This window comes from Streptomyces sp. NPDC031466 (assembly GCF_055581265.1).
Genome location: NZ_JBVIJT010000009.1, coordinates 239,625 through 295,328, shown reverse-complemented (window position 1 = coordinate 295,328; position 55,704 = coordinate 239,625). Strand labels below are relative to the sequence as shown.

General features: G+C 72.5%; 50 protein-coding genes and 1 pseudogene (2 of these 51 running past the window's edge). 29 read left to right on the top strand and 22 right to left on the bottom strand.

Annotated elements, in window-relative coordinates; genetic code table 11:
* On the bottom strand, positions 1–517 hold the 5' portion of the coding sequence (locus tag ACZ5GP_RS23890; protein WP_468752753.1) for a nuclease-related domain-containing protein. It extends 290 nt beyond the left edge of the window; the window shows 517 of its 807 coding nt (coding positions 1–517); its start codon is at positions 515–517; its stop codon lies beyond the left edge, outside the window.
* Between the two features lie 257 nt (positions 518–774).
* Here ACZ5GP_RS23890 and ACZ5GP_RS23885 point away from each other — a divergent pair, with 257 nt between their 5' ends.
* From ACZ5GP_RS23885 to ACZ5GP_RS23855, 7 genes are all read left to right on the top strand, one after another.
* A complete protein-coding gene (locus ACZ5GP_RS23885) occupies positions 775–1,257 on the top strand; it encodes a hypothetical protein (protein WP_468752752.1) in 483 nt (160 codons plus the stop codon).
* Between the two features lie 32 nt (positions 1,258–1,289).
* A complete protein-coding gene (locus ACZ5GP_RS23880) occupies positions 1,290–1,934 on the top strand; it encodes a class F sortase (protein ID WP_468752751.1) in 645 nt (214 codons plus the stop codon).
* Positions 1,935–1,986: 52 nt separating this feature from the next.
* Positions 1,987–2,730, top strand: coding sequence for a hypothetical protein (locus ACZ5GP_RS23875; protein ID WP_468752750.1), 744 nt, complete (start codon positions 1,987–1,989; stop codon positions 2,728–2,730).
* Positions 2,727–4,031: an ATP-binding protein gene (locus ACZ5GP_RS23870; RefSeq protein WP_468752749.1), complete on the top strand. Its 1,305-nt coding sequence runs from the start codon at positions 2,727–2,729 to the stop codon at positions 4,029–4,031. The genes ACZ5GP_RS23875 and ACZ5GP_RS23870 overlap by 4 nt, the downstream gene beginning before the upstream one ends.
* Before the next feature lie 381 nt (positions 4,032–4,412).
* Positions 4,413–4,763: an SH3 domain-containing protein gene (locus ACZ5GP_RS23865; protein WP_468752748.1), complete on the top strand. Its 351-nt coding sequence runs from the start codon at positions 4,413–4,415 to the stop codon at positions 4,761–4,763.
* Between the two features lie 75 nt (positions 4,764–4,838).
* The gene (locus ACZ5GP_RS23860) at positions 4,839–6,203 is read left to right on the top strand and encodes an FtsW/RodA/SpoVE family cell cycle protein (protein ID WP_468752747.1); all 1,365 of its coding nucleotides are present in this window, start codon (positions 4,839–4,841) and stop codon (positions 6,201–6,203) included.
* Positions 6,200–7,678 carry a penicillin-binding transpeptidase domain-containing protein gene (locus ACZ5GP_RS23855; RefSeq protein WP_468752746.1) on the top strand — a complete coding sequence of 493 codons (1,479 nt, stop codon included), beginning with the start codon at positions 6,200–6,202 and terminating at the stop codon, positions 7,676–7,678. Before ACZ5GP_RS23860 ends, ACZ5GP_RS23855 begins: the two co-directional genes overlap by 4 nt.
* A 49-nt stretch (positions 7,679–7,727) precedes the next feature.
* Here the strand turns inward: ACZ5GP_RS23855 and ACZ5GP_RS23850 are convergent, their stop codons facing one another.
* Complete coding sequence (locus ACZ5GP_RS23850; RefSeq protein ID WP_468752745.1) at positions 7,728–8,834, bottom strand: ferritin-like domain-containing protein; 1,107 nt, start codon at positions 8,832–8,834, stop codon at positions 7,728–7,730.
* Between the two features lie 123 nt (positions 8,835–8,957).
* Between ACZ5GP_RS23850 and ACZ5GP_RS23845 the strand changes: the two genes are divergently transcribed.
* From ACZ5GP_RS23845 to ACZ5GP_RS23830, 4 genes are all read left to right on the top strand, one after another.
* Positions 8,958–9,896, top strand: a complete 939-nt coding sequence (locus ACZ5GP_RS23845; protein WP_468752744.1) for an AurF N-oxygenase family protein — start codon at positions 8,958–8,960, stop codon at positions 9,894–9,896.
* Positions 9,897–9,958: 62 nt separating this feature from the next.
* Entirely contained in the window at positions 9,959–10,681 is a 723-nt protein-coding gene (locus tag ACZ5GP_RS23840) for a TetR/AcrR family transcriptional regulator (protein WP_468752743.1), read from the top strand.
* Between the two features lie 25 nt (positions 10,682–10,706).
* Positions 10,707–10,979, top strand: coding sequence for a hypothetical protein (locus ACZ5GP_RS23835; protein WP_468752742.1), 273 nt, complete (start codon positions 10,707–10,709; stop codon positions 10,977–10,979).
* Positions 10,980–11,168: 189 nt separating this feature from the next.
* Positions 11,169–12,320: a C40 family peptidase gene (locus ACZ5GP_RS23830; RefSeq protein WP_468752741.1), complete on the top strand. Its 1,152-nt coding sequence runs from the start codon at positions 11,169–11,171 to the stop codon at positions 12,318–12,320.
* Here ACZ5GP_RS23830 and ACZ5GP_RS23825 read toward each other — a convergent pair.
* From ACZ5GP_RS23825 to ACZ5GP_RS23805, 5 genes are read right to left on the bottom strand one after another with little or no spacing between them, the layout of a single operon-like run.
* Entirely contained in the window at positions 12,290–13,528 is a 1,239-nt protein-coding gene (locus tag ACZ5GP_RS23825; RefSeq protein ID WP_468752740.1) for a styrene monooxygenase/indole monooxygenase family protein, read from the bottom strand. The genes ACZ5GP_RS23830 and ACZ5GP_RS23825 overlap by 31 nt on opposite strands.
* A gap of 30 nt (positions 13,529–13,558) precedes the next feature.
* Positions 13,559–14,176: a GTP-binding protein gene (locus ACZ5GP_RS23820; protein WP_358588279.1), complete on the bottom strand. Its 618-nt coding sequence runs from the start codon at positions 14,174–14,176 to the stop codon at positions 13,559–13,561.
* Positions 14,157–14,585 (bottom strand): DUF742 domain-containing protein, encoded by a 429-nt coding sequence (locus ACZ5GP_RS23815; RefSeq protein ID WP_358698005.1) that lies wholly within the window; start codon positions 14,583–14,585, stop codon positions 14,157–14,159. The genes ACZ5GP_RS23820 and ACZ5GP_RS23815 overlap by 20 nt, the downstream gene beginning before the upstream one ends.
* On the bottom strand, positions 14,582–15,139 hold the full coding sequence (locus tag ACZ5GP_RS23810; RefSeq protein ID WP_468752739.1) for a roadblock/LC7 domain-containing protein: 558 nt from the start codon (positions 15,137–15,139) through the stop codon (positions 14,582–14,584). The genes ACZ5GP_RS23815 and ACZ5GP_RS23810 overlap by 4 nt, the downstream gene beginning before the upstream one ends.
* Before the next feature lie 8 nt (positions 15,140–15,147).
* On the bottom strand, positions 15,148–18,078 hold the full coding sequence (locus ACZ5GP_RS23805; RefSeq protein WP_468752738.1) for a sensor histidine kinase: 2,931 nt from the start codon (positions 18,076–18,078) through the stop codon (positions 15,148–15,150).
* 575 nt (positions 18,079–18,653) lie between these two features.
* Between ACZ5GP_RS23805 and ACZ5GP_RS23800 the strand changes: the two genes are divergently transcribed.
* Complete coding sequence (locus tag ACZ5GP_RS23800; protein WP_468752737.1) at positions 18,654–19,499, top strand: hypothetical protein; 846 nt, start codon at positions 18,654–18,656, stop codon at positions 19,497–19,499.
* A 593-nt stretch (positions 19,500–20,092) separates the two neighbouring features.
* Here ACZ5GP_RS23800 and ACZ5GP_RS23795 read toward each other — a convergent pair.
* Entirely contained in the window at positions 20,093–20,578 is a 486-nt protein-coding gene (locus ACZ5GP_RS23795; protein ID WP_468752736.1) for a MarR family winged helix-turn-helix transcriptional regulator, read from the bottom strand.
* 258 nt (positions 20,579–20,836) lie between these two features.
* Between ACZ5GP_RS23795 and ACZ5GP_RS23790 the strand changes: the two genes are divergently transcribed.
* On the top strand, positions 20,837–21,670 hold the full coding sequence (locus ACZ5GP_RS23790; protein ID WP_468752735.1) for a lysozyme: 834 nt from the start codon (positions 20,837–20,839) through the stop codon (positions 21,668–21,670).
* A gap of 63 nt (positions 21,671–21,733) precedes the next feature.
* Here ACZ5GP_RS23790 and lon read toward each other — a convergent pair whose 3' ends face one another.
* Positions 21,734–24,148 (bottom strand): endopeptidase La, encoded by a 2,415-nt coding sequence (gene lon, locus ACZ5GP_RS23785; protein ID WP_468752734.1) that lies wholly within the window; start codon positions 24,146–24,148, stop codon positions 21,734–21,736.
* 114 nt (positions 24,149–24,262) lie between these two features.
* The gene (locus tag ACZ5GP_RS23780; protein ID WP_468752733.1) at positions 24,263–25,105 is read right to left on the bottom strand and encodes a rhomboid-like protein; all 843 of its coding nucleotides are present in this window, start codon (positions 25,103–25,105) and stop codon (positions 24,263–24,265) included.
* Positions 25,106–25,378: 273 nt separating this feature from the next.
* Between ACZ5GP_RS23780 and ACZ5GP_RS23775 the strand changes: the two genes are divergently transcribed.
* The 5 genes from ACZ5GP_RS23775 to ACZ5GP_RS23755 all read left to right on the top strand — a co-directional run bounded on the left by ACZ5GP_RS23775 (position 25,379) and on the right by ACZ5GP_RS23755 (position 32,377).
* On the top strand, positions 25,379–26,077 hold the full coding sequence (locus ACZ5GP_RS23775; protein WP_468752732.1) for a spermidine synthase family protein: 699 nt from the start codon (positions 25,379–25,381) through the stop codon (positions 26,075–26,077).
* 65 nt (positions 26,078–26,142) lie between these two features.
* Positions 26,143–26,883 carry a response regulator transcription factor gene (locus ACZ5GP_RS23770; RefSeq protein ID WP_358589387.1) on the top strand — a complete coding sequence of 247 codons (741 nt, stop codon included), beginning with the start codon at positions 26,143–26,145 and terminating at the stop codon, positions 26,881–26,883.
* 13 nt (positions 26,884–26,896) lie between these two features.
* Positions 26,897–27,985 (top strand): sensor histidine kinase, encoded by a 1,089-nt coding sequence (locus ACZ5GP_RS23765; protein WP_468752731.1) that lies wholly within the window; start codon positions 26,897–26,899, stop codon positions 27,983–27,985.
* 275 nt (positions 27,986–28,260) lie between these two features.
* The gene (locus ACZ5GP_RS23760) at positions 28,261–32,064 is read left to right on the top strand and encodes a multifunctional oxoglutarate decarboxylase/oxoglutarate dehydrogenase thiamine pyrophosphate-binding subunit/dihydrolipoyllysine-residue succinyltransferase subunit (protein ID WP_468752730.1); all 3,804 of its coding nucleotides are present in this window, start codon (positions 28,261–28,263) and stop codon (positions 32,062–32,064) included.
* A gap of 130 nt (positions 32,065–32,194) precedes the next feature.
* Positions 32,195–32,377, top strand: a complete 183-nt coding sequence (locus ACZ5GP_RS23755) for a DUF6104 family protein (protein ID WP_005312030.1) — start codon at positions 32,195–32,197, stop codon at positions 32,375–32,377.
* Positions 32,378–32,511: 134 nt separating this feature from the next.
* Here the strand turns inward: ACZ5GP_RS23755 and ACZ5GP_RS23750 are convergent, their stop codons facing one another.
* Positions 32,512–33,336, bottom strand: coding sequence for a hypothetical protein (locus ACZ5GP_RS23750; RefSeq protein ID WP_468752729.1), 825 nt, complete (start codon positions 33,334–33,336; stop codon positions 32,512–32,514).
* Positions 33,337–33,518: 182 nt separating this feature from the next.
* Between ACZ5GP_RS23750 and ACZ5GP_RS23745 the strand changes: the two genes are divergently transcribed.
* Together ACZ5GP_RS23745 and ACZ5GP_RS23740 are read left to right on the top strand one after the other, a co-directional pair.
* Positions 33,519–34,508 carry a DUF4097 family beta strand repeat-containing protein gene (locus tag ACZ5GP_RS23745; RefSeq protein WP_468752728.1) on the top strand — a complete coding sequence of 330 codons (990 nt, stop codon included), beginning with the start codon at positions 33,519–33,521 and terminating at the stop codon, positions 34,506–34,508.
* A gap of 1 nt (position 34,509) precedes the next feature.
* Positions 34,510–36,018 (top strand): helix-turn-helix transcriptional regulator, encoded by a 1,509-nt coding sequence (locus tag ACZ5GP_RS23740; protein WP_468752727.1) that lies wholly within the window; start codon positions 34,510–34,512, stop codon positions 36,016–36,018.
* A 24-nt stretch (positions 36,019–36,042) separates the two neighbouring features.
* Here the strand turns inward: ACZ5GP_RS23740 and ACZ5GP_RS23735 are convergent, their stop codons facing one another.
* The 4 genes from ACZ5GP_RS23735 to ACZ5GP_RS23720 all read right to left on the bottom strand — a co-directional run bounded on the left by ACZ5GP_RS23735 (position 36,043) and on the right by ACZ5GP_RS23720 (position 39,210).
* The gene (locus ACZ5GP_RS23735) at positions 36,043–36,645 is read right to left on the bottom strand and encodes a Clp protease N-terminal domain-containing protein (RefSeq protein ID WP_468752726.1); all 603 of its coding nucleotides are present in this window, start codon (positions 36,643–36,645) and stop codon (positions 36,043–36,045) included.
* A complete protein-coding gene (locus ACZ5GP_RS23730) occupies positions 36,645–36,854 on the bottom strand; it encodes a helix-turn-helix domain-containing protein (protein ID WP_358587786.1) in 210 nt (69 codons plus the stop codon). The genes ACZ5GP_RS23735 and ACZ5GP_RS23730 overlap by 1 nt, the downstream gene beginning before the upstream one ends.
* A 59-nt stretch (positions 36,855–36,913) precedes the next feature.
* Complete coding sequence (locus ACZ5GP_RS23725; RefSeq protein WP_468752725.1) at positions 36,914–37,876, bottom strand: zinc-binding dehydrogenase; 963 nt, start codon at positions 37,874–37,876, stop codon at positions 36,914–36,916.
* Positions 37,877–37,995: 119 nt separating this feature from the next.
* Positions 37,996–39,210, bottom strand: coding sequence for an NAD(P)-dependent malic enzyme (locus tag ACZ5GP_RS23720; RefSeq protein WP_468752724.1), 1,215 nt, complete (start codon positions 39,208–39,210; stop codon positions 37,996–37,998).
* Positions 39,211–39,675: 465 nt separating this feature from the next.
* On the opposite strand from ACZ5GP_RS23720, the gene ACZ5GP_RS23715 reads away from it, so the two are divergent.
* From ACZ5GP_RS23715 to ACZ5GP_RS23705, 3 genes are read left to right on the top strand one after another with little or no spacing between them, the layout of a single operon-like run.
* The gene (locus ACZ5GP_RS23715; protein WP_468752723.1) at positions 39,676–40,632 is read left to right on the top strand and encodes an ABC transporter substrate-binding protein; all 957 of its coding nucleotides are present in this window, start codon (positions 39,676–39,678) and stop codon (positions 40,630–40,632) included.
* Positions 40,633–40,672: 40 nt separating this feature from the next.
* Entirely contained in the window at positions 40,673–41,617 is a 945-nt protein-coding gene (locus ACZ5GP_RS23710) for an amino acid ABC transporter permease (RefSeq protein WP_358587795.1), read from the top strand.
* A complete protein-coding gene (locus ACZ5GP_RS23705; protein WP_358587797.1) occupies positions 41,617–42,378 on the top strand; it encodes an amino acid ABC transporter ATP-binding protein in 762 nt (253 codons plus the stop codon). The genes ACZ5GP_RS23710 and ACZ5GP_RS23705 overlap by 1 nt, the downstream gene beginning before the upstream one ends.
* A 103-nt stretch (positions 42,379–42,481) precedes the next feature.
* Here ACZ5GP_RS23705 and ACZ5GP_RS23700 read toward each other — a convergent pair whose 3' ends face one another.
* Positions 42,482–43,267, bottom strand: coding sequence for a class I SAM-dependent methyltransferase (locus tag ACZ5GP_RS23700; protein WP_468752722.1), 786 nt, complete (start codon positions 43,265–43,267; stop codon positions 42,482–42,484).
* A 91-nt stretch (positions 43,268–43,358) separates the two neighbouring features.
* On the opposite strand from ACZ5GP_RS23700, the gene ACZ5GP_RS23695 reads away from it, so the two are divergent.
* Positions 43,359–44,009, top strand: coding sequence for a CGNR zinc finger domain-containing protein (locus ACZ5GP_RS23695; protein WP_468752721.1), 651 nt, complete (start codon positions 43,359–43,361; stop codon positions 44,007–44,009).
* On the opposite strand, the gene sodX is transcribed toward ACZ5GP_RS23695, so the two are convergent.
* Positions 43,892–44,326, bottom strand: a complete 435-nt coding sequence (gene sodX, locus ACZ5GP_RS23690) for a nickel-type superoxide dismutase maturation protease (protein WP_468752720.1) — start codon at positions 44,324–44,326, stop codon at positions 43,892–43,894. The genes ACZ5GP_RS23695 and sodX overlap by 118 nt on opposite strands.
* Positions 44,327–44,471: 145 nt before the next feature.
* Between sodX and sodN the strand changes: the two genes are divergently transcribed.
* Positions 44,472–44,867 (top strand): superoxide dismutase, Ni, encoded by a 396-nt coding sequence (gene sodN, locus ACZ5GP_RS23685; protein WP_230902718.1) that lies wholly within the window; start codon positions 44,472–44,474, stop codon positions 44,865–44,867.
* 160 nt (positions 44,868–45,027) lie between these two features.
* Here the strand turns inward: sodN and ACZ5GP_RS23680 are convergent, their stop codons facing one another.
* Positions 45,028–46,038, bottom strand: a complete 1,011-nt coding sequence (locus ACZ5GP_RS23680; protein ID WP_468752719.1) for a GbsR/MarR family transcriptional regulator — start codon at positions 46,036–46,038, stop codon at positions 45,028–45,030.
* A gap of 215 nt (positions 46,039–46,253) precedes the next feature.
* Here ACZ5GP_RS23680 and ACZ5GP_RS23675 point away from each other — a divergent pair, with 215 nt between their 5' ends.
* A complete protein-coding gene (locus tag ACZ5GP_RS23675; RefSeq protein WP_468752718.1) occupies positions 46,254–47,360 on the top strand; it encodes a serine hydrolase domain-containing protein in 1,107 nt (368 codons plus the stop codon).
* Positions 47,361–47,472: 112 nt separating this feature from the next.
* Here the strand turns inward: ACZ5GP_RS23675 and ACZ5GP_RS23670 are convergent, their stop codons facing one another.
* The gene (locus ACZ5GP_RS23670) at positions 47,473–48,450 is read right to left on the bottom strand and encodes a beta-ketoacyl-ACP synthase III (protein WP_468752878.1); all 978 of its coding nucleotides are present in this window, start codon (positions 48,448–48,450) and stop codon (positions 47,473–47,475) included.
* Here ACZ5GP_RS23670 and ACZ5GP_RS23665 point away from each other — a divergent pair.
* Positions 48,362–48,790: pseudogene (locus tag ACZ5GP_RS23665) on the top strand (TetR family transcriptional regulator C-terminal domain-containing protein); the annotation flags it as partial. The gene ACZ5GP_RS23670 and the pseudogene ACZ5GP_RS23665 sit on opposite strands and share 89 nt — an antisense overlap.
* A 96-nt stretch (positions 48,791–48,886) precedes the next feature.
* On the opposite strand, the gene ACZ5GP_RS23660 reads toward ACZ5GP_RS23665, so the two are convergent.
* Both ACZ5GP_RS23660 and ACZ5GP_RS23655 read right to left on the bottom strand, forming a co-directional pair.
* A complete protein-coding gene (locus tag ACZ5GP_RS23660; RefSeq protein ID WP_468752877.1) occupies positions 48,887–49,636 on the bottom strand; it encodes a response regulator in 750 nt (249 codons plus the stop codon).
* Positions 49,637–49,716: 80 nt separating this feature from the next.
* Positions 49,717–51,762 (bottom strand): sensor histidine kinase, encoded by a 2,046-nt coding sequence (locus tag ACZ5GP_RS23655; RefSeq protein WP_468752717.1) that lies wholly within the window; start codon positions 51,760–51,762, stop codon positions 49,717–49,719.
* Between the two features lie 150 nt (positions 51,763–51,912).
* Between ACZ5GP_RS23655 and ACZ5GP_RS23650 the strand changes: the two genes are divergently transcribed.
* On the top strand, positions 51,913–53,052 hold the full coding sequence (locus ACZ5GP_RS23650; protein WP_468752716.1) for a lysostaphin resistance A-like protein: 1,140 nt from the start codon (positions 51,913–51,915) through the stop codon (positions 53,050–53,052).
* Between the two features lie 143 nt (positions 53,053–53,195).
* Here the strand turns inward: ACZ5GP_RS23650 and ACZ5GP_RS23645 are convergent, their stop codons facing one another.
* Complete coding sequence (locus ACZ5GP_RS23645; RefSeq protein ID WP_468752715.1) at positions 53,196–53,687, bottom strand: hypothetical protein; 492 nt, start codon at positions 53,685–53,687, stop codon at positions 53,196–53,198.
* A gap of 222 nt (positions 53,688–53,909) precedes the next feature.
* Here ACZ5GP_RS23645 and ACZ5GP_RS23640 point away from each other — a divergent pair, with 222 nt between their 5' ends.
* Positions 53,910–55,704 carry the 5' portion of a GTP-binding protein gene (locus tag ACZ5GP_RS23640; protein ID WP_468752714.1) on the top strand. The gene runs 317 nt beyond the window's last position, so 1,795 of the gene's 2,112 nt are visible here — the first part of the coding sequence; it begins with the start codon at positions 53,910–53,912; the stop codon falls past the right edge of the window.

Below are 55,704 nucleotides of genomic sequence, written 5' to 3'. Positions count from 1 at the left end.
TCCGCACCCGCTGCCTGCGGACCGCGAGCGTGCCCACGCAGAACAGGCCGCCGGGGCCGATCAGCAGATGGTGGATGCGGGCGCCGCCGGGCAGCGGGAGCGAGTGCAGCACCCGCCAGCCCGCCCCTTCGAACCCGTCCAGGACGGCGCCGACCGCCTGCTCGGCGGCGAGCGCGCGCCGCCGGGGGTCGGCGCGCAGCCCGCGCCCGGGCGGTCGCTCGCGCTCCAGGGCGATGTGGAGGGCCTCGCCGGGCCGGTTCGGGGCGAGGTCGTCGTCGGGGTGCAGGGCGAGGCGGGCCAGCTCGGCGCGGGTGGGGACCGGCGGCGGGCCCACCGTGACGTCGCCGGTCAGAAAGGGCGCGAGGACGCGCAGGACGTCCTCCTCGCGGTCCTCGCTGAGCAGGTTGACCCGGGACGCGTCCCGGTCGTACCAGGCCACGCTCCCCCCGTCGGCCAGGCAGACGTAAAGCCGCTCCTGTCCGTGCCGCCAGGCCGGTACGACGCGCAGTGCGCTCATGCCGCATCACCCCCGACCATGGGAACAGCCCGCCCGGTGCCGGGGCAAGAAGCCGGACGCCGCCGCGGTCCTGTGACAGCACCGCCCGGACAGCTATGGCGCGCTGTTACACGGCCGCCGGGGCGCCGCAATGCCGGACGTCTACCGTCGGAGCCGTTCAACCGCCCCGCCGTCCGTCGCGCGGGCCGTGCCCGAAGGGGCCGGCAGCCGACCGGGCCGGTCGGGCGCCCCCGGCCGACCACCGTGAGGAACACCCCGTGAGCACCCGCCGCCCCGCCCTCCTGCGCACCGCCGCCGCCACCGTGCTCCTCGGCGGGGCGCTGCTCGGACCGGCCGCGGGGGCCTTCGCGGACACGCCGCGGCCGGGGCCGGCGGCCGAGGTCCACCACGTCACCCTCGGCAACGGCACCAAGGCCGAGGTGCGCGGCCGCGGCGGCTCGTACACCGCGACGGTCTCGGTCGGGGACCGGCAGCTCGCCACGCTCTCGGCCCGGCACCCCACCGTCACCCAGGGGGGCGTGCGGTACGAGCTGTACGCGTCCAACGGGCACATCGGCGTCACGCGCCTGAAGGGCGGGGCCGGCACGGCCGCCGTGCCCGAAGGCGGTGTCGCGGCGGGCGCCGAAGGGGTACGGACCACGGGCGACCCGGCGCTCCTCGCCGCCGGCGGCGGCATGGCGGCGGCCGGCGCGGCGGGCCTCGGCTACGCGATGCTGCGCCGCGGCCGCACCGCCGCATGATCCCCTCACCCCATCCCGTTCGAGGAGCCCCCATGAGCACTCCCCCCGCCCCGCCCGCGCGGGGACGGGAGCGGTGGCGGGCCGGACGTGTCGTCGTGGTCGCGGGGCTGGCCGCCGCGTCCGGTGTCGGGCTGATCGCCTGCGGGTGGGGCGGCGGTGCCCCGGCCCCCGATGTGCGGGTGCACGGCGCCGCCGTGCCGCGGGCGGGGCGGGCCCCCGCGCCGCTGACGGCGTCCCGGCCCACCGGCCTGCGGATCCCGGCGGCGGGCGTCGACGCGCGGTCGATGCTCGGTCTGGGTGTCGGCGCGGACCGGGAGTTGGACGTGCCGCCGGTGGACAAGGCGGACCAGCCCGGCTGGTGGACCGGCGGGGTCACACCGGGCGAGAAGGGCCCCGCCGTGATCGTCGCGCACTACGACACCGCGCACGGGCCCGCGCTGATGAGGAACGTCGCGCGGGTCCGGGTCGGCGACGCGATCCGGGTACCGCGCGCGGACGGCCGGACGGCGCGGTTCCGGGTGCGGGAGATCCAGCAGGTCGACAAGAAGGACTTCCCCACCCATAAGGTGTACGGGGCGACCGGGCGCCCCGAGCTGCGCCTGCTGACCTGCGGCGGGCCCCTCGTCGGCGGCCACCGGTCTGACAACATCATCCTCTACGCCGACCTGGTGCCCTGAGCGGCAGGCCGGACCCCACGACAGGCCGCGCCCCGCGGCAGGCAGGAGCGCAGTGAACCGCAGCCGGCTCGCCCTCACCGCCGCGTTCGCCGCCCTCGCCGGGGCGCTGGCCGGCGGCTGCGGCGACCCCGGCGGGCTGCGCGGCGCCGGCGCGACACCCACCGCCCAGGGCCCCACCCGCCTGTGGCCCGACCTGCCGTCCCCCTCCGCGCCCGCCGAGGACTACGGCGCCATAGAGAGCGTGCGCGTCACCGGCGTGAAGGTGCCCGGCGGCGATCTGCGCAAGGTGAATCCGGCCGACGTCGTCCGCGCGGACTTCGAGCAGAACCCGGGGACGTACGACACCTCGGACGCCGTGTACGAGGAGACCGTCGCGCGCCTCGACGACTGCGCCGCCGAGGACTCCGGTGCGCAGGAGCGCTGCCCGGTGCTCAAGGCGTACTACCGCGATCTGACCGGCGACGGCAAGGACGACCTGATCGTCGGCGTCTCGACGCCCGACGAGAACCTCGACATCCGCGTCTACGCCGAGGAACACCGCAGGCTGACGCAGGTCATGGAGATGAGCGACGCCGTGCTCGGCGTGGAGCTGGCCGGACGCGACCTGATCATCCGGGCCGTCTCCAGCCTGCCGGGGTACGAGTACCACACCGTCTGGTCCTGGGACTCCCACCAGAAGACGATGCTGCCGAAGCGGGACGAGATCGTGCGCTCCGCGAACGCGCCCCGGCCCACGTCGCCGCGGACCGCGCCCGCCCGGCCCGCACAGAGCTCCTCCCCGGGCGGCGGCCGATGAGCCCCCGGCGCCCGCGCGTGCCGCGGCTGCCCGCGTGGACGGCGACGCTCACCTGGAAGGCCGCCGTCTTCATCACCGTCATGTGCTGCGCGCTCGCCGCGCTGCTCGGCGCGCTCGTGCACGTCTCGGTGACCGACCAGACCGTCGGCCAGGCGCGGGAGCGGGCCCTGGCCCGCCTGACGGAGGCCACCGAGCACTACGAGGCCGGCGACCGCCTCGGGACCGGCGCGGCCGTCGACCCGCCCGGCCTGCCGGACCGGCTGCGCGACCTCGCGCTGGACGGGGAGCGCGGCACCATGGTCGCCGACCACGGGTCCCGGCCGACGATGTGGGCGGCGGGGCCCGCCGACGGGCGCCGCGCCATCGCCGTCCAGATCGACTACTCCCAGGGCGCCCGCACCATCGACGGGGTCGACCGGGCGATCCTCGGCTCCTCCGTCCTCGCGATCGGCGCGACGCTGCTGGTCGGCGCGTTCGCGGTGACCCGCGTAACCCGGCGGCTGCAACTGACGGCGCAGGTCGCCCGGAAGATCAGCGCGGGCGACCTGGACGCGCGCGTCAACGACCCGCGCACCAAGGGCCCCACCGGCCGCCGGGACGAGGTCGCCGCCGTCGCCGGGGCGCTGGACACCATGGCCTCCACGCTCCAGGGCAAGCTGCTGAGCGAGCAGCGGTTCACCGCCGACGTGGCGCACGAGCTGCGCACCCCGCTGACCGGGCTGCACGCGGCGGCCGAACTCCTGGAGCCGGGGCGCCCCACGGAGCTGGTGCGGGACCGGGTGGCCGCGCTGCGCACGCTGACCGAGGACCTGCTGGAGATCTCCCGGCTGGACGCGAAGAGCGAGCGGGTCGACCTGGACGCCCATCACCTCGCCCCGTTGGCGGAGCGCGTGGTGCGGGCCTCGGGCGGGGGCACGGAGCTGGTCGTGGTCCGCGACGTCTGTGTGGAGACCGACCGGCGGCGCCTGGAACGGGTGCTCGGCAACCTCGTCGCCAACGCCCTCAAGCACGGCCGGGCGCCGGTGGTGGTGAGCGTCGACGGGCCGGTCGTCACCGTGCGGGACCACGGCGACGGCTACCCCGACTACCTGGTGGAGCACGGCCCGCAGCGCTTCCGCACCGAGGGCACCAGCAAGGGGCACGGCCTCGGTCTGACGATCGCGTTGGGCCAGGCGGCGGTGCTCGGGGCCCGGCTCATCTTCGCCAACGCCCCGGACGGCGGGGCGGTGGCGACGCTGCGGCTGCCCTTCGACGAGTGCTCCGACGAGGAGCGGGCGGACGGCCCCTCCGACGGCCGGTGAACTCTGACTCCCGGTGAGCCCTGAGGCCCCGGTGAATTCTGACGCCCGGCGCCCCCTGGCACCGGGTGAACTCCGGCGTCCGGTGAGCCCAGGCGCCCGGTGAGCCCTGACGCCCGGTGAACTCTGACGCCCGGTGAGCTCTCACGCCCAACGCCCCCTGGCACCGGGTGAACTCCGGCGCCCGGTGAGCCCAGGCGCCCGGCGACCCCTGACGGCCGGTGAACTCCGGCCCCCCGGCCACCCCTGGCACCGGGTGAACTCCGGCGTCCGGTGAGCCCAGGGACGCCGGTGAGCGTTTGCGCGCGCGGGATGCCGTTTTTACGGTGAGTCGCGGCCTTCGCGCACCGCCGGGGCCGCCCGCCCTTCCCCCCAGGAGGCCCCATGTCCCCGCGGACCACCGCCGCCCGGCTCGGCCTGATCGCCGCCGGCGGCGCCCTCGCCGCACTCACCGCCACCGGCCCCGCCGCCGCGCTGGACGGCACCGACCACCACCCGCCCGTCTACAAGGGCCGGGTGACCGCCAAGTCCGGGCTGCTCGTGCGGGACGCCCCGAACCGCGGCGGCCGGGTGGTCCGCAGTGAGCCGTACGGCAAGGTCGTCACCATCTTCTGCAAGACGAAGGGCAGCCCGGTGGGCCGCACCGCCCTCTGGTACCAGCTCACCGACGGGACCTGGGCCTGGGGCTCCGCCCACTACATCGCCATCCTCGGGAAGACCCCGCGCTGGTGCTGACGCCCCCGCGCCCGGCCGGGCCGACATAGACGACATAAGCGGACGTGAAGGCATGTTGCTTGCTACGTTCCGGGCATGACCGGAACGAGAGCGGGCTCCGCACCCCCCGCGGTGCCCGCCGTCCGTGTCCCCCGGCGCCGGGGCACCGAACTGGTCCTGCTCGTCGTCGCCGTACTGCTGTCCGTCTACGGCTACTGCGCCGTCGGCCTCGCCAAGAACGGCACCGTCCCGCCCGGCGCCGCCGGATACGGCGCCGGGCTCGGTGTGCTCGCCCTCCTCGCGCACCTCGCGGTCCGCTTCCGCGCGCCGTACGCCGATCCGCTGCTGCTGCCGATCGCGGTCCTCCTCAACGGCCTCGGCCTGGTGCTCATCTACCGCCTCGACCTGGAGACGCCGCACGACGAGGCGGCGCCCGCCCAGCTGATCTGGTCGACCGTCGGTGTCGGGCTCTTCACCGCCGCCGTGCTCCTCCTGCGCGACCACCGCGTGCTCCAGCGCTACGCCTATCTCTCCGTGGTCGCCGCGCTGATCCTGATGATCGTGCCGATCTTCTTCCCGGCCGTGAACGGCGCCCGGATCTGGATCAGGATCGGCGGGTTCTCCATCCAGCCCGGCGAGTTCGCCAAGATCCTGCTCGCCGTCTTCTTCGCCAGTCACCTCGCCGCCAACCGCAACGCGCTGGCCTACACCGGCCGCACCCTGTGGCGGTTCAAGCGCCTCCAACTGCCCACCGGACGCGTCCTCGGCCCGATCGTCGCGATCTGGCTGCTCAGCGTCGGCGTCCTGGTCCTGGAGCGCGACCTCGGCACCTCACTGCTCTTCTTCGGACTCTTCGTGATCCTGCTGTACGTCGCCACGGGCCGCACCGGCTGGATCGCGGTCGGCCTGCTGCTGGCCGCGCTCGGCGCGTTCGCCGTCGGCTCCCTCGAACCGCACGTGCACAGCCGCGTCGAGGACTGGCTGCGCCCCTTCGCCTCCATCGACGCGGGCCAAGGACCCAACCAACTCGCCCAGTCCCTCTTCGCGTTCGCGGCCGGTGGGACGCTCGGCACCGGGCTCGGGCTCGGCCACTCCATCCTCATCGGCTTCGCCGCGAAGTCCGACTTCATCCTGGCGACGGCGGGCGAGGAGCTCGGCCTGGCCGGTCTCTGCGCGGTCTTCCTGCTCTACGCCCTGCTCGTGGAGCGCGGCTACCGCGCCGGGCTCGCGCTGCGCGACCCCTTCGGGCGGCTGCTCGCGATCGGCCTCTCCTCGATCATCGCGCTCCAGGTCTTCGTGATCGCCGGGGGCGTGATGGGGCTCATCCCGCTCACCGGCATGGCGATGCCCTTCCTCGCCCAGGGCGGTTCGTCGGTCGTCACCAACTGGATCATCGTGGCCCTGCTCATCCGGGTCAGCCACTCGGCGCGCAGCCAGCCCGTCGGCGAGGTGACGCCGTGACCCGGTACATCAGGCACGCCGCCGCCTTCTGCGCGCTGCTGCTCGTCGCCCTGCTCGTCAACGCCACCCGCGTCCAGGTCGTCGACTCCGACTCCCTCGACGACAACCCCGCCAACCGCCGCCGGGCCATCGTCCGTTTCGAGCAGCCGCGCGGCGACATCCTGGTCGACGGGCGGCCCGTCACCGGCTCCAAGGACACCGGCGAGCAGCTGCGCCACGAACGCACGTACAAGAACGGGCCGTTGTACGCCCCGGTGACCGGCTTCGCCTCGCAGGTGTACGGCACGACGTTCCTGGAGAACGCTGAGGACGACCTCCTCTCCGGCACCGATCCGATGCTCGCCCCGCTGCCGCTGTGGAACGACCTCACGCGGGCGCACAGCCCCGGCGGCCGGGTCGAGACGACGATCCGGGCGGCGGTGCAGCAGGCCGCGTACGCCGGGCTCGGCGGCAAGAGGGGCGCCGTCGCGGCGATCGAGCCGGCCACCGGCCGGATCCTCGCGCTGGTCAGCACGCCGTCCTACGACCCCGAGCGGCTCTCCGGGACGGGCCGGGCGGTGACGGACGCCTGGGCCGAGCTGAACGGCAGTCGCGCCAAGCCGATGCTGAACCGGGCGATCCGCCGGACCTATCCGCCCGGTTCGACGTTCAAGGTGGTCACGGCCGCCGCCGCGCTGGAGGCGGGCGCCGTGCGGGACGTGGACGCGCCGACCAGGTCCCCGAGCCCGTACACCCTGCCGGGCACCAGTACGCGGCTGACCAACGAGGTGGACGGCTGCGCCAACGCCTCCCTGCGGTACGCGTTCCAGTGGTCCTGCAACACGGTGTTCGCCAAGCTCGGGGTCGACACCGGCCTGAGCGCGATGCTGGAGACCGCGGAGAACTTCGGGTTCAACGACCCGGGGCTGCGGATCCCCTTCTCCGTCTCGCCCGGCAACTTCGACACCTCCCCGGACCGGGCGCAGCTCGCGCTCTCCTCCATCGGCCAGTACGACACCCGGGCGACGCCGTTGCAGATGGCGATGGTCTCGGCGGCCGTCGCGGGCGGCGGCTCCGTCAAGTCGCCCTACCTCGTGGAGCGGACGACCACGGAGGACGGCGACGTCATCAGCACCGCGGGCACCAGGACGCTGCGCCAGGCGATGAACCCGGCGACGGCCGCGCTGCTGCGGGAGATGATGACGGAGGTCGTGGAGAAGGGCACCGGCGCGAACGCCGCGATCCCGGGGGCGACGGTGGGCGGCAAGACGGGCACCGCCCAGCACGGCCTCGACAACGCCGGCACGCCCTACGCCTGGTTCGTCTCCTGGGCGCAGGGCGAGGAGGACCCGGAGCCCTCGGTGGCGGTCGCGGTGGTCGTCGAGGACGCGTCGGCGGACCGCGACGACATCAGCGGCGGGGGCAGCGCGGCGCCGATCGCGAAGGCGGTGATGGAGGCGGCCCTGGACGCCGGCCGCGGGGCACACGGCTCCTGACCCGAACGCCCCCTGTCGCGCCGCCACACGGGCCGGCGGACCCCCGGGGTCAGTCCTCGGCCCCCGAGGCGATGACGGACCGTACCTCCTCGGCCCGCTCGCGTTCCTCGGCGGCGAAGCGTTCGGCGTCCAGCTTCTCGGCGATCTCCTCGTCCTGCGCCATGAGCTGGTCGAGGTTGGCGTCGCCCAACTCGAGGACGCCCATGTCCACATAGGCCTGCTGGAGGCGCTTGCCCCACAGGCCGATGTCCTTGACGCACGGGACGATGCGGCTGAACAGCAGCCGGCGGAACAGGGCGAGGAACTCGGACTGCTCGCTGTACTCCTCGGCCTGCGCGGTCGGGATGCCGAAGTTCTCCAGGACCTCGACCCCGCGCAGCCGGTCGCGCATCGAGTAGCAGCCCTCGATGACGAACTCCTCGCGCTCGCGCAGCTCGGCGTCGGTGAGCTGCTTGTAGTAGTCGCGCAGCGCCATCCGTCCGAACGCCACGTGCCGGGCCTCGTCCTGCATGACGTACGCGAGGATCTGCCGGGGCAGTGGCTTGTCCGTGGTGTCGCGGATCATGCCGAACGCGGCGAGCGCGAGGCCCTCGATGAGGACCTGCATGCCGAGGTAGGGCATGTCCCAGCGGGAGTCGCGCAGGGTGTCGCCGAGGAGCGACTGGAGGTTGTCGTTGATCGGGTAGAGCATCCCGATCTTCTCGTGCAGGAAGCGTCCGTAGATCTCGGCGTGCCGCGCCTCGTCCATGGTCTGGGTCGCGGAGTAGAACTTCGCGTCCAGGTCGGGCGCGGACTCCACGATGCGCGCCGCGCACACCATCGCGCCCTGCTCGCCGTGCAGGAACTGGCTGAACTGCCAGGACGTGTAGCTCCGGCGCAGCTCGCCCTTGTCCTTCTCCGTCAGCTTGGCCCAGTGGGGCGTGCCGTACAGCGACATCGACTCGTCGGGGGTGCCGAGGGGGTCGAGCGGGTCGACCTCCAGCTCCCAGTCGATGCGTCTGGCGCCGTCCCACTGCTTGTCCTTGCCCTTTTGGTACAGGGCGAGCAGCCGGTCCCGTCCTTCGTCGTACTCCCAGCTGAACCGGGCCGAACCCGCCGACGGAACCTGCCAGTCGGGCTCACCAGGGGGCCTGGTGTAAAGCTCATGCGTCGACATACGGGCAGGCTCACAGCTCCTGGACGCAGCGTCAACAAGTCGTGCGCGAGGGATTGACGCCCTTGCTGACAGGCAGTCTCATAAGAGGTGACCGCCGGTAACCTCGACAAGTCAGGGACAGTCATGACGACCGTGACGGAAGACGTTTCGCCGGCCGGGCTGCGGGACGCGCTCGGCCTGCTCAAGGACCGTGAGCAGGTGGCCGTCCGGCTCCTCGAATCCTCCGCCAGGCACTCCTTCGACCCCGACAGGGAACTCGACTGGGACGCCCCCGTCGAGGAGGGCAAGTGGTTCTGGCCGCCGGAGCTGGTCTCGCTCTACGGCACCCCGCTGTGGAAGCGGATGTCCGAGGAGCAGCGGATGGACCTGGCCCGGCACGAGGCCGCCGCGCTCGCCTCGCTCGGCATCTGGTTCGAGATCATCCTCATGCAGCTGCTCGTGCGGCACATCTACGACAAGTCGGTGACCAGCGCGCACGTGCGGTACGCGCTGACCGAGATCGCCGACGAGTGCCGGCACTCCATGATGTTCGCGCGCATGATCGAGAAGGGCGGCGCGCCGACGTACCCCGTCACGCGCCTCAACCACAATCTCGCGCGCGTCCTGAAGACCGTCTCCACCACCCCCGGCTCCTTCGCCTGCACGCTGCTCGGCGAAGAGATACTCGACTGGATGCAGCGGCACACCTTCCCCGACGAACGCGTCCAGACGATCGTGCGCGGGGTGACCCGCATCCACGTGGTGGAGGAGGCGCGCCATGTGCGGTACGCCCGCGAGGAGTTGCGGCGCCAGATGGTGACCGCGCCGCGGTGGGAGCAGGAGCTGACCCGCCTCAGCTGCGGCGAGGCCGCGCGGGTCTTCTCCCTCGCGTTCGTGAACCCGAGGGTCTACTCGGACGTCGGGCTCGACCGCGCGGAGGCCGTCGCGCAGGTGCGGGCGAGCGGGCACCGCAGGGAGGTCATGCAGTCCGGGGCGAAACGGCTCACGGACTTCCTGGACGACATAGGCGTCCTGCGGGGGGTGGGCCGACGGCTCTGGCGGAGTTCGGGGCTGCTCGCCTGAGCGCCGGGCACGGGTGGCCGCCCGCACCCCCGCCGGGGGCACCGCCGGTTACGCTGCGGAGCATGACGTCGCCGGCCACACCCGCCTACCGCCGCCTCAGCGTCGAAGCGAGGCGGCGCCAGCTCCTGGAGTCCGCGCTCACCCTCTTCGCGCACCGCGCGCCCGAGGAGGTCAGCCTCGACGACGTCGCGGAGGCGGCCGGCGTCTCGCGCCCGCTCGTGTACCGCTACTTCCCGGGCGGCAAGCAGCAGTTGTACGAGGCCGCGCTGCGCTCGGCGGCGGACGAGCTGGAGGACTGCTTCGCCGAGCCGCCCGAGGGGCCGCTGACCCACCGGCTCGCCCGGGCGCTCGACCGGTATCTGGCCTTCGTGGACGAGCACGACACCGGGTTCAGCGCGCTGCTCCAGGGCGGCAGCGTGGTGGAGACCTCCCGGACCACCTCGATAGTGGACGGCGTGCGCCGGGCCGCCGCCGAGCACATCCTCGCCCACCTGGACGTGGCCGAGCCGGGCCCCCGGCTCCGGCTGACCGTACGCATGTGGATCACCGCCGTGGAGGCGGCCTCGCTGATCTGGCTCGACGAGGGGAAGCAGCCGCCGCTGGACGACCTGCGGGACATGCTCGTCGAGCAGTTCATGGCGGTCCTCGTGGCGACGGCGGGACGCGACCCGCAGACGGCCCAGGTCGTACGGTGGGCGCTGGCCCTGGAGACGCCCGAGGGCCCGGTCGGCTCACTCGCGCGCCGCGTGCTGCCCGTGCTCGCCGACGCGGCCCACCTGCTGTGACGGCCCCTGGTGTGACACTGGTGGCGTGAAGAGCGAAGAGACACCGTTCGTGGGTGGCCCCCTGGACGGCCGCGTCCTGCCCATCCTGCTCGGCCCGACCGGCCACCCGCCGAAGGTCTACCGCGTCCCGGTACCGGACGACTCGGGCGGCCCCCCGACGGTCCTGGTCTACCGCCGGGTGCCCGCCGAGACGGGCGGCCGGCTCCCGCTCACCGCGAAGTGGCGCTACGAGTACGACGCCGAGGGCGACACGGACAGCGGCCCGAAGTGGCCGTGGTCGAAGCGGCCCAGGCCCTGACCGCCGCGCCGCGCGGGCGCGACCGGCCACGAAGCATCCGCAGTGGGACAACGCAACGTCCCACGCCGTGCGCCCCTGGACGAGCGGTCCGGTTCCCCCGGCCGCCCCCGCCGGGAGGCGGCCCCGGCGCCCGGGCCGGATGCTCGGGGTGCGCGAAGGAGGTCCCTTCCGCACACCGGAGGTGATGACGTGTCAGCACGCCTGCTGCGCTGGGCCTGCACCGGGGCCGCCCTGAGCGCCCTGTGCACCACCGCTCTCCCCGCCCACGCGGCCCCGGGGCCGCAGGATCGTTCCGTCACAGCGCTGCTGACGGACCTTCAGCGCCTGTACCGCTCCACCGAAGAGGCGACGGAGACCTACAACGCCACCGAGGAGAAGCTGAGGAAGCAGCGCGCCAAGGCCGAGGAGCTCGGCAGGCGGCTGGCGAGGGCGCGCGCCTCGGTGCACGACGGCAGGGGCGACGCGGGCCGCTTCGCCCGGCAGCAGTACCAGGGCGCCACCGGCCTCTCCCCCTACGTACGCCTGCTGCTCGCCCGCGATCCGCAGCACGCCCTCGACCAGGGCCATGTCATCGGGCGGCTGGCCGCCGAACGGGCCGCCGCCGTCGAACGCCTGGTCGGCGGCGAGAAGAAGGCCCACGAGCTGGCGGGCGCGGCGCGGAAGGCGCTGGCCGCCCAGAGCGCCCTGGCCGCACGGCAGAAGAAGCAGCGGGACGAGATCGGCGGGCGGCTCAAGGAGGTCCAGGAACTGCTCGCGGCCCTCACCCCGGACCAGCTCGACGCGCTGCGGGCCGCCGAGGACGCCGGGACGGCCAGGGCCCAGCGCGCGTTCATGGCGTCCGGCGCGCTCAGTGGCGGGCCGGCCACGCGGGCGCCCTCACGGCAGGGCGAGCAGGCCCTCGACTTCGCGGTGCGCCAGATCGGCAGACCCTACGCGTGGGGGGCCAGGGGCCCGAAGGCGTACGACTGCTCGGGCCTGACCTCGCGGGCCTGGGCGCACGCGGGCCGCGAGATCCCCCGGACCAGCCAGGCACAATGGGCCGAGCTGCGGCGCGTCCCCCTGTCGAAGCTGCGCCCGGGCGACCTCGTCGTGTACTACCCGAAGGCCACGCATGTGGCGCTGTACCTGGGCGACGGGAAGGTCGTCCAGGCGCCGCGCCCCGGCGCCCGGGTCAAGGTGTCGCCGATCGCGGCGAACCCCGTCCTCGGCGCGGTGCGGCCCGACCCGGGGCGCCGGCCCCTGCGCGGCTACACCCCGCCCGAGCTGCCCGAGGGGGCGACCTCGGGCAGCGACCTGGGCTACGGCGGCGATCAGGCGCCGGCGGCGACCGACTCCAGGTAGGCGGCGGCCTTGGCCGGGTCGTAGAAGTAGTTCTCGAAGTCGGCCGGGTCGTTGAAGCCGTTCGCGAACCGGTCGGCGACCGGCTGGAGCTGCCCCGCCGCGCCGAGGATGTTCAGGACGTGCTCCGGCGGGGCGCCCAGCATGGCGTTGGTCCACTTGGTGACCCACTGCGCGGTGTCCCAGTAGCGGTCGAAGGCCGACTGCATCCACTCCTCGTCGAACGGCCTGTCGCCGTGCTCGACGATGGAGGAGAGGTAGGAGGCGGCGCACTTGGACGCCGAGTTGGAGCCCTGCCCGGTGATCGGGTCGTTGGCGACGACCACGTCCGCGACGCCGAGGACCGCGCCGCCGCCGGGCAGCCGCCCGATCGGCTTGCGCACGGTCGGGGCGTAACGCCCGGCCAGCGTGCCGCCCGCGTCGGTCAGCTCGACCTTGGTGGCGCGCGCGTACTCCCAGGGCAGGTACTTCTCCAGGAGTTCCAGGGTGAGCGCCAGGTGTTCGCTGGGGTCCTTGACGCCCTGGAAGACGTCGAGGGGCCCGCCCGGGACGCCCTCCCAGAAGAGGATGTCCGCGCGGCCGGACGTGGTGAGGGTCGGCATCACGAACAGCTCGCCGACACCGGGCACGAGGTTGCAGCGCACCGCGTCGAACTCGGGGTGCTCGGGGCGCGGGCCGAGACCGTGGACGTAGGCGACCGAGAGGGCGCGCTGCGGCGCGGTGAACGGCGAGCGGGAGGCGTCGCGCTCGAACATCGACACCAGCTCGCCCTTGCCCGCCGAGACGAGCACCAGGTCGTAGGCGCGGGAGAAGTAGTCGAGGTCGGAGACCGCCGCGCCGTGGATGACCAACTGGCCGCCGCGCTGCGCGAACGTCTCCATCCAGCCCGCCATCTTCACGCGCTGGTCGACGGACTGGGCGTACCCGTCCAGCTTGCCGACCCAGTCGATGGCCCGGGAGCCGTCGGGGCCGGCGACCGAGACGCCGACGCCCTCGATCTTCGGGGCCTGCGACTCCCAGAAGTTCGCCTGGATGTCGCGCTCGTGCTGGAGCGCCGTGTCGAACATGCACTGGGTGGACATGACCCGCCCGGAGCGGATCTCGTCCGCCGTCCGGTTGGACATCAGGGTGACCTCGTACCCCCGCGCCTGGAGCCCGAGGGCGATCTGGAGCCCGGACTGACCGGCTCCCACGACAAGTATCTTCCGCATGTGGGTCCTTCTCTTGAACTCAGGGTGACGCTACTCGGGGGTGACGTCCAGCGCGTGGCCGACCAGGGCGAGCAGGGACTCGATCACCGAGATCCGCTGCCGGGCGTCCATGATCAGCACGGGTATGTGCGGCGGCACCGTCAGCGCCTCGCGCACATCGGCCGGCTCGAACCGCTCGCTGCCGTCGAAGTGGTTGACGGCCACGATGTACGGCAGGCCGCAGCTCTCGAAGTAGTCGAGCGCCGGGAAGCAGTCCGACAGGCGGCGGGTGTCGGCGAGCACGACGGCGCCGATCGCGCCGCGCACCAGGTCGTCCCACATGAACCAGAAACGCTGCTGACCGGGCGTGCCGAAGAGGTAGAGCACCAGGTCGTCGTCGAGCGTGATGCGGCCGAAGTCCATGGCGACCGTGGTGGTCGTCTTGTCGGGGGTGCCGCTCAGGTCGTCGGTATCGGCGCTCGCCTGGGTCATCAGCGCCTCCGTCTGGAGGGGCGTGATCTCGGAGACGGCGGTCACGAGCGTCGTCTTGCCGACGCCGAAGCCGCCCGCCACCACGATCTTCGTGGCGATCGGGGCGCGCGACCGGTCGGTCTGCCAGGCCTGCAACTGACCCTCGTCGGCGAGGAGTTCAGAGACGGCGGAGTCCACTCAGCACCCTTTCCAGCAGTGCGCGGTCGGGCTGTCCTGGGCCGTGGCCCGTTCCGTACACGCGGATCTTTCCTTGGTCGGCGAGGTCGCTGATCAGTACGCGGACCACGCCGAGCGGCATCTTCAACAGGGCGGCGATCTCCGCCACGGTGCGCATGCGGCGGCAGATCTCGACGATCGCCCGCATCTCGGGCATCACCCTGGCGAGCGTGCCCTTGGGCAGTTCGCGGCGCTCCTCGGCGGCTTCCAGCTCCGGGTGGCTCGCCACGAACGTCTCGACGAGCAGGACGTGCCCGAACCTGGTCCGTCCGCCGGTCAGCGAGTAGGGGCGCACGCGGGCGGGCTTGCGGTCGCCGCCGCGCTGGGGGAGCTTCGGCGCCCTGCGGCCGGTGCCGCCGCCGGCGCTCATCGGGCGCTCTCCATCGACTGGCGCAGCTCGCTGCGGACCTCGGGGGTGAGGACGTGGCCGGCGCGGCCGACGAAGAGCGCCATGTGGTACGCGACGACGCTCATGTCGCAGTCCGGGGTGGCGTGCACGCCGAGCAGCGAGCCGTCGCTGATCGACATGACGAAGAGGCTGCCCTCCTCCATCGCGACCACGGTCTGCTTGACTCCCCCGCCGTCCATCAGCTTGGCCGCGCCGATGGTCAGCGAGCAGAGCCCGGAGACGATGGTGGCGAGGTCGGCGCTGGAGCCCTTGGGGCCCTTGGGGTGCGCGGCGGGCCGCTCCGCGCCCTGCCCGGGGTCGGAGGAGAGCAGCAGCAGTCCGTCGGAGGAGACCACCGCGACGGACAGGATGCCGGGCACCTCCTCCACGAGGTTCGTCAGCAGCCAGTGCAGGTTGCGGGCCTCACTGCTCAGACCGTACGCGGGTCCGTCCGCCGGGGCGGGCGGGGCCGTGGCGGCTCCGGCTGTCGCGGCTCCGGCTGTGGTGGGTCCGGCGGAAGAACTGGGCGTGCGCATGGGCGCAGTCAACTGCTTGCCTCCTCGACTGAGTCCCCCATTACGTCTGCGGCTTTCGCGTTCTTGTCGTTACGTTCCGACCGGGGCGACGGCTCCGGTGCCTCCGCGGGGTTCTCCCCGGCGGCGAGCTCGGCCTCCACGTCCCGTCGGCCGCTCTGCGCGCCCTGGTGGAACCCCCCGAGGCGGCGGCGGAGCGCTTCGGCGTCCACGGAGCCGCTGCGCTGCCTGGGCGCGGCGGTCGTGGGCGAGGTGATCTTCGGGGTGCGCTTGGGCAGCCCCTTGTCGGTGACGCGTTCCCACTTGGGCGACGCGGCCCCGGGCCCCGCGTCGGAGGTACGGGACTCGGGCTCGGGCTCCGCCTCGGGCGAGGCGTGGGGCTCGGGCTCCGCCTCCGGGGCCGGTGGGGCGAACAGCTCCATGGTCGTCTCGGCGGAGGGCGAGGGAGCGGCAGCCGACGCGCCCGCGTCCTCGGCGCCCGGCTGGGGCACGGGCTCGCCCTCCGGCCGGTCCGCGGTCGCGAGGTCGGCCCCGGACTCAGGCCCGAGGTCGAGGTCGGGCCCGGGGTCGGGGTCCTGCGTCCGCTTCGGGAGGGCCGTCTCCAGGGTCCGTTCGGCCGCCGCGATCAGCGGGTCCTCGCCAGGGGTCCCGGTGGCCCGACCCGGCAGGACGTTGGAGTTGGCCTCCGCCTCCGAGCCCGGCAGGTGCGTGACGGGCTCGCCGCCCCGCGGCGGGGTGACCACCGCGGCCGAGGAGGGCGCCTCGGCCAGGATCGGCTTGGGCAGCACCACGACCGCCGCGACGCCGCCCTGCTTCTGTTCCCGCAGCCGCACCCGCGCGCCGTGCCGGGCCGCGAGGCGCGCCACCACGTAGAGCCCGAGGCCGAGGCCCTCACCGCTCTCCTGGTCGTACGCGTCGTCGGGGTCGAAGTCGCTCAGGCGCGCGTTGAGTTCGCGCATGCGGTCCTGGGGGACGCCGATGCCCTCGTCCTGCACGGAGAGCATGACCTCGCCGCTCTCCAGGAGCCAGCCGGACACCTCGACGGCCGCGTCCGGCGGCGAGAAGGAGGTGGCGTTCTCCAGGAGTTCGGCGGTGAGGTGGCTGATGTCGTCCGCGGCGAACCCCGCGATGTGCGCGTGCGGCGGCAGCGTGGCGATGCGCACCCGCTCGTACCGCTCGATCTCGGAGACGGCGGCGCGCATGACGTCGACCAGCGGGACCGGGCCGGGGTGCTGGTGGCCGTGCTCGGCGCCCGCGAGGACCAGGAGGTTCTCGCTGTGCCGGCGCATGACCGTGGCGAAGTGGTCGAGCTTGAAGAGCGTGGCGAGCCGGTCGGGGTCCTGCTCGCGGTCCTCCAGGTTCTCGATGACGGCGAGCTGCCGCTCGACCAGGCCGAGGGTGCGCAGGGCGAGGTTGACGAAGGTGCCGTGGATGGAGCGGCGTACGCGCTCCAGGTGGGCGGAGGCCTCGGCCAGCTCGGCGCGCAGGGCCTCGCGCTCGTCGGCCATGGCCTGGCGCTTGCCGATGAGGTGCTTGCGGTCGGTCTCCAGGGTGCCCAGGCGCTCGGTGAGGGCCGCCGCGTGGGCGTGCAGGGCGTTGACGGAGCGGACGACCTGGGCGAACTCGTCGTCGCGGCCCGTGAAGCGGATCGGCTCCTGCGGCTCGGGCTCGGCGGCCAGCCGGGCGGAGCCGAGCCGCAGGACGGCCAGGGGCCGGGTCAGCGAGCGGGCCATCGCCATGGAGACGCCGACGGCGACGAGCAGGAGGACGCCGACGAGCGCGACGCGGACCTCCAGGGCCGTCACGTCGTCGTCGCGCAGCTGGGCGAGGCGCTTGGTGCGCTCCACGCCGAGGGCGGACTCGGCGCCGCGCATCGTCTCGATGCGGGCGGAGAGCGCGGCGTCCAGCTTCTTGCGGTCGTAGCGCTGTTCGGCGGCGGAGAGCGTGGGCCGGTCGGTGAGCCTGGCGAGGTACTTCTCCGCGGCGCCGACCTCGGGTCCCGTGACCGTCGAGTCGTACGCGGACCGGGCGGGGTCGTCGGCGGCGTCGCGGAAGTCGGCGAGCGCGGCCAGCTCACGGACGTGGGCGCGCTGGGCGGCGGCGCTGAGACCGTCGCGGCGCTCGGCGTCGGCCGAGGAGTCCTCGCCGCCGGTGACGGGGAGGCCGGTGACCGGGTCCAGCTCGGAGGCGCCGGTGCCGCCGGGCACGGCCAGGGCCGCCAGGAGGAGCCCGCGGGCGGCGGCGGCCTGCTCGACCGCGTGGTCGAGGTCGGCGAGGGCGAAGGCGCCCTTGTTGACCTCGACCGGCAGCTGCTCGGCCAGGTCCCGGGTGAGGCCGTGGAGCTCGGCGATGACCTTGGAGTACGCCTCGTGCGCTTCGAGCGCGGTGCTCTTGCCGGTGAGGGCGGCCCGGCGGACGGCGGCGACGTCGGCCAGCTCGGCGCGCAGCCCCGCGGGCGCCTCGGCGGCGCGCAGCTCGTCGATCTGCCGGTCCACGCGGGCGCTGCGGCTCTCGGAGAGGCCCTTGCCCTCGGGGCGTCCCGCGGCGATGAAGGAGGTGACCTCGTCGCGCTCGTCGGCCAGCGAGTGGCCGAGGGAGACCGCCTGCTGGGTGTGCTCGGCGAGGGTCACCAGGTTCTGGGTGTCGTTGAGCCGTTCGGAGGCGGCGATGACGGCGGGCGCGCCCGCGCCGACGATCGCGGCGGCCACCACGGCCACGGCGATGACCAGCCGGTTGCGGACCCGGGCGGTGGGCTTCTTGCCGACGCCGGCGGCGGCCGCGGCGGCCGCCTTGGCGGCGGGCGAGGCCGGGCCGGCGTCCCCGGCGGAGGCCGGCGCGGCGGGACCGGCGGGCGTGCCTGCCGAGGTCCCCGCGGGCGTTGCCGCGGGCGTTCCGGCCGGTGTCCCCACCGCTGCCCCGGCCGATACCCCTGACGGTGTCATGTCAGGTCCCGTCGGACGGGTTCCGGTAGCGGGAGGGGGCGGGACAGCCGCTCCCGAGGGCCGGGCCGCGTCCACTCCTGCCGCTGCCGTCACGGGGTCCGTGGCCGTGCGCTCCGGCGCACGCTCCGTCGGGGTGGTCGCGCCCGGCGTGGCCCCTTCCGGGGCCGTCTGCTTGCCTTTGCGCCGAGGCCGCATCTTCTGCACCGGTGCTCGCATTCCTGTTTTTCGTCTGCCCTTGGGCCCGGGTGACGATCCGTCAACACGAGCGCGCCCCCGGTTACGGCACCTGACCCTTCCAGTGCCGGTGGGTGGCGGTCGCGCATCGCCTGCCTGGCCACCCGAAGGAGTGAACATCGGCGGGGAGTTGGCGGGCAAGTCCCAGGGTGAGGAACAGCGGGCATATGCGGGGCGCCGGTTGGACGTGCTCGGCGGGCTTTGGCAGGATGCGCCGCCACACCCTGGCGGAGTTGATCATTCCGGTCCAATTCCGGCGCGTGGCCCGCCGGTACGGGCCGGCACGGGGCCCTTCGCCCGCTCCCGGCGGCCCCCGCGCGGGCCTCGGGCAGACTGGCTGAATGCGCATCGAACTCGCCACCGAGCCCGGAGACCCCGCACGCCCCAACGAGGACTACGCCTCGGTCGCGCTTCCCGCGTCCGGACACGGCGGATCCCTCGTCCTGCTGGACGGCGTGACGCCGCCCGAGGGAGCGGTGGGGTGTCTGCATTCCGTCCCCTGGTTCACCGCGCGCCTCGGCGGCGTACTGGGGGAACTGTCCGTTTCGCGGCGGGATATGACGCTCCCTGAGATCTTGGCGGCCGGTATCTCGCGTACCGCCGACGCACATGGTTCAACCTGTGACCTTTCTCACCCCCGCACGCCTCAGGCAACCGTCGTGCTGGTGCGGTGGGACGCCGAACGCGTCGAACATCTGGTCCTGTCCGACTCCGCGCTCCTGCTCGCGGGCCCCGGCGGCGAGGTGACCACCGTCCTCGACCGGCGCCTCGCCGAGATGTCGCCCCCCGTGCGGGCCCTGCGCGACCAGGTGCGCGCCCTGCCGCGCGGCTCCGCCGAGCGGGAGGTGGCGGGCCGCGCGTACGGAGCGGCGGTCGAGGCCCTGCGCAACGCGGAGGACGGCTTCTTCACGGCCGCGGCGGACCCCTCGGCCGCCCTGCGCGCGATCACCGGCGAGGTGGCACGGGCGGACGTGACGGCGGTGGCGGCGCTCACCGACGGGGTGACGCGGTGGGTGGAGACGTTCCGCGAGGGCGACTGGCGCGAGTGCTTCGCGCTGCTGCACAAGGAGGGCCCGCAGCACCTCATCGACCGGGTCCGCGAGTTGGAACACGCCGACCCCGACCGCCTCGCCTTCCCCCGCGGCAAGCGGCATGACGACGCGGCGGCGGTCTACGTGGAACTGTGACCCGCCCCACGCGGGCCGTGCGACGCCCGCGTCGCGGGACTCGCGGCGCCCACGCCAGACGTCGGCACCCCGCGCCGGGCCCGCGACGCCGCGTGGGACTCGCGGCACCCGCGCGGGATTTGCGGCGCCCGCGCCAGGAGGTGGCGCCCCCGCGGGGCCCGCGACGCCCGCGCCGGACGCCGACACCCCCGCGCCGGACCCGCGACGCCGCGTGGGACTCGCGGCACCCGCGCGGGATTTGCGGCGCCCGCGCCAGGAGGTGGCGCCCCCGCCGGACCCGCGACGCCCGCGCCGGACGCCGACACCCCCGCGCCGGACCCGCGACGCCGCGTGGGACTCGCGGCACCCGCGCGGGATTTGCGGCGCCCGCGCCAGGAGGTGGCGCCCCCGCCGGACCCGCGACGCCCGCGCCGGATGCCGACACCCCCGCGCCGGATTTGCGACCCCGCACAGAAGTCGTGACGCCGTGCCGGACTTCCGACATCCGCGCCCGGAGGTGGCGCCCCCGCCGGGACCCGTGACGCCCAAGCCAGACCTGGGACGCTCGCGCCAGGCACCGGCACCCCGAGCCGGACCCGTGACGCCCCGTCGGGCTAGTCCGCGCTCGCGTTCAGCCGGCCGAGCAGGCGGGCCAGTTCGGCGACCTCCGCCCGGTCCCAGCCCTGGAGCCGGCGTACGTACTGGGCGCGGCGGCCGGCGCGCACCGTGCGGAAGCGGGTGCGGCCCTCGGGGGTGAGCCGGATGAGCCAGGCGCGTCCGTCGGCCGGGTCGGGCTCGCGGGCGACCAGGCCCAGTTCCTCCAAGGCCCGCAGCTGACGGCTCATCGTCGCCTTGCCGACCCCGATGTACGCGGCGAGCTCGGTGGCCCGCTGCGGCCCCGAGTCGTCCAGGCACACGAGCAGGCCGTACGCGGCGGGCTCCAGATCGGGGTGGACCTGGCGCGCCATCTCACCGGACGAGGCCCGCGCGCGGCGCATCAGCAGGGACAACTCGCGTTCCAGGGAGAGGAACTCGCGGTCCGCCCCCGGCTCGCCGTCCTCGTGCGCCCCGCTCCGCACGCCCTCTTCTGCAGCACCCATGTCCCGCTTTCCCGATTCTGAAAGTCATCGCCCGAGGCCTCGCGCACCGCGGCTCCGCCGCCGGCGGCCTGACCAGTATTTCGCAAGGTCGCGGCGGTGCCGTGCCGAAGGCACCGCCACAGGAGTGGACCAACGGCGGGACTGTGCGCCTCTTCCCAGCCCGCGGTCTACGTGCGTAGCTTTTTAAGTGACATGTTCACACCATTCGACATGTCACAAGGTCCCCCCAGAGCACCACTGAGGCCTTCGGAGGCACGCATGCCCGTGCACAGACCCGGATCGGCCCGCCGCCCGCGCTTGTCGCCGGCGGGGGTTCTCCTCGCAGCACTGACCGCCCTCTCCCTCCTCCTGTCGCTCCCCACGGCGGCCGGGGCGGACGACATCCCCCCGCGCGGCTCCGCCCGGCTCGGGCAGGGCGTCATCGAACACGACGGCCAGGGCGGTCTGCCCAGCGGCGGCGGCGCCACCCAGACCGAGGGCGTCGACGTCAGCAGCCACCAGGGCAACGTCGCCTGGTCGACGCTGTGGAACAGCGGAGTGAAGTGGGCCTACACCAAGGCCACCGAGGGCACCTACTACGTGAACCCCTACTTCGCGCAGCAGTACAACGGCTCGTACAACGTCGGCATGATCCGCGGCTCCTACCACTTCGCGACGCCCGACACCTCGAGCGGCGCCACCCAGGCCAACTACTTCGCGAGCAACGGCGGCGGCTGGTCGCGCGACGGCAGGACGCTGCCGGGCGCGCTGGACATCGAATGGAATCCCTACGGGGCGGCCTGCTTCGGCAAGTCGCAGTCCGAGATGGTCGGCTGGATCCGCGACTTCCTGAACACCTACAAGGCGCGCACCGGCCGCGACGCCGTGATCTACACCGCCACCAGCTGGTGGAAGCAGTGCACCGGCAACTACGGCGGCTTCGGCGCCAGCAACCCGCTGTGGATCGCCCGTTACGACACCGGCCCGGGCGAACTGCCGGCCGGCTGGGGCTTCCACACCATGTGGCAGTACACCTCGTCCGGGCCCACGGTCGGGGACCACAACAAGTTCAACGGCGCCTACGACCGCGTCCAGGCGCTCGCCAACGGCTGACCCACGCACAAGGCGGTGGCCGGCCCCTCGCAGGGCCGGCCACCGCTCACGGACACCGCTCGCTCACGCGGCGACCGCGACCCGCACCTCCGCCTCCGTGAGGGCCAGTTCGAGCACCTGGCGCACATCGGAGACCGGGTGCACCTCCAGCTTGTCCAGGACCTCGGCCGGGACGTCGTCGAGGTCCGCCTCGTTCCGCTTGGGGATGATCACCGTGGTGATCCCGGCGCGGTGCGCGGCCAGCAGCTTCTGCTTGACGCCGCCGATCGGCAGCACCCGGCCGGTCAGCGAGATCTCCCCGGTCATCGCCACGTCCGTGCGGACCTGGCGCCCGCTGAGCAGCGAGGCGAGGGCGGTGGTCAGCGTGACGCCCGCGCTCGGCCCGTCCTTGGGGACCGCGCCGGCCGGGAAGTGGACGTGCACGCCCCGCTCCTTCAGGTCCCCGACGGGCAGTTCCAGCTCGGCCCCGTGCGAGCGCAGGAACGACAGGGCGATCTGCGCCGACTCCTTCATCACGTCACCCAGCTGCCCGGTGAGCGTGAGCCCGGAGGCCCCCGTCTCCGGGTCGGCGAGGGACGCCTCCACGAACAGGACGTCGCCGCCCGCCCCGGTGACCGCGAGCCCGGTGGCCACGCCCGGCACGGCGGTGCGCCGCTCGGCCGGGTCCTGGGCGGCCTCGGGGATGTGGTGCGGCCGCCCGATGAGGTCCCGCAGGTCCTCGTCGGTGACGGTGAACGGCAGCTCCCGCTCGCCCAGTTCGTGCTGCGCCGCCACCTTGCGCAGCAGCCGCGCGACGGACCGCTCCAGGTTCCGTACGCCCGCCTCCCGGGTGTACTCGCCCGCGAGCTTGCGCAGGGCGCTCTCGTCCAGGGTGACCTCGTCCTTCTCCAGGCCCGCCCGGTCCAGCTGGCGCGGGAGCAGGTGGTCGCGGGCGATGACGACCTTCTCGTCCTCGGTGTAGCCGTCGAGCCGGACCAGCTCCATGCGGTCGCGCAGCGCCTCCGGGATCGCTTCGAGGACGTTCGCCGTCGCCAGGAAGACGACGTCGCTGAGGTCCAGCTCCACCTCCAGGTAGTGGTCCCGGAAGGTGTGGTTCTGCGCCGGGTCGAGGACTTCGAGGAGGGCGGCGGCCGGGTCGCCCCGGAAGTCCGAGCCCACCTTGTCGATCTCGTCCAGGAGCACGACCGGGTTCATCGACCCGGCCTCCTTGACGGCGCGCACGATCCGCCCGGGCAGCGCCCCGACGTACGTACGCCGGTGTCCGCGGATCTCCGCCTCGTCCCGTACGCCGCCGAGGGCGACCCGCACGAACTTGCGGCCCATGGCGTGCGCGACCGACTCGCCGAGCGAGGTCTTGCCGACGCCGGGCGGGCCGACGAGAGCCAGCACGGCGCCGCCCCGGCGGCCGCCGACGACGCCGAGGCCGCGGTCGGTGCGGCGCTTGCGCACCGCGAGGTACTCGGTGATGCGCTCCTTCACGTCCTGCAGCCCGGCGTGCTCGGCGTCGAGGATCGCCCGGGCGCCCTTGATGTCGTACTCGTCCTCGGTGCGCTCGTTCCACGGCAGTTCGAGGACGGTGTCCAGCCAGGTCCTGATCCAGGAGCCCTCGGGCGACTGGTCGCTGGCGCGCTCCAGCTTGTCGACCTCCTTGAGGGCGGCCTCGCGCACCTTCTCGGGCAGGTCGGCGGCCTCGACGCGGGCGCGGTAGTCGTCGGACTCCTCACCCTCCTGCTCACCGTTGAGTTCCCGCAGCTCCTTGCGCACGGCGTCCAGCTGGCGCCGCAGCAGGAACTCACGCTGCTGCTTGTCGACGCCCTCCTGGACGTCCTTGGCGATGGTCTCGGCGACCTCCTGCTCGGCCAGGTGCTCGCGCAGCTGGGCGGTGGCCAGCTTGAGGCGGGCGACCGGGTCCTCGGTCTCCAGGAGTTCGATCTTCTGCTGGGTGGTGAGGAAGGGGGAGTAACCGGAGTTGTCGGCGAGCGCGGAGACGTCGTCGATCTGCGTCACGCGGTCGACGACCTGCCAGGCGCCGCGCTTCTTCAGCCAGCTGGTGGCGAGCGCCTTGTACTCCTTGACCAGCTCGGTCACGGCGCCGGGCAGGGGCTCGGGGACGGCGTCGTCGAGCTGCTGCCCCTCCACCCACAGGGCGCCGCCGGGCCCGGTCGTACCGGCGCCGATCCGCACGCGGCCCCGGCCGCGGATGAGGGCGCCCGGGTCGCCGTCGGAGAGCCGCCCGACCTGCTCGACGGTGCCGAGGACGCCGGTGGCGGCGTACGTCCCGTCGATGCGCGGAACAAGCAGCACCTTCGGCTTGCTGTCGCCTTCGGCACGGGCCGCGGCCTGCGCGGCCTCCACGGCGGCGCGCACCTCGGCGTCGGACAGGTCGAACGGGACCACCATGCCGGGCAGGACCACCTCGTCGTCGAGCGGCAGCACAGGCAGAGTGAGCGAGGTGTACGAGGTGGACTCAGTAGCCATGATCTCCCTTTCGGCATCCAAGTTGAGCTGTATCGACTCAATGCTGGTGAGTGCCGCAATGTTCCCCCGGGGGCGTTCGCTCTCAGCGATCACCCTTCGGGAGGACGGGGAGGATCAGGCGCCGCGCGTCTGGGACCGGCGCCCGCGCCCGAGCAGCGGCCAGGTGGAGACGCCGATCACCAGCGCCAGCAGATGGCCCCAGTTGGTCATCGGATCGGCGAACTCGATCAGGTCCTCGACCAGCATCCAGCCGAAGCCGGCCAGCACGGCCCACCGCAGCCAGGGGGTGAGCAGCCCGGCGAGCGCGCCGACGCTGGCCGCGACACCGAAGCTGATGCCGTAGTCGAGGCGGTGCAGCGAACTGTCCGGCAGATGCCCCGCGAGCACCGACAGGCCCACCGGCACCTCCGTCGCCAGGGTGGCGACGACGTGCCCGAGCAGGAAGACCCCGGCGGTGCGCCAGCCACCGATCCGACGCTCCAGCGCGGTGAGGACCAGCAGGAAGCCGATCGCGTACGGCGATGTGATGCCGCCCGCGATCCACAGCGCGCTGGCGACGAGAACGAGGACGGGCTTGTGCGCGAGGTGCGCGACGTCGGTGCTGGAACCCCGGAGCAGCGCGTCGACCGTGTCCGGGTCGGCGTACCGGCTCAGCAGGGAAGTGGCGGCGAGGACGAGCCCGTAGCCGAAGGTGAAGGGGGTGGCCCGGGGATCGGGGAGCAGCCGCCAGGGTCTGGCCCCGACCCGCCGGGACCGGGCACCGCCGCTCTCGGCCCGCCCGGGATCAGCGGCGGGCACGCGAGGTCCGGGCGGCGCGGGACGGCGGCCCGGCTGGCACGGGAGCGCGTTCAGGGTGGGCGACTCGGCCCGGGTGGGCGGCTCGACGCGGGAGGGCGGCTCACGGTCCCCGGGCCCCGGGGCGATGAGGGTGTCCGAGGACTCGACGCTCTGGTTCACGAGTGAGGCGCTCCTTCCGTCCCGCCCTACCCTTTGCCCAATTTTCGAGCACTGTCTATGACCGGGGCCACGTGGGACGCGATTCACAGCAACCTCCAAGGCGACTTCCGCGTTGCCCACGTCTCTTCTGCGCCGCCGGCACCTTCAGCGTTACCCGCGAACGCCCACCTCACCGGCCTTCCGCGCCACCGGGCTCCCTCGTCCCGCGCACCGCCCGGGGAGGACTTCCGCGTTCCCCGGAGAACCACCGGCCCCCGCGCCTACGCTGACGCCATGCGCACCCCCACCACCGCCCCCGTCGTCCTCGACCGGCGCGAGGGTCCGTACGGCGAGGTCGTCCTGCGGCGCCACGGTGAGCTGCTCCAGATCATCGCCAACGGCTGTTTCCTGATGGACACCTCCGACGGCCGCTCCGAGCGGCTGCTCGTCGACGCGGCGCGGGACGCCCTCGACGACCGCCCGGAGCCCTCCGTGCTGATCGGCGGGCTCGGCGTCGGTTTCTCCCTCGCGCACGCCGCCGCCGACCCCCGCTGGGGACGCATCACCGTGGTCGAGCGCGAGGACGCCATCATCGACTGGCATCGGACGGGACCGCTCGCCGAACTGTCCGCGGCGGCACTCGCCGACTCACGTACGCAAATTCTTCACACGGACCTCGTCAGCCACCTCCAGGGGGCACCAGGCGCCCCTTCCGGCTCGCCGGAAACGTACGACGCGCTCTGTCTGGACATCGACAACGGTCCGGACTGGACGGTGACGGAGGGCAACAACTCCCTTTACTCGCCCGCCGGTCTGGACGCCTGCAAAGCCCGGCTCACCCCGGGCGGAGTGCTCGCCGTGTGGTCCGCGAAGCCCTCGTCCGCTTTCGACGACGCTCTACGGAATGCCGGATTCCGGAGGGTACGAACCGAAGAGATCCCCGTTGCCCGAGGCGTCCCGGACGTGGTGCACCTCGGCGTCAGGGCTGCGTAGCCGAGGTGCCTTCGCGACCCGTACCCTGCTGACCGAACACAAGCGATCAGTGTCAGGGGCGGGCGATGGAGCAGACACACACCTCCCACAACAGCGCCACGGCGGCGACACCCGGCGCCCAGCGCCGGGTCCTGGTGGTCGAGGACGACCCGACGATCGTCGACGCCATCGCCGCCCGGCTGCGGGCCGAGGGTTTTGTTGTGCAAACGGCCACGGACGGCCCCTCGGCGGTCGACACCGCCCAGGCCTGGCAGCCCGACCTGCTGATCCTCGACATCATGCTGCCGGGCTTCGACGGCCTCGAGGTGTGCCGCCGGGTCCAGGCCCAGCGGCCCGTCCCGGTCCTCATGCTCACCGCGCGTGACGACGAGACGGACATGCTGGTCGGGCTCGGGGTCGGCGCGGACGACTACATGACCAAGCCGTTCTCGATGCGCGAGCTCGCGGCCCGGGTGCACGTCCTGCTGCGCCGCGTCGAGCGCGCCGCGCTCGCCGCGACCACGCCCCGCAGCGGCATCCTGCGCCTGGGCGAACTGGAGATCGACCACGCCCAGCGGCGTGTGCGGGTGCGCAGCGAGGACGTCCACCTGACGCCCACCGAGTTCGATCTGCTGGTCTGCCTGGCCAACACCCCGCGCGCCGTCCTCTCCCGCGAGCAGCTCCTCGCCGAGGTGTGGGACTGGGCGGACGCGTCCGGCACCCGGACCGTCGACAGCCACATCAAGGCGCTGCGCCGGAAGATCGGTGCCGAGCGCATCCGCACCGTGCACGGCGTGGGCTACGCCCTTGAGACCCCGGCGCCGTGAGGCCGGTCCTGCCGTGAGCGGGCCCTTCGGGCCGTTCCAGGGGCTGCGGCCGTTCTCCATCAAGACCAAGCTCGGCGCCCTCGTGGTCGTCTCGGTGTTCATCACCACGGGACTGCTCCTGGTGGCCATGAAGACGGAGACCGAGCTGCGCTTCATCACCGTCTTCTCGGTGATCGCCACCCTGCTCATCACGCAGTTCGTGGCGCACAGCCTCACCGCGCCGCTCGACGAGATGAACGCGGTGGCCCGCGCGGTGAGCCACGGCGACTACACGCGCCGCGTGCGCGGTGCCGACCGGCGCGACGAGCTGGGCGACGTGGCCACCACGATCAACGCCATGGCCGACGACCTGGAGGCCCAGGACACCCAACGCAAGGAGCTGGTCGCCAACGTCAGCCACGAGCTGCGCACCCCGATCGCCGCCCTGCGCGCCGTCCTGGAGAACGTCGTGGACGGCGTCTCCGCCGCCGACCCGGAGACGATGCGCACGGCCCTGAAGCAGACCGAGCGCCTGGGGCGGCTCGTGGAGACCCTGCTCGACCTCTCCCGCCTCGACAACGGCGTCGTACCGCTGCACGCCCGCCGCTTCGAGGTCTGGCCGTATCTGTCGGGCGTCCTGAAGGAGGCCAACATGGTGGCCTCCGCGCGCGCGGGCATCGCCTCCGGTTCCGGCAGCCACACCCGCGCGGACGTCCATCTGCACCTGGACGTCTCACCCCCGGAACTGACGGCCCACGCCGACGCGGAACGGCTGCACCAGGTGGTGGCGAACCTCATCGACAACGCGGTCAAGCACAGCCCGCCGCACGGCCGCGTGACGGTGCGGGCCAGGCGCGGGCCCTACCCCGAGTCCCTGGACCTGGAGGTGCTCGACGAGGGGCCCGGAATCCCCCAGTCCGAGTGGCACCGGGTCTTCGAGCGGTTCAACCGGGGCAGCCACGCGGGCGCCCCCGCCAAGAACTCCGCCAACGACGGCGGCACGGGCCTCGGCCTCGCCATCGCGCGCTGGGCCGTCGATCTGCACGGCGGCCACATCGGGGTGGCCGAATCCCCACGCGGCTGCCGGATCCAGGTCACTCTTCCGGGCCTGCCCGAAGAGTGAAGTTGACGTAGGGTTCGAAACGGAAGCGATTCACCGGCCGCCCTCCGGGCACCCGGGAGCCGCCGCCGCGCGTAGACGTCCTTCGGACGTACCCGCGCGGCCATCCGGCGTTGCGGAACCCCGCTTGTTTCCCGCCATTTACAGCCCCGAAACCACTCGCCCAGTGTGACTTACGCGACGGATGACGGGCCCGGTCTGCACCCAGCGCCGATGGAGGCGTAGCCTTTATTTCCGCTGTCCATCACCTTGTGAAGCGGAAGAGGGCGGTTACCGCCGTGTCGCCACAGTCCCCCAGTAACTCGAGCACTTCGACCGACCAAGACGCGCAGGGCAAGGACCCTGCCGCTGCCTTCGGTCCCAATGAGTGGCTCGTCGACGAGATCTATCAGCAGTACCTCCAGGACCCGAATTCGGTCGACCGAGCCTGGTGGGACTTCTTCGCCGACTACAAGCCAGGGGCGAGCGCTTCCACAGCCGCCGCCCCGGCGCAGCCGGCGGGTGACGCGGCCGCGGGGGTCGCGTCCCCCACTGCTCCCGCCGCGCCCGCCGCCCCGGCCCAGGCCCCAGCGGCCCCGGCCAAGGCCGCTCCGGCGGCCGAGAAGCCCGCCGCACCCGCGGCGAAGCCCGCGGCCGCCGCCCCGGCGCCCGCCGCGAAGCCGGCCGCCGCGAAGCCCGCCGCCAAGGCGGAGCCGGCGGCCGAGGCCCCGGCCGGGCCCGAGTACGTGACGCTGCGCGGCCCCTCCGCGGCCGTGGCGAAGAACATGAACGCCTCGATCGAGGTCCCGACGGCCACGTCGGTCCGCGCGGTCCCGGTGAAGCTGCTCTTCGACAACCGCATCGTCATCAACAACCACCTCAAGCGCGCCCGCGGCGGGAAGATCTCCTTCACGCACCTGATCGGGTACGCGATGGTGCAGGCCATCAAGGCCATGCCGTCGATGAACTACTCCTTCGTGGAGAAGGACGGCAAGCCGACCCTGGTCAAGCCGGAGCACATCAACTTCGGCCTCGCCATCGACCTGGTGAAGCCCAACGGCGACCGCCAGCTGGTCGTCGCGGGCATCAAGAAGGCCGAGACCCTGAACTTCTTCGAGTTCTGGCAGGCCTACGAGGACATCGTCCGCCGGGCCCGCGACGGCAAGCTCGGCATGGACGACTTCACCGGCGTCACGGTCTCCCTGACCAACCCCGGCGGCCTCGGCACCGTCCACTCGGTCCCGCGTCTGATGCCCGGCCAGTCGGTCATCATGGGCGTCGGCTCCATGGACTACCCCGCGGAGTTCCAGGGCACCTCCCAGGACACCCTGAACAAGCTCGGCATCTCCAAGGTCATGACGCTCACGTCGACCTACGACCACCGGGTCATCCAGGGCGCCGCCTCCGGCGAGTTCCTGCGGATCGTCGCCAACCTCCTCCTCGGCGAGAACGACTTCTACGACGAGATCTTCGAGGCGCTGCGCATCCCCTACGAGCCGGTCCGCTGGTTCAAGGACATCGACGCCTCGCACGACGACGACGTCACGAAGGCCGCCCGCGTCTTCGAGCTGATCCACTCCTACCGGGTGCGCGGCCACGTCATGGCCGACACGGACCCGCTGGAGTACAAGCAGCGCAAGCACCCCGACCTGGACATCACCGAGCACGGCCTCACCCTGTGGGACCTGGAGCGGGAGTTCGCGGTCGGCGGCTTCGCCGGCAAGTCGATGATGAAGCTGCGCGACGTCCTCGGCGTGCTGCGCGACTCGTACTGCCGCACCACCGGCGTCGAGTTCATGCACATCCAGGACCCCAAGCAGCGCAGGTGGCTCCAGGACCGCATCGAGCGCCAGCACGCCACCAAGCCCGAGCGCGAGGAGCAGCTGCGCATCCTGCGCCGGCTGAACGCCGCCGAGGCGTTCGAGACGTTCCTGCAGACCAAGTACGTCGGCCAGAAGCGCTTCTCCCTGGAGGGCGGCGAGTCCGTCATCCCGCTGCTCGACGCGGTCATCGACTCCGCCGCCGAGTCGCGCCTGGACGAGGTCGTCATCGGCATGGCCCACCGCGGCAGGCTGAACGTCCTCGCCAACATCGTCGGCAAGTCGTACGCGCAGATCTTCCGCGAGTTCGAGGGCAACCTCGACCCGAAGTCGATGCACGGCTCCGGCGACGTGAAGTACCACCTGGGCGCCGAGGGCACCTTCACCGGCCTGGACGGCGAGCAGATCAAGGTCTCGCTGGCCGCCAACCCCTCCCACCTGGAGGCGGTCGACCCGGTCCTGGAAGGCATCGTCCGCGCCAAGCAGGACATCATCAACAAGGGCGGCACGGACTTCACGGTCCTGCCCGTCGCCTTGCACGGTGACGCGGCCTTCGCGGGCCAGGGCGTGGTCGCCGAGACCCTGAACATGTCGCAGCTGCGCGGCTACCGCACGGGCGGCACGGTCCACGTCGTCATCAACAACCAGGTCGGCTTCACCGCCGCCCCGGAGTCGTCCCGCTCGTCGATGTACTCGACGGACGTGGCGCGCATGATCGAGGCGCCGATCTTCCACGTGAACGGCGACGACCCGGAGGCCGTGGTCCGCGTGGCGCGCCTGGCCTTCGAGTTCCGTCAGGCGTTCAACAAGGACGTCGTGATCGACCTCATCTGCTACCGCCGCCGCGGTCACAACGAGTCGGACAACCCGGCGTTCACCCAGCCGCTGATGTACGACCTGATCGACAAGAAGCGCTCGGTGCGCAAGCTCTACACCGAGTCCCTCATCGGTCGCGGCGACATCACCCTGGAAGAGGCCGAGCAGGCCCTGCAGGACTACCAGGGGCAGCTGGAGAAGGTCTTCACCGAGGTCCGCGAGGCCACCTCGCAGCCCTCGCCGATGGACGTCTCCGGTCCGGAGGCCGAGTTCCCCGTCACGGTGAACACCGCGATCTCCCAGGAGGTCGTCAAGCGCATCGCCGAGTCCCAGGTCAACATCCCCGACCACATCACCGTGCACCCGCGCCTGCTCCCGCAGCTCCAGCGCCGCGCGGCCATGGTCGAGGACGGCACGATCGACTGGGGCATGGGCGAGACCCTCGCCATCGGCTCGCTGCTCATGGAGGGCACCCCGGTGCGCCTGGCGGGCCAGGACTCGCGCCGCGGCACGTTCGGCCAGCGCCACGCGGTCCTCATCGACCGCGAGACGGGCGACGACTACACGCCGCTGCTCTACCTCTCCGAGGACCAGGCCCGCTTCAACGCCTACGACTCGCTGCTCTCGGAGTACGCGGCGATGGGCTTCGAGTACGGCTACTCCCTGGCGCGTCCCGAGTCCCTCGTGATGTGGGAGGCCCAGTTCGGTGACTTCGTCAACGGCGCGCAGACCGTCGTCGACGAGTTCATCTCCTCGGCCGAGCAGAAGTGGGGCCAGACCTCCGGCGTCACCCTGCTCCTGCCGCACGGCTACGAGGGCCAGGGCCCGGACCACTCCTCGGCCCGCCCGGAGCGCTTCCTCCAGCTCTGCGCGCAGAACAACATGACGGTCGCGATGCCGACCCTGCCGTCGAACTACTTCCACCTCCTGCGGTGGCAGGTGCACAACCCGCACCACAAGCCGCTGGTGGTCTTCACCCCGAAGTGGATGCTGCGCCTGAAGGCCGCCGCGTCCAAGACGGAGGAGTTCACCTCGGGCAGCTTCCGGCCGGTCATCGGGGACGCCTCGGTGGACCCGAAGGCGGTCCGCAAGGTCGTCTTCTGCGCCGGCAAGCTCTACTACGAGCTGGAGGCCGAGCGGCAGAAGCGGGGCGTCACGGACACGGCGATCATCCGCATCGAGCGCCTGTACCCGCTGCCGGGTTCGGAGCTCCAGGAGGAGATCTCCAAGTACCCGAACGCCGAGAAGTACCTGTGGGCGCAGGAGGAGCCGGCGAACCAGGGCGCGTGGCCCTTCATCGCCCTCAACCTCATCGACCACCTGGACCTGGCGGTCGGCGCCGACATCCCGCACGGCGAGCGGCTGCGGCGCATCTCGCGCCCGCACGGCTCGTCGCCGGCGGTCGGCTCGAAGAAGCGCCACGAGCAGGAGCAGCAGCAGCTCCTGAGCGAGGTCTTCGAGGCCTAGGCCTCAGTGGTCCCCGTCCGGTGGGCCCGGCCCCGAGTGCTTGTCGCTCGGGGCCGGGCCCACCGGCGTGTGCGCGGGTCCCGGCCGCCTACCATGAGGGGCAAGAGACCGTCCGCATCAGGAGCATGAGTTGTACTTCACCGACCGTGGCATCGAGGAGCTGGAGAAGCGGCGCGGCGAGGAAGAGGTCACCTTCGAGTGGCTCGCCGAGCAGCTCCGCACCTTCGTGGACCTCAACCCGGACTTCGAGGTCCCGGTCGAGCGCCTGGCGACGTGGCTGGCCCGGCTGGACGACGAGGACGACGAGGAGTAGGCGCCTGGCCCACTCCGGGTACGGGCCATGCGCGTCGGCGCGGGGGCGTGGGGGTCCGAAGGGTTGCCGGATGTTGAGCGGATGCCGGGCCCGTCAGCTCCTGGGCCGGGGTTGCCGAACCGGCGCTCGGCCCGTCAGCTCCCGGACCTGAGCCGGTCGTACGTGAGTCCCAGCGCGCCCTGCGCCAGCAGCACCGCGGCCGCCGCGGCCCAGCCCCCGCTGTGGCGCCGGACGGCCCAGGCGGCGAGCGGCAGCCCGGCCGCCACCTGGGCCGCGGCCAGCGCCCGCGCCTTGGGACCCCGCACCCACGCACCGAGCGGCCCGCTCTCGACCACGTCGAACTCCGCCCGCACCGCGTCACGCCACCCGGACCACTCGACCCTGCGCAGGCCGCGCTGATCCCGAGCCACCTCCCGCAGCCGGCCGGCCGGTTCGCCGGGGGCGAGGCCCGCCGGCAGGGCGAGCCCCGTACGGGTGAGGACGGCGACCAGGCCGAGCATCCTGGCGCGCGCGTCGGCCTGCGGATCGGGGCGGGCCAGCACCTCCAGGGCCTGCACGTCCAGCACGGGGTCGAGGCCGAGCCGCGCGGCGAACGTCCGCATCGCCTCGTCCTCGCCGACAGGCGTGCCGCCGGCCAGCCATTCATAGCCGACGGTGCGCCGGAAGCCCGCCGCCAGGGTGTAGCCGGAGCGGTCGGTGTCCCACCACAGGGCGAGCACGGGCCGGCCCGAGCCGACCGCGAGCGCCGTCGCCCAGCCGGTGAGCACCCGGTCGACCGGCTCCTCGCCGTACGACCACGGCGCGCCCCCGGGCACCAGAACGCTCCACCCGTCACCGGCGGGCACGAGCAGCATTCCCTCACGCAGCAGGTGCGCCGCGGGCTCCGTGGTGTCGGGGTCCGCCCGGCACAGCAGCAGCGCGCCGACGCCCTGGGCACGCTCGGAGGCATCTGACGACATGCCCCCACGCTAGGACAGATCGCGACATTCGGCGCACAGGCGACCACGGAGCCCGGTTCACCCTCGACATGTCTTGACATCCCGTATCCGCGATATATCGTGAACGAGAGAGACGCGATATGGCGCGTCGTGCCACGCCCGGCCGGGACCGCCCTCGCCGACCACCGCCAAGGAGGCCGCCCATGCCCGAGTGGTCCATCGCCGAGCCGCGAAAAGTCACGTTCGACACCCCGGTGTCGACCCTCCAGGTCCGCATCGTCAACGGAACGGTGAATGTGGTGGGTACGGCCGAGGGTTCCGCCCGCCTGGAGGTCTCCGAGATCGAGGGCCGCCCCTTGACCATCACCCACACGGACGACACCCTCTCCGTCGCCTATGACGACCTGCCGTGGCAGGGCCTGCTCAAGTGGCTGAACGGCACGGACAGACACCGCAAGGCGGTGGTCTCGCTGGCCGTGCCCCCGGGCACCCGCGTGGAGGTCGGCGTGATCGGCGCCGGCGCCACGGTCTCCGGCATCGCGGGGCGCACGGAGGTCAAGGGCGTCTCCGGGGACACGACCCTCGTCGGCCTCTCGGGGCCGGTCCACGCGCGCACGGTCTCCGGGAGCGTCGAAGCGCAGGGCCTGACGGGCGACCTGCGGTTCCGCTCGGTGGCCGGCGACCTCACCCTCGTGGAGGCAGCGGGCCCCTCCGTCCGGGCGGACTCGGTGAGCGGCTCGATGATCGTCGACCTCACCCCGGCGGACAGGCCCGCGGACGTCGCCCTGACGAGCGTCTCGGGCGAGATCGCCATCCGCCTTCCCCACCCGGCGGACGCGGAAGTGGAGGTGGGCACGGCGAGCGGCCCGGTCTCGAACGCCTTCGCGGCCCTGCGGGTGAGCACCGATCGAACCACTCCCGCCCCGCCCACGGAGCCTTTCCGCACCCCGGGTGGTCCGGGTGGTCCGGGTGGTCCGGGTGACGCGCGGGCTTGGGGATGGGGCGCCAAACGGATCACGGGGCGGCTCGGTCCGGGCAACGGCCGGCTGAAGGCGACGACGGTGTCCGGGGCGATCGCGCTCCTGCGCAGACCGCCCATGGACGAAGATCTTCCCGAGGACGCCGTGCCCCCCGCCCCTGCGGCGGACGCCACCGCGACCGATGACGTCCCGACCGACAAGAAGGTGCTCTGAGATGCCTCCGGTGTTCGCCCACGGCCGCCTGCGCCTGTACCTGCTCAAGCTGCTGGACGAGGCTCCCCGCCACGGCTACGAGGTGATCCGCCTCCTCGAAGAGCGCTTCCAGGGCCTGTACGCACCCTCGGCGGGCACGGTCTACCCGCGCCTCGCGAAGCTGGAGGCCGAGGGCCTGGTCACGCACACCTCCGAGGGCGGCAGGAAGGTCTACGCCATCACGGACGCCGGCCGCGCCGAACTGGCCGACCGCGGCGGCGAGCTGGCCGACCTGGAGCTGGAGATCCGCGAGTCCGTCGCCGAACTGGCCGCCGAGATCCGCGACGGCGTCCAGGGCGCCGCGGGCGAGCTGCGCCGCGAGATGCGGGCGGCCGCCAAGGAGGCACGCGCCTCCGGCGGCGCGGGTCCGGGCAAGGGCTTCCCCGACCCGGCCGGCCTCTTCGAGAGCCCCTGGGGCGACAAGGAGGGCTGGCACCAGGCGAAGGAGGAGTTCAAGCGCGCCAAGCAGGAGTGGAAGGAGCAGGCGCGCCGCGCCAAGGACGAGAGCCGTCGGGCCCGTGAGGAGGCCCAGCGGGCCCGCCGTCAGGCCAAGGACGCCCAGGAGAAGGCGCGGGCCGTGGCGCAGGAGGAGGCCCAGCGCATCGCGCGGCGCGTCCAGGAGCAGGTCCAGGACCACTTCACGCGGGGCGACTGGCCCACCGGCCTCCGGGAGGGTCTGACGGAACTGGCGAAGGAGTTCGGCGAGTTCGGCCTGGACTTCGGCAAACACTTCCCGCACCCGCCCCGCCGGCACCCGGCCTCCGACACGGCCCCCGGCCCCACCACCACCGAACCCGGAACCACCCCCAACACGGACCCCGCAGCCACTCCCCGCACGGACCCCGGATCCACCCCCGGCACGAATCCCGGACCCACCTCGGGGACCACCCCCGGCACGGGCCACACAGCCACCCCCGGGGCAGCGCCCGGCACGGGCCCCGAGCCCACCTTCACCAAGCCTGGAGCCGCCCCCGACACGGACCGCGGACCCACCCCCGGGGCAGCGCCCGGCGCAGGCCCCGAGCCCACCTTCACCAAGCCCGGAACCACCCCCGACACGGACCCCGCAGCCACTCCCGGCACGGACCCCGGACCCACCTCCGCGGCAGCGCCCGGCACGGACCCCGGACCCACCTCCGCGGCAGCGCCCGGCACGGACCCCGGACCCACCCCCGGGGCAGCCCCCGGCAGGGGCCACGCAGCCGTTCCCGAAACCGCCCCCGGGACCGGCCCGGCCTTCACCGATGCCGCCGAAGGCCTGACCGTCGGCTACATCCCCGACTGGGCCCAGGAGGACTCGACCGGCAACCCGGCCCGCGACCTCGACCGCCTGCTCGACCGCTTCCGCGACGACATCCGCGACGCGGCCCGGGACAACGGCATCAGCGAGGCCCAACTCCGAGACGTGCGCCGCCACTTGTCCACAGCAGCCGCCCACATCGCGTCCAGCTTGCGACCCGGGGAGGACTGAGCCCCCTGCGGATCACCGTCGGCCTCAGCCCGCGCCGCGAGCCGTGCCACCCGCGCCTGTGACCCCGCCGTGCAGGACGCGGTCCACCGACGCATGGGTCACGCCATGGTCCGCGAGGACCTCCGCCGTGACGCCCGGGCGGACGGTGAGGGCGAGCAGGATGTGCTCGTCGCCGATGCGGCGGTCGTGACGAGCGGTGGCGATGCGCAAGGACTGCACCAGTGCGTCCTTGGCCTCGCGGGAGAACGGGACCCGGCCGAACCAGGCCTTCCCGGTCCGTCGGCCCCGCCCCCGCTTGCCGCCGCCTGCCGCCAGCGCGCCCTCGCCGTGACTCTCCTCGACCCGCGAGACGATCTCGGCCAGGTCGATGCCGAGCCCGGCCAGCGCGTCCGTGTCGGCCCGCGACAGACCTCCGCGGCGCCGAGCACCGCTCAGCGCCGCCTCGATGGAGTCCCTGCGCCGCGCGGCACCGAGCGAGGCGAGGGCGAAGGACGCCCGGCTCGCCTCACGGTCGAACAGGGCGAGCAGCATGTGCCCGCCGTCGACCGCCTCGGCATGCTCCCGCTCGGCGCACTCGACCGCGCCCAGCACCACGGCGCGGGCGTCCTTGGTGAACCGCTCGAACATCACTGCCTCCCGTACTTCTTGTGCACGGCCTGCCTGCTCACTCCGAGCTCCGCGGCGATCTCCTGCCACGACCAGCCCTGCCGGCGCGCGCTGCGCACCTGCACGGCCTCCAGCCGCTCCACCAGCTTCCGCAGCGCGGAAACGGCACGCAGCCCGACCCGTGGATCCTGATCACCCGCCCGCTCGGCGAGATCCGTGGCTTCGCTCATGCACGTCAACCTACGTTGACAGGAGGGTGTCGTCAACCTTCATTGACAGCGTCAGTCGGTCAGACCTCCAGGACGATCTTGCCGAACAGCTCCCCGGACGCCAGCCGCTCGAAGCCCTCCCGTGCGCGGTCCAGCGGCAGCACCTCGTCGATGACGGGACGGACACCGGTGAGGGCGCAGAAGGAGAGCAGGTCCTCCAGTTCGTCCTTGGTGCCCATCGTCGAGCCGACGATCTTCAGCTCCAGGAAGAAAATCCGGGTGAGTTCCGCGTGCGAGGGCCGGTCGCCGCTGGTCGCCCCCGAGATCACCAGCGTGCCGCCCGGCTTCAGCGACTTGACCGAGTGCGACCAGGTCGCCGCGCCCACCGTCTCGATGACCGCGTCGACCCGCTGGGGAAGCCGGGCACCGGACTCGACCGCCTCCACCGCGCCCAGCTCCAGCGCCCGCTTGCGCTTGGCCTCGTCACGGCTGGTGGCGAAGACCCGCAGGCCCGCCGCCTTGCCCAGCACGATCGCGGCCGTGGCGACACCGCCGCCCGCGCCCTGCACGAGCACCGAATCGCCGGGGCGCACACCGGCGTTGGTGAACAGCATGCGGTACGCGGTCAGCCACGCCGTCGGCAGACAGGCGGCCTCGGCGAACGACAGGTCCTTCGGCTTGGGGAGCACGTTCCAGGTGGGCACGGCGACGCGCTCCGCGAAGGTCCCCTGGTACTTCTCGGTCAGGATGGACCGGCCCTCGCGGGGTCCGACGCCGTGGCCGGACTGGCCGATGACGGAGTGCAGGACGACCTCGTTGCCGTCCTCGTCGATCCCGGCCGCGTCACAGCCGAGGATCATCGGCAGTTTGTCCTCGGCGAGGCCGACCCCGCGCAGCGACCACAGGTCGTGGTGGTTGAGGGAGGCGGCCTTGACGTTCACGGTCGACCAGCCGGGGCGCGCCTCGGGGGCGGGCCGCTCCCCCAACTCGAGGCCGTCGAGCGGCTGGTCACGGTCGATACGGGCAGCGTAGGCAGCGAACATGCCGCCGACCTTAGGCCGCCCCCCGGCCGCGACGGAACCACGTACGACTGTGACACGCGCCGCGCCCCCCGCCGCGAGGTGCACGGCGGGGGGCGCGGTCACCTGATCGAGGCGGACGCTCAGCTGCGGGCGACGCCCTCCGCCCGCGCGGCGGCGGCGACCGCGGCCGTCACGGCCGGGGCGACCCGCTCGTCGAACGGCGACGGGATCACGTAGGCGGCGGACAGCTCGTCCCCGACGACCCCCGCGAGGGCGTCGGCGGCGGCGATCTTCATGCCCTCGGTGATCCGCGAGGCCCGCACCTGGAGCGCCCCGGCGAAGATGCCGGGGAAGGCCAGGACGTTGTTGATCTGGTTCGGGTAGTCCGAGCGCCCGGTCGCCACCACGGCCGCGTACTTGTGCGCGATGTCCGGGTGGACCTCGGGGTTGGGGTTGGCCATGGCGAACACGAAGGAGTCGGGCGCCATGGAGGCGACCGCCGGCTCCGGCACGGTGCCGCCCGAGACCCCGATGAACACATCGGCGCCGGCCAGCGCGGCCTCCAGCGACCCGCTCAGCCCGGCCTTGTTGGTCAGCTCGGCGAGCTCCCGCTTGACCGGGGTGAGGTCGTCCCGGTCCCGGCTCACGACGCCCTTGCGGTCCGCGACCGCCACGTCACCGAGGCCCGCCTCCAGCAGGAACTTGGCGATGGCGATCCCGGCCGCACCGGCGCCGGAGATGACGGCGCGCAGCTCGCCGAGGGTGCGCCCGGTCAGCTTCGCCGCGTTGCGCAGCGCCGCCAGCGTGACGACGGCCGTGCCGTGCTGGTCGTCGTGGAAGACCGGGATGTCGAGCCGCTCCTGGAGCTTGCGCTCGATCTCGAAGCATCGGGGCGCCGAGATGTCCTCCAGGTTCACGCCGCCGAACGAGGGGGCGAGCCGCACCACGGTCTCGACGATCTCGTCGGCGTCGGTCGTCGCGAGCGCGATCGGCACCGCGTCCACGCCGCCGAACTGCTTGAAGAGAATGGCCTTGCCCTCCATGACGGGGAGGGAGGCCTCGGGACCGATGTCGCCGAGACCGAGCACCGCGGTCCCGTCGGTCACGACGGCGACGACGTTCGACTTCCACGTGTAGTCGTTCACCAGCTCGGGCCGCTCGGCGATCGCGCTGCACACTTTCGCGACGCCGGGCGTGTACGCCAGGGACAGGTCGTCCTTGTCGCGGACCGGCACGGTGGCCTGCACGGCCATCTTGCCGCCGCGGTGCAGCGCAAACGCCGGATCGAAGGGCTCGTCGGCGCCCTCGTGATCCGTACTGCTGTCGCTGCGAGGATTGACGATCTCCGCTGCCACTTGTCTGACCCCTTAAGTCTTAATCATTCGTTGAGGGTGTCCACTCCCGGTTGAGAAGTGGGCGGGCACCGTGTCCGTTCCCCGTCTGTCGACGGAGGAGAGGTACGGACACGCGGGCGCGCCGCACACGCGCCCTGGGCCCCGGATGAGGGGTGTAGCCAACCTTTGTACCCGAAGGCGGCGGGCGTGGGCGAGTGACATTGCTTGCCATGGCCACGACCGCCGGTCCATATGGCGAGATGGGCGGGATATCGCCCGGTTGGCGATGGTTGGCGTCCGGCCCCATACGCCCGTGCTGTACCGGGGTGCGGGGATTCGCCACCATCCCGTTATCCGATTTTGACATCTCAGGCACCCAGAATCGGACGGTCCGAATGGCAAGATGCGCTCATCACACGAGGTCGCGACACCCGAAGGTGTGTGCCCGACCCATCGGCAACTCCCTCATCCGCCGGAGGACCCACCATGTCCGCAAGCTCCATTTGTCGTCAGACCGCAGCGAAGTCCGCGAAGTCCCGGATCGCCGCGGTCGGTGCGGTCGCGGTCGCCGGTGCGCTGCTGCTCTCCGGCTGCGGCGACCAGACGAACGACAAGGCGAGCGACTCGGTCAGCAACGCGCCGCTCGCCGACAAGCTGCCCAAGGACATCCGTGACAAGGGCGTCATCAAGGTCGGCTCCGACATCGCCTACCCGCCGGTCGAGTTCAAGGACAAGTCCGGTGCCACCGTCGGCATCGACCCGGACCTCGGTGAGGCGCTCGGCAAGCAGCTCGGCGTGAAGTTCGAGTTCGAGAACGGCACCTTCGACACCCTCCTCGGCGGTCTGCGTTCCAAGCGGTACCAGGTCGCCATGTCGGCCATGACGGACACCAAGAACCGTCAGGAGGGCATCGACGAGGAGACGGGCAAGAAGGTCGGCAGCGGCGTCGACTTCGTCGACTACTTCACCGCCGGCGTCTCGATCTACACCAAGAAGGGCGACGACCAGGGCATCGAGAACTGGTCCGACCTCTGCGGCAAGAAGATCGTCGTCCAGCGGGGCACCGTCTCGCACGACCTGGCCAAGGCCGAGTCGAAGAAGTGCAAGGGCGGCAAGAAGATCTCCATCGAGCAGTACGACAACGACCAGCAGGCCCAGACCCGGCTGCGCTCCGGCGGCGCGGACGCCGGTTCGTCCGACTTCCCGGTGGCCGCGTACGCGGTGAAGACCTCCGGCGGCGGCAAGGACTTCCAGCTCGTCGGCGAGCAGGTCGAGGCGGCTCCGTACGGCATCGCGGTCTCCAAGAAGAACCCCGAGCTGCGGGACGCCATCAAGGCCGCGCTCGACGCGATCATCAAGAACGGCGACTACGCGAAGATCATCAAGAAGTGGGGCGTCGAGGACGGCGCGGTCACCGAGGCCAAGGTCAACGGCGGCAAGTGAGCGCGCCCCTCTCCCCCCTAGTCGCTGAAAGGCCACCCACGTGAGCTCCGACATCTCCAAGAAGGGCCCCGAGGACGACGTCCCGAAGGCGCGGCAGGCGGAGGCCATCAAGGCCATCCCCGTGCGGCACTTCGGCCGGTACGTCGCCGCGGTCCTCGCGATCGGCGCCCTCGCCGCGATCGTCTACGCCTTCGCGCAGGGCGACATCAACTGGGGCGCGATCCCCGACAACTTCTTCGACGAACGCATCCTCAAGGGCGTCCGCGAGACGCTGATCCTGACGTTCCTGTCGATGCTCATCGGCGTCGTCGGCGGCGTGATCCTCTCCGTGATGCGCCTGTCGAAGAACCCGGTGACCTCCTCGATCGCCTGGTTCTACATCTGGTTCTTCCGGGGTACGCCGGTCCTGGTCCAGCTCTTCGTCTGGTTCAACCTCGGCTTCGTCTTCGACTACGTGAACCTCGGCCCCGTCTACAAGGACGAGTGGTCGGACTTCATGACGCCGTTCCTGACGGCGCTGCTCGGCCTCGGCCTGAACGAGGCGGCGTACATGGCGGAGATCTGCCGCGCCGGCCTGCTCTCGGTCGACGAGGGCCAGACGGAGGCCGCGCACGCGCTCGGCATGAGCCACGGCAAGACGCTGCGCCGCGTGGTGCTTCCGCAGGCGATGCGGGTGGTCGTACCGCCGACGGGCAACGAGTTCATCAACATGCTGAAGACGACCTCGCTGGTCGCGGCCGTCCAGTACTACGAGCTGCTGAAGTACGCCCAGGACATCGGCACCTCGTCCGGCGCGACCGTGGAGACGCTGCTGCTCGCCGCCTGCTGGTACCTGATCATGACGTCGATCCTCAGCGTCGGTCAGTTCTACCTGGAGCGGTACTACGCCCGCGGCTCGTCCCGCTCCCTGCCGGACACCCCCTTCCAGAAGATCAAGGCCAACATGCTGTCGCTGAGCAACCGCGGCGCCGGAGGTGTCCGCTGATGACCGCCATGGTGAAGGCCGAGGGCGTCCACAAGTCGTTCGGTCACGTAGAGGTCCTGAAGGGCATCGACCTGGAGGTCAAGTCGGGTGAGGTCTTCTGCCTCATCGGCCCCTCCGGCTCCGGCAAGTCGACGTTCCTGCGCTGCATCAACCACCTGGAGAAGATCAACGCCGGTCGGCTGTACGTCGACGGGGACCTGGTCGGTTACCGGCAGAAGGGGGACAAGCTGTACGAGCTGAAGGACAGCGAGGTCGCCCTCAAGCGCCGCGACATCGGCATGGTCTTCCAGCGCTTCAACCTCTTCCCGCACATGACGGCGCTGGAGAACGTCATGGAGGCGCCCGTCCAGGTCAAGGGCATCCCCAAGAGCCAGGCGCGCGAGCGCGCCGGTCAGCTGCTGGAGCGGGTGGGCCTCGCCGACAAGGCGAAGAACTACCCCTCGCAGCTCTCCGGTGGCCAGCAGCAGCGCGTGGCGATCGCCCGCGCGCTGGCGATGGACCCGAAGCTGATGCTCTTCGACGAGCCGACGTCGGCGCTCGACCCGGAGCTGGTCGGCGACGTCCTCGACGTCATGCGCGACCTCGCGGAGTCCGGCATGACGATGGTCGTCGTCACGCACGAGATGGGCTTCGCCCGCGAGGTGGGCGACAGTCTCGTCTTCATGGACGGCGGCGTGGTGGTCGAGTCGGGCAGCCCACGTGACGTGCTGACGAACCCGCAGCAGGAGCGGACGCAGTCGTTCCTGTCCAAGGTGCTGTAACAAGGCGCTCCGGCGCGGTGCTCCGGCGAGCGCCTCGCCAGGGGCACGGGAAGGGGCGGTACGGATCACTGATCCGTACCGCCCCTTCCGCGCTCCGAGGGGGTTACTTGAGCCCCAGGACCACCGCGTCCGAGGGCGAGGCCCACACCGCACGGGCCTCGGCGAACCCCGCCTCACGGAGCGTACGGGCGTGCCAGTCGACGGAGGGCATGTCCCCGTCGGCGTGCTCGCCGTAGATCTCGAACCGCTTGGCGGTGGGCGCGGCGAGGACCGGGTCCTGCGCGGCGAGCTGCCACCACTCCTTCCAGTCCAGGACGCCCTCGGCCTTGGCGCCGTCCATCCTGCGGTGGCGGTAGGCGCTCTCGGCGGCGTTCAGCCGCGGGGTGGCGGGGTCCGGCATGTGGTCGGCGTTCATGAAGACGCCGCCGTCCCGCACGAGCCCGGCGACCTGGCCGTAGAGCGTGGCGAGCGGCTCGCTGTAGAGCCAATGCAGGGCGGTGGCGGTGAGGACGGCGTCGTAGGAGTCGTGCGGCAGCGCGGCGGCCCACTCGGGGTCCGTCAGGTCGGCTGTGACGAAGGTGACGCGGTCGTCGTCGGCGAAGGTGCCCTCGGCGATGGTGAGCAGCGCGGGGTCGAGGTCGACGCCGACGCTCGTCGCGTCCGGGAACCTCTTGAGCAGCCGGTCCGTAATACTTCCCGTACCGCATGCCAGATCCAGCACGCGCGGCGCGGGGCCGACGACGGCCTCGACCATGTCGAGCATGATCTGGAACCGCTCCTCGCGGTCGGGCAGGTACCACTGCTGCTGCCGGTCCCAGCTGTCCTGCCAGGCACGCCAGTCCGTGCCGGCACCGGCCGCGGTCTTGGCCCCGGTCCCCGTTCCCGTCATCAGAACCCCTTCACTCCGTAATACCCTGGTACCGCAATCGGCTATTACGTGCCGACGTGATGACCATAGCCCGCCCTCGTAAGGACTACAAGTGGAACTGGCCTATTACTCGGACTACGCCGTACGCCTGGTCAACAGCGAGGAGCCGGGCCGCGACAAGGACACGCTGACCTCGGTGGAGGCGATCCGGGACCTGTTCGGCCCGAGCACGCAGATGGCGCGCCGCGCGACGGAATCCGACCTCACCCGCTTCCGGTCGGTACGGGGCAGGCTGCGGGCGGTGTTCGAGGCGGCGGACGGCGGCGACGAGACGCTCGCGGTCGACCTGCTGAACTCACTGCTCCTGGAGTTCCCGGTGAGCCCGCAGATCTCCGGCCACGACCACCGGGACGACGACGGGCGCCCGCTGTGGCACATGCACCTGGCGGACCACCCCTCGAACGCCACCGCCGGGTACGCCGCGATCGCCGCGATGGGCCTCGCCTTCCACCTCACCGAGCACGGCGTGGACCGTCTCGGCCTGTGCGAGGCGGCGCCGTGCCGCAACGCCTACCTCGACACCTCGACGAACCGCTCCCGGCGCTACTGCTCGGACCGCTGCGCGACCCGCGCCAACGTCGCCGCCTACCGCGCCCGCAAGCGCCTGGAGACGGAGCGCTCGGCGAGCACCGGCCGCACGGCGGACACCGCCCAGCGCAGCAGCGCGGCCGGCGAGCGCCGCCCGGGGGCCGGCGGGCGGTAGCGCAGGCGTACGGCGCCGAGGACGAGGTCCGCGGGGACGACGCCGTAGTCCGTGCTGTCCCCGCCCGCGAACGCGTTGTCGCCGAGCACCCACCAGCCGCCCTCGCGGCGCTCCTTGGCGCGCTTGACGACCAGCAGGTCCTGCTGGAAGGGATGGCGCAGGACCACCACGTCACCCGGCCGGACCCGCGCGCCCCACCGCACGAGCAGCCGGTCGCCGTGGTACAGCGTGGGCACCATCGAAGGACCCGTCACCTCGGCCGCGCCCCACGGCAGGACGGCCCTCCTGCGTTCGCTCTCCTGCGACAGCTCCGGCATCACCGCCACCTCCCCGGTCCCATCCTCCACCAGTCCCGGTCCGAGCCCGGACTTTTGTCCTAAGCCCATGGGGGCACTCGCGAAAAGCCGCCTCTCACGGAGTAATGTCCCACCTGAGAAGACGATCACGAGGAAGGACAGCTTCATGCTTTCCCGCCTGTTTGCCCCCAAGGTAAAGGTCAGCGCCCACTGCGACCTGCCCTGCGGCGTGTACGACCCGGCCCAGGCCCGCATCGAGGCGGAGTCCGTCAAGGCCGTCCAGGAAAAGATGGCCGCCAACGACGACGCCCACTTCCAGGCGCGTGCCACGGTCATCAAGGAGCAGCGCGCCGAGCTCGCCAAGCACCACGTGTCGGTGCTCTGGAGCGACTACTTCAAGCCCCCGCACTTCGAGAAGTACCCGGAGCTGCACCAGCTGGTCAACGACACCCTGAAGGCCCTCTCGGCCGCCAAGGCGTCGACGGACCCGGCCACGGGCCAGAAGGCGCTGGACTACATCGCCCAGATCGACAAGATCTTCTGGGAGACCAAGAAGGCCTGACCCATGGCTAGGCCTTCCGACCTGCCGTTACGCGGGTCGCATCGCCTACCTGTCCGCACCCGGTCCGCAGGCCGTCGAGAACGGCGGCCCTGGCGGAGCGGGTGCGGTCTTTCTTCGCCCGGCCCAGCAGGCCACCGGGCGACGACGAGCTCGCTGTGGTCTACACCGGCGACCTGGACGCCGTCTTCGTAGGCGGCTGGTCGGGTTCGTCCTGAGCCCCGCATGTGCGTCCTCCCGGCGGCCGGACAAGAGCCGTGCGCTGGGCAGGAGTGAGCCTGCCGTGCTGGGCCGTGACCAGGTGTGCGCCGGAAGGTGTGTGCTGCAGCGTCAACGGGCCACACACTTCGGGCTGCTGCTCGGCGGCTTCGACGGCGGTGGCTGCGCGCGCCTCCGGCCAACCCAGAGCGGCAGCGAGTTCACCGGTCGTGAGGGGCCGGGCCGCGTGGAGGAGCGCGGCAAGTACGGTCACAGCGTCATCGAGGACCACAGCCGACCTGCCGGTCATGTCCCGGTGGATTCCGTCGAAGAAGGCACGCATTGCCTCAAGCCGTGCGCCTGCCGGGGTGCTGAGGCCGAATAGTTCAGCACCCTCTCGGGCGGTCTCGGCCCACGCCTCGTTCTGCTGCGCACTGGTCAGCCAGGCGCGGAGCCAGACGTCGTCGTCGATGACGTAGCGCTCGCGGCGCAGACCGGGCTCGTGCTCGCGTCTGAGGACGTCGAGCCCGTCGAGGTACCCCACAGCCTTGGACACCGAGGCCGGGCTGCACCGCAGCCGTTGGGCGAGTTCGGCAGCCGTCCGCGCACCGGAGGGCGCCGTCACCAGGCAGGCCAGCACCCTGGCGGCCGTGCGGGGCAGTCCGGTCGCGATCATCATCGTCGCGACCCTGTCCTCGTAGGCGCGGATGGCGGCGGGGTCCCGCCCGTATGTGGCCTCGGAGTCGGCGGCCGGTGGCGCCGCAGGCCGAGGCGGCCGGTTGCGCCGCTGCCAGGCGACGGCCCGGTCGGCGTGTTCCGCGCGGTAGCCGCCGGGCCCGCCGTTGCGGGCAACCTCCCGGCTGATGGTCGAGGTCGGCCGTCCCAGTCGTCGGGCGATCACGGCGTACGGCAGGTCTTCGGCCAGGCCCGCCTCGATGTTCCTGCGGTCCTCCGCACTGAGCCTTCCGCCGCCCATGCCCGCCCTCCCACCCGTGAGCACTGCGGACCAGCCGGATGCGACCGCCTCCGGACGCCCGTGTCCGTGCGTTGCGTTGCGTTAACCGTCAGCGGCAACGCTACAAGATCCGGAAAACTCCCTGGTTCCCTTACTTCCCAACGCTTGTACCACTTTCGCGGACACGGTCAGGACGTAGCTTTCGCGTATCGCGAAAGTGGAAACAGGGGGTTCAGATGGAAGACACCACGCCCACGGCACACCTCACCCGCAAGGGCCATGACGCTGCCCGGCGTGTGCTCGACCGAGCGGTGCGGGAAGGAGGGGTGCCAGGAGTCGTCACTCGGGTCCGCGACGGCGGCGGGCACTGGTTCGGGACCGCGGGCGTCGCCGACACGCGGACCCGGCGGGCGCGCGGGCACGAGGACCGGTTCCGGATCGGCAGCATCACCAAGACCTTCACCGCCACCGTGGTCCTGCAACTCGTGGCCGAGGGCCGGTTGGCTCTGGAGGACACGGTGGAGCAGTGGCTGCCGGGCGTGGTCACCGGGAACGGGCACGACGGCTCCATGATCACAGTGCGGCAGCTCCTCAACCACACCAGCGGGGTCTTCAACCACACCCACGACCAGCCGGCGCTCCGCACACAGGAGAGCTACACCCCCGAAGACCTCGTGGCCATCGCCATGTCGCATCCGGCCGACTTCCCGGCGGGCACGGGCTGGGCGTACTCCAACACGAACTACGTCCTTGCCGGGATGATCGTCGAGCGGGCGACCGGCCTCACGCTCGCCGACGAGATCGCCGCCCGCCTCGTCCGCCCGCTCGGCCTGACGGGAACCTCCCTGCCGCGCAGCCCCGATGCCACACTCCCCGAACCACATGCGACCCACTACACCCGGCTGTTCTCGCCCGACCCGGACGCCACGGTCCACGACGCCACGGAGTGGGAGGTGTCTCCGTTCGGCGCGGCGGGCGCCATGATCTCCACCGTCGACGACCTCGCCCGATTCTTCGCCGCCCTGCTCGCAGGACGCCTCCTGCGCCCGGAGCAGCAGCGCGAGTTGCTCGCCACGGTCCCGACGGAGAACTGGCTGCCCGCTTCCACGTACGGTCTCGGAATGTCCCGCCTGACCCTGCCCTCCGGAGTGCAGGTCTGGGGCATGGGCGGCGCGATCTTCGGCTCCTGGTCGTACGTCTACGGCACGTTTGACGGTACCCACCTGCTCGCGGCGAACATCAACTCCGACTGGACAGACGGGTGCTGGGAGGACCACGTCGGCATCTTCACCGACCTCCTGGAGGCCGAGTTCAGCCGCACTGCCGACTCCGGCACTGCATAAGGCGACGAGGCGGGTCCGTTCGTACACGGGCTGCTCGGATCGAGCCACAGCGCCTCGCAGACGGCGGACAGTTCGCAGCGGGCGTCCCTGTGGCACCGCCGGGGCTCTCGAGTCAGGGGCACGTGACGACCTGTCCGGCCCAGGACAGGCCACCGCCGAAGGCGAGCAGCAGGACCGGGGCGCCGGGTGCGAGTTCGCCGCGCTCGGTGAGCTTGGACAGGGCGAGCGGCACGGACGCGGCGGACGTGTTGCCCGACTCGGTGACGTCGCGAGCGATCACTACGCTTTCGGGAAGGTCGAGCCGGCGCACAACGGCGTCAACGATGCGCAGGTTGGCCTGGTGGGTGACGACACCCGCCAGGTCGCCCGGCGCCAGACCCGCACGCGCACAGGCTTCGCGGGCGATGGCGGGAAGTTCGCCGGTGGCCCACCGGAATACCGTCTGGCCTTCCTGGGCAAAGCGGGGGTGCCAGTCGTCGACCAGGCGGACAGCATCCCCCCGGGACGGGTCGGAGCCCCATACGACCGGGCCGATCCCTCCGGCGTCAGCGGCGCTGAGCACGGCAGCGCCCGCCCCGTCACCGAGCAGCACACAGGTACGCCGGTCGGTCCAGTCGGTGACGTCGGACATCTTCTCGGCACCGATGACCAGTGCATGCCGGGCGGCGCCCGCACGGATGGAGTGCTCGGCGCAGGCGAGCGCGGTACAGAAGCCCGCGCAGCCGTTGTTGAGGTCGAAGGCCACCGGGGACGGCAGGCCCAGGCGTTCCGCCACCTGGGCGGCGATGGAGGGACAGCGGTCGACCGCCGTACACGTCGCTACGACGACGAGTCCGATGTCGGAGGGCCCAAGACCGGACGCGGCCAGCGCCTTGCCGGCGGCCGCGGACGCCATGTCGGTGACGGATTCGTCCGAAGCGGCGATGCGGCGGGTGGCGATGCCGGTACGGCGCCGGATCCATTCGTCACTGGTGTCGACCAGGGCGGACAGGTCGTCGTTGGAGGCGCTCCAGCTGGCGACCCTGGAGGGGGCCGCCGCAGCCTTCTCCCGTCTGGTGTGGGAGCCGGCAGCGCACGAGACGCCGGGCATGCCTCGCCTGCGGGCCGTCTGCGACACCTGGATCTCCTACCTGGAGACCGAGCGGGACGTCTTCCCCGGCGGCTGCCTCTTCACCACCGCCTCCGTCGAGTTCGACGCCCGCCACGGCCTCGTCCACGATGCGGTGGCCCGCCTGCTCCAGGTCTGGCGCCACCGTCTTGCCGCTGAGGTGCGTATCGCCGTCGCTGCGGGCGATCTGCCGACGGACACCGACCCGGAACAGGTCGCCTACGAGTTGGTGGGTCTCTACATGGCCCTGAACCAAGAGATCCAGCTCTTCGCACACCCCATGGCGGCGGCCCGCACCCGCCGAGCCGTGAACCGGCTGCTCGGCCAACCGTATGAATCCGGCCAGGACTGCGCAGTACGGCCAGGGTGCACTCCTACGTCTCCCCCAGTGCGCACACGGTCCGCAGGACGCCCGGCGTCATCCGGTCCGGCGGGGGCGGGCCAGGCCCAGGTCGTACGCGAGGATCGTCGCCTGGACCCGGTCGCGCAGGCCCAACTTGCCCAGCAGGGCGTTGACATGCGACTTCACCGTGCCGGTGGTCACGCCCAGGGTGTCGGCTATCTCCGCGTTGGTGTGGCCCGCCGCCACCAGCGTCAGGACCTCGCGTTCGCGGGGCGTGAGGGACGCCGGCAGCCGGGGGTCCGGTGCGGGGGCCGTGTCGGCGAAGGCGTCGATCAGGCGGCGTGTGACCGTGGGCGCCAGCATCGCCTCCCCCGACGCCACGACGCGGATGCCCGCCAGGAGTTCCTCGGGCAGCGCGTCCTTGAGCAGGAAGCCGGAGGCCCCGGCGCGCAGGGCGTCATGGACGTACGCGTCCTGATCGAAGGTGGTCAGGACCAGGACGCGGACGCGAGGGGTCCCCTTCCCGGCGGTTCCGGCGGTCGCGGCGGTCGTGGCGGTCGTGGCGGCCCCCGTGTGCCCGGGCTCTTCGGCGTGCCCGCCCTCCCCGCCGGGTCCGAGGAGCAGCCGCGTGGCCGTCAGGCCGTCCATGCCCGGCATGCGGATGTCCATCAGGACGACGTCCGGCCGGACCTCCGGTGCCAGCCGCACGGCCTCGGCCCCGTCCCGCGCCTCCGCCACCACGTGCAGGTCCGGCTCCGCGTCGATGATCGCCGCGAATCCGGCGCGTACGACGGCCTGGTCGTCGACGACCATCACGCGGATCATTCCGGCGCCGGGCGCCTCGGGCGCCTCGGCGTGGCGCGGTTCCGGCTCGACGGGTCCGCGTCCAGGTTCGGTGTGCATGTTCACGGTGCTGATGGGGTTACCTCCTTCGGGGCCCCGGGGGCCGTACGGGGGCCCGGTGGCGGATGGTCGGGGCGGTGTGGTTCTCGTACGCCGTCGGGGGCCGACGCCGCTCTCAGCGTGCCCAGCAGTTCCCGCATCGACGACAGTCCCGCCCGTGCCTCCTCCGTCACGCCCTTGAGGTCACCGGCCTCCGCCCGCGCGATCACCCCGCCCGCGTGCCGCACCACTTCACCGCGCAGCTCCACCGCGATGCGGCGGCGCTCCTCGTACGCCGCGAGGACCGCCGCACGGACCGTTGCCGCGAGCGCGTGGTCCTCGTGGGCCCTGACGCGTTCGCGGCGGGCGCCGACCACCGCGCCGATGCCCCAGGGGGCGGCCAGGAGGAGGAAGAAGGCCACGGCGAGCAGCCCGGCCAGGAAGGCGATCAGGCCGAAGCCGCCGTCCTTCTCCACGTCCGCGATGCCGTCGGCCGCCGCCAGGGCGAGCGCCGACAGGGACAGGCCGGCCGCCCCGGCCGCCATGGCGGGCCAGGTGACGCGCGCCGGGCCCGCGAACGCGCCGACCGCGTGCACGGCCACGCATTCCGCGAGGGCACCCGTCGTCACCAGGCACAGGGCCACCGCCGGCGGCAGCAGCCCGAAGGCGAGCCCGAGCGGCGCGAGCCAGGCCGTGGCCAGGACCGCGACGAGGACCGCCCAGGGCGCCCGGCGCCGCCACAGCAGCGGCAGCGCGTGCGCGACGGCGGGTCCACAGGCCAGGGCGGTGGCCGCGGGGCTCTCCGCGAGGACCGCGAAGAGCGGGAGCGCGGCGACGGCGAGGGTCACCGCCCCGTCGGCCGGGTCCAGGCCGCGCAGGACCCGCCGGCGCGAGGAGTGGTGCGGCACGGTGAAGCGGTGCGGCAACCGTGCGCGCACGGACCAGCCGGGCGCGTGCGGGCGGGGTCCGGCCTCCAGCGTTCCGCCGAGCACGGCCGCACGCTCCCGCATGCCCGCGGTGCCCCGGCCGGAGCCGAGTCCCTGCCGCGCGCCCGAGGACGCCGAGGCCCCTTCGTTCCCCGTCGGCCCGTCGTCGGTCACCGTCAGTTCGACCGCGCCGTCCCGTTCCAGGACGCGGATCCGTACGCGCACGGCGGCACCGGGGGCGTAGCGCAGCGCGTTGGTGAGGGCTTCGCGGACGATGCCGAAGGCCGCGTCGGCGACGGCGCCCGTCAGGGCCGCGAGGTCCGGGGCCACGTCCACGGCCGGGCGCAGGCCGAGACGCGCGAAACCGGCGGCGAGTTCACCCACTCGCTCCTCGATGCCGCTCTCCTCGTCCGCCGCCGACGTCCGCATCATCGCGACCAGGCGGTCCAGCGCCGTCAGCGTCTCGCGTCCGCTGTCCGCCGCGAACTCCAACGCCTGTGGCGTCAGTTCGGGCCTGCGGTCGGCGAGCCGCAGCGCGGTCTCGGCGGTGACCACGACGGAGGTGAGGTGGTGGGCGCCGACGTCGTGGAGTTCGCGGGCGAGGCGTTGGCGTTCGGTGGTCGCGGCGCGGCCCCGCTCGGCCTCCGCGCGCGCGAGTTCCCGCGCGGCGGCCCGGCGCCCCGCGAGCCAGTGGCGGCGGCTGCGGCCGAGGCCCGCGACGGCCAGGAAGACCGCGCAGTTCACCAGGATCTCGCCGCCGATCTCGACCGCGGAGTCGAGCTGCACCGTCCCTCGGACGCTCGCGGAGACGGTCAGGGCCGCCCCGGCCACGACAGCCGTGCGCGGCGGACAGCGCACCATCACGGAGTACAGCGCGACCAGCGCGCTCAACTCGTGCAGCAGCGTCGCGTCCTCGGGGAGGAGCGACCCGGCGGCCAGCACCGCCTCCACGGCCAGCGCGGCGGCGACCGGCCTGCGGCGGCGCAGGGCGAGCGCTGCGGTGATCGCGACGGCGGCGACCGACGCCCCGACGAGCTGGACACCCCCGACATGCCCGCCGTCGCGCAGCACGCGGCCGGGCCAGTAGGCCAGCTGCTGGACCGCCAGCAGAACGGGCAGCAGCCAGTTGCGTATCCCCTCCATATTGGCCTCGATGATACGGAGGAGCTGGACTGAGCAGGGGCTTCGCCTTGATGGGGGGCTACGGGCAGCACCCGGCTCTATCTCTGGTTGGAGACCGCGATCGTACGGGCGGACGACGAAAGGGAGCCGTACGACCGGGATGCTGAGGACATGACCAAGCCGACCCCGGCCGCCTCCGCACCGGCCTCGCCCTCTCCTCCACCCCCCGCACCTGCCGCGCCCCCGCACGCCAACCCGTACGGCCACGACTACGTCCAAGGACAAGGACACGGACAAGGGCACGGGCACGGACACAGCTATGGCTACGGCTACCTCTCGTACCCCTTGCAAGCGCCGCCCCCGCCTCCGCCACCCCTCCCCTATCACCGCCTCGCCCTGATCACCGGACGTCACCGCTGGTGGCGGCCCCTCGTAGGGACCGCGCTGGTGCTGGTCGGCGGGATGGCCGCCCTCCTGCTGGTGCTGCTCGGCGCGGAGACGGCGGGCGCGCTGCTGCACCGGCCGGTCGACGCCGACGGGTTCCGCGTGTGGGGCGGCGTCGCGGAGACGGGCCTGGGGCTGCTCTCCCTCGCCGTGCTGACACCCGTGGCGTTCCTCGCCGCCCGCTGGGCCCAGCGGCGGCCGGCCGGGACGCTGTCGTCGGTCGCCGGGCGGCTGCGGTGGGGCTGGCTCGGGCGGTGCCTGACGATGGGGCTGCCCCTGGTCGTGGGGGCCTTCGGCGTCATGATGCTGCTGCCCACTCCCGCCGGCGGCGGCACGGACGACGTGGAGTGGGTCGGCCTCCCGGACTTCCTGCTGGGCGTCGCGATGGTCTGCGTCCTGGTGCCGTTCCAGGCGGCGGCCGAGGAGTACGTGTTCCGGGGCTGGCTCACCCAGGCGGTCGGCGCCTGGTTCCGCTCGCCATGGGTGGCGATCCTGCCGCAGGCGCCCCTGTTCGCCGCCGCGCACGGCTGGGGCACGCCGTGGGGCTTCGCGGACCTGGTGGTGTTCGGCCTGGTGGCGGGCGCACTGACGGTACGTACGGGCGGCCTTGAGGCGGCCATCGGCCTGCACGCGCTCAACAACCTGCTCGCGATGGGGGTTTCGGCGGGGATCGTCGGCGCGCTCGCTTCCGACGAGACGGCCGCCGACATGGACTGGATGTCGGTCGCCGTCGACCTCGTGATGCTCTGCGGATACGCGGCACTGGTGCTGAGGGTGGCGGGCCGCCGCGGGATCGAGACGCTGAGCGCGGGAACGCCCGTGGACGGTCCGGGGACGGTCCCACCGGCGGCGGGGCCGGCTTCCTGAACGGCCGGCCCCGCACACGAGCCCCGCACACGAGCTTGCGCAGGACACGCGGGCCCCCACTGGGCCCCGCCGCCGACTACGAGGAGCAGGCCCTCACGGGCGAGGCAGCGGCTGCCCCACCCGAGGACCGGGGCGGCCGCCCCTCACTTCAGGAGGTACTCGCAGAGCGACTTCTTCGCCTTGCCGCCCTTGTTGTCCGCGACCTTCTTGCCGTCGACCTTGATGACACACGGCGCCGCGCTCAGCATCCCGTCGCTGCCCTTCGTCGAGCCGGGTACGACGGACACCGTGTGGCCGACCTTGAACTCCGCGCCCTGCAGGGTGACATCGGCCGTCTTCTTCCACGGCAGGTCGACCTGCTCCATGTGGTTGGTGTCGGAGACGTACATGATCTGCGTCGAGCCGGTGCCGCCCACCTCGAAGGTCACCTCGTACGTGGCCTTCTTGCCCTGGCCGCCCCCGCCCGAACCACCACCCGACCCCGAGTCCGAGTCCGCCTTCGCCGGCGCCTCGGCCGCGGTCCCGCCCTTCTTGGCGGACCCCCCGCCGGACCCCTTGCTCTTGTCCGAACCGCCGCAGCCCGTCAGCAGGGCGAGGGCCGCTATCAGGGCGACTCCGGTGACCGTCTTGCGCATTCTTGAACACTCCCGTTTCGGAAACTGCCGTGCGCGCGTACTAAACCACCTGCCGCATGACAGCGCTTAACCAGTTGCCGTGCTCCGCGGCCGCCTGCTGCACTGGTGAAAGCCGGTAAGAGGCCGGCGCGGTCGAGCAAGTCGAGCAAGGAGAAGAAATGCGGCGTTCGTTCATGTCCCGCCCCGAAGGAAGTCACCTCTCCTCAAAGGACATGACGGTACGTGCACTCATCTGCTCCGCGCACACTGAACCTGGGCATTCTGGCCCACATCGACGCCGGTAAGACCAGTCTGACCGAGCGGCTCCTGCACGCCGCCGGTGTCATCGACGAGGTGGGCCGCGTCGACGACGGAAACACCCGGACCGATTCGCTCGCCCTGGAGCGGCAACGCGGCATCACGATCAAATCCGCGGTCGTCTCCTTCACCATCGCCGCCCCCGAAGGGGCCACGCCGGACGACGGTGTCGCCGTCAACCTCATCGACACCCCCGGGCACCCGGACTTCATCGCCGAGGTGGAACGGGTCCTGAGCGTGCTCGACGGTGCCGTGCTCGTGGTCTCCGCCGTGGAGGGCGTCCAGGCGCAGACCCGCGTGCTGCTGCGCACCCTGCGGCGGCTGCGCATCCCCACGCTGATCTTCGTGAACAAGACGGACCGCGCCGGCGCCCGGTACGACGGTGTCCTCCGGCACATCGCCGAGCGGCTCACCCCCGACATCGTCCCGATGGGCTCGGTGTCCGCCCTCGGCACGCGCGCGGCCCGCTGCACGCCGTTCACGGCCGAGAACGCCGAGGTCCACGGCTTCACCACCCGTCTGACCGAGCTGCTCGCCGGGCACGACGACGCCCTGCTCTCCGCGTACGTCGAGGGCGCGGCGCCGCTCTCGTACGACCGCCTGCGCCGGGAACTGGCACGTCAGACGGGCCGCGCCCTCGTGCACCCCGTCTTCTTCGGCTCGGCCGTCACGGGCGTCGGGATCCGCGAACTGACGTACGGCATCCACGAGTTGCTGCCCGCGTCCGCCGGGGACGCCGAAGGCCCTCTCTCGGGACGCGTGTTCAAGGTCGAGCGCGGCACCGCCGGGGAGAAGATCGCGTACGTACGCCTCTTCTCGGGGACCGTCCGCACGCGCGACCGCCTCGACATCCGCGACGGCACGGCGCGCCGGACCGACACGGCAGGCGCGGCAGAGGTGGCAGGCGGGCCGGACCCCGGTCGCAGGGAGGGCAAGGTCACCGCCGTCACCGTCTTCGACCAGGGCACGGACGTGCGCCGCGCGGAGATCCGCGCGGGGCGGATCGGCAGGCTCTGGGGGCTCGGCGACGTCCGGATCGGCGATGTGATCGGCGTACCGCCCGAGCGAGCCGAGTCCGCGGGTCGCTTCTTCGCGCCGCCCACCCTGGAGACGGTCGTCAGCCCACTGCGCCCCACCGACCGGGCCGCCCTGCACCTCGCGCTGACCCAGCTCGCCGAGCAGGACCCGCTGATCGACCTGCGCCAGGGCCCCGTCCGCCAGGAGGTGTCGGTCTCGCTCTACGGCGAGGTGCAGAAGGAGGTCATCCAGGCGACGCTCGCCGCGGACTTCGGGCTGGACGTGTCCTTTCGCGAGACCACGACGATCTGCGTGGAGCGGGTCGTCGGCACGGGCGCCGCGTTCGAGCTCATCGACAAGGAGCCCAACCCGTTCCTCGCCACGGTCGGACTGCGCGTCGAGCCGGCGCCGGTCGGCGCCGGGGTCGAGTTCGGGCTGGGGGTCGAGCTGGGCTCGATGCCGTACGCGTTCTTCCGGGCCGTCGAGGAGACGGTCAGGCAGACCCTGCACCAGGGGCTGCACGGCTGGCGCGTCCCCGACTGCGTGATCACGATGACGCACGCCGGTTACTGGCCCCGGCAGAGCCACGCGCACGGCACCTTCGACAAGAGCATGTCGAGCACCGCCGGGGACTTCCGGAACCTGACGCCGCTGGTCCTGATGGACGCGCTGCGCGAGGCGGGCACGGTGGTCCACGAGCCGA

Bases quoted from the DNA above. Each gene is read 5' to 3' on its own strand.
- ACZ5GP_RS23880 (WP_468752751.1), top strand. From the start codon at position 1,290: ATGAGCACTCCCCCCGCCCCGCCCGCGCGGGGACGGGAGCGGTGGCGG.
- ACZ5GP_RS23870 (WP_468752749.1), top strand. From the start codon at position 2,727: ATGAGCCCCCGGCGCCCGCGCGTGCCGCGGCTGCCCGCGTGGACGGCG.
- ACZ5GP_RS23865 (WP_468752748.1), top strand. From the start codon at position 4,413: ATGTCCCCGCGGACCACCGCCGCCCGGCTCGGCCTGATCGCCGCCGGC.
- ACZ5GP_RS23860 (WP_468752747.1), top strand. From the start codon at position 4,839: ATGACCGGAACGAGAGCGGGCTCCGCACCCCCCGCGGTGCCCGCCGTC.
- ACZ5GP_RS23850 (WP_468752745.1), bottom strand. From the start codon at position 8,834: ATGTCGACGCATGAGCTTTACACCAGGCCCCCTGGTGAGCCCGACTGG.
- ACZ5GP_RS23845 (WP_468752744.1), top strand. From the start codon at position 8,958: ATGACGACCGTGACGGAAGACGTTTCGCCGGCCGGGCTGCGGGACGCG.
- ACZ5GP_RS23840 (WP_468752743.1), top strand. From the start codon at position 9,959: ATGACGTCGCCGGCCACACCCGCCTACCGCCGCCTCAGCGTCGAAGCG.
- ACZ5GP_RS23825 (WP_468752740.1), bottom strand. From the start codon at position 13,528: ATGCGGAAGATACTTGTCGTGGGAGCCGGTCAGTCCGGGCTCCAGATC.
- ACZ5GP_RS23815 (WP_358698005.1), bottom strand. From the start codon at position 14,585: ATGAGCGCCGGCGGCGGCACCGGCCGCAGGGCGCCGAAGCTCCCCCAG.
- ACZ5GP_RS23810 (WP_468752739.1), bottom strand. From the start codon at position 15,139: ATGCGCACGCCCAGTTCTTCCGCCGGACCCACCACAGCCGGAGCCGCG.
- ACZ5GP_RS23805 (WP_468752738.1), bottom strand. From the start codon at position 18,078: ATGACACCGTCAGGGGTATCGGCCGGGGCAGCGGTGGGGACACCGGCC.
- ACZ5GP_RS23800 (WP_468752737.1), top strand. From the start codon at position 18,654: ATGCGCATCGAACTCGCCACCGAGCCCGGAGACCCCGCACGCCCCAAC.
- ACZ5GP_RS23795 (WP_468752736.1), bottom strand. From the start codon at position 20,578: ATGGGTGCTGCAGAAGAGGGCGTGCGGAGCGGGGCGCACGAGGACGGC.
- ACZ5GP_RS23790 (WP_468752735.1), top strand. From the start codon at position 20,837: ATGCCCGTGCACAGACCCGGATCGGCCCGCCGCCCGCGCTTGTCGCCG.
- lon (WP_468752734.1), bottom strand. From the start codon at position 24,148: ATGGCTACTGAGTCCACCTCGTACACCTCGCTCACTCTGCCTGTGCTG.
- ACZ5GP_RS23775 (WP_468752732.1), top strand. From the start codon at position 25,379: ATGCGCACCCCCACCACCGCCCCCGTCGTCCTCGACCGGCGCGAGGGT.
- ACZ5GP_RS23770 (WP_358589387.1), top strand. From the start codon at position 26,143: ATGGAGCAGACACACACCTCCCACAACAGCGCCACGGCGGCGACACCC.
- ACZ5GP_RS23750 (WP_468752729.1), bottom strand. From the start codon at position 33,336: ATGTCGTCAGATGCCTCCGAGCGTGCCCAGGGCGTCGGCGCGCTGCTG.
- ACZ5GP_RS23745 (WP_468752728.1), top strand. From the start codon at position 33,519: ATGCCCGAGTGGTCCATCGCCGAGCCGCGAAAAGTCACGTTCGACACC.
- ACZ5GP_RS23740 (WP_468752727.1), top strand. From the start codon at position 34,510: ATGCCTCCGGTGTTCGCCCACGGCCGCCTGCGCCTGTACCTGCTCAAG.
- ACZ5GP_RS23735 (WP_468752726.1), bottom strand. From the start codon at position 36,645: ATGTTCGAGCGGTTCACCAAGGACGCCCGCGCCGTGGTGCTGGGCGCG.
- ACZ5GP_RS23730 (WP_358587786.1), bottom strand. From the start codon at position 36,854: ATGAGCGAAGCCACGGATCTCGCCGAGCGGGCGGGTGATCAGGATCCA.
- ACZ5GP_RS23725 (WP_468752725.1), bottom strand. From the start codon at position 37,876: ATGTTCGCTGCCTACGCTGCCCGTATCGACCGTGACCAGCCGCTCGAC.
- ACZ5GP_RS23715 (WP_468752723.1), top strand. From the start codon at position 39,676: ATGTCCGCAAGCTCCATTTGTCGTCAGACCGCAGCGAAGTCCGCGAAG.
- ACZ5GP_RS23705 (WP_358587797.1), top strand. From the start codon at position 41,617: ATGACCGCCATGGTGAAGGCCGAGGGCGTCCACAAGTCGTTCGGTCAC.
- ACZ5GP_RS23700 (WP_468752722.1), bottom strand. From the start codon at position 43,267: ATGACGGGAACGGGGACCGGGGCCAAGACCGCGGCCGGTGCCGGCACG.
- sodX (WP_468752720.1), bottom strand. From the start codon at position 44,326: ATGCCGGAGCTGTCGCAGGAGAGCGAACGCAGGAGGGCCGTCCTGCCG.
- sodN (WP_230902718.1), top strand. From the start codon at position 44,472: ATGCTTTCCCGCCTGTTTGCCCCCAAGGTAAAGGTCAGCGCCCACTGC.
- ACZ5GP_RS23680 (WP_468752719.1), bottom strand. From the start codon at position 46,038: ATGGGCGGCGGAAGGCTCAGTGCGGAGGACCGCAGGAACATCGAGGCG.
- ACZ5GP_RS23675 (WP_468752718.1), top strand. From the start codon at position 46,254: ATGGAAGACACCACGCCCACGGCACACCTCACCCGCAAGGGCCATGAC.
- ACZ5GP_RS23670 (WP_468752878.1), bottom strand. From the start codon at position 48,450: ATGCCCGGCGTCTCGTGCGCTGCCGGCTCCCACACCAGACGGGAGAAG.
- ACZ5GP_RS23660 (WP_468752877.1), bottom strand. From the start codon at position 49,636: ATGATCCGCGTGATGGTCGTCGACGACCAGGCCGTCGTACGCGCCGGA.
- ACZ5GP_RS23655 (WP_468752717.1), bottom strand. From the start codon at position 51,762: ATGGAGGGGATACGCAACTGGCTGCTGCCCGTTCTGCTGGCGGTCCAG.
- ACZ5GP_RS23650 (WP_468752716.1), top strand. From the start codon at position 51,913: ATGACCAAGCCGACCCCGGCCGCCTCCGCACCGGCCTCGCCCTCTCCT.
- ACZ5GP_RS23645 (WP_468752715.1), bottom strand. From the start codon at position 53,687: ATGCGCAAGACGGTCACCGGAGTCGCCCTGATAGCGGCCCTCGCCCTG.